Origin of the sequence: Rhizobium sp. BK060 (assembly GCF_014193145.1) — a bacterium.
Lineage (GTDB): Bacteria > Pseudomonadota > Alphaproteobacteria > Rhizobiales > Rhizobiaceae > Rhizobium.
This window is the reverse complement of the sequence record NZ_JACHYW010000008.1, coordinates 54,364-112,034: the sequence shown is the minus strand read 5'-3', so window position 1 is coordinate 112,034 and position 57,671 is coordinate 54,364. Positions and strand designations below refer to the sequence as shown.

51 protein-coding genes (2 of these 51 only partly in view) are annotated in these 57,671 nt (G+C 61.1%); 41 read left to right on the top strand and 10 right to left on the bottom strand.

What is annotated here, in order from left to right; genetic code table 11:
* The 17 genes from sdhC to FHT71_RS11030 form a co-directional block, all read left to right on the top strand.
* Window positions 1-261, top strand: the 3' portion of a protein-coding gene (gene sdhC / locus FHT71_RS11110; RefSeq protein WP_007794183.1) for a succinate dehydrogenase, cytochrome b556 subunit. It extends 135 nt beyond the left edge of the window; 261 of the gene's 396 nt are visible here — the last part of the coding sequence; its start codon lies beyond the left edge, outside the window; it ends in the stop codon at window positions 259-261.
* 11 nt (window positions 262-272) lie between these two features.
* The gene (gene sdhD / locus FHT71_RS11105) at window positions 273-653 is read left to right on the top strand and encodes a succinate dehydrogenase, hydrophobic membrane anchor protein (RefSeq protein WP_132588575.1); all 381 of its coding nucleotides are present in this window, start codon (window positions 273-275) and stop codon (window positions 651-653) included.
* A 7-nt stretch (window positions 654-660) separates the two neighbouring features.
* Window positions 661-2,502, top strand: coding sequence for a succinate dehydrogenase flavoprotein subunit (gene sdhA, locus FHT71_RS11100; RefSeq protein ID WP_132588574.1), 1,842 nt, complete (start codon window positions 661-663; stop codon window positions 2,500-2,502).
* A 12-nt stretch (window positions 2,503-2,514) separates the two neighbouring features.
* A complete protein-coding gene (locus FHT71_RS11095; protein ID WP_132588573.1) occupies window positions 2,515-3,294 on the top strand; it encodes a succinate dehydrogenase iron-sulfur subunit in 780 nt (259 codons plus the stop codon).
* 223 nt (window positions 3,295-3,517) lie between these two features.
* A complete protein-coding gene (locus tag FHT71_RS11090) occupies window positions 3,518-4,027 on the top strand; it encodes a protease inhibitor Inh/omp19 family protein (protein WP_007796999.1) in 510 nt (169 codons plus the stop codon).
* Between the two features lie 48 nt (window positions 4,028-4,075).
* On the top strand, window positions 4,076-5,239 hold the full coding sequence (gene zapE, locus FHT71_RS11085; protein ID WP_132588572.1) for a cell division protein ZapE: 1,164 nt from the start codon (window positions 4,076-4,078) through the stop codon (window positions 5,237-5,239).
* A gap of 181 nt (window positions 5,240-5,420) precedes the next feature.
* Entirely contained in the window at window positions 5,421-6,383 is a 963-nt protein-coding gene (gene mdh, locus FHT71_RS11080; protein WP_007796993.1) for a malate dehydrogenase, read from the top strand.
* A 40-nt stretch (window positions 6,384-6,423) separates the two neighbouring features.
* Window positions 6,424-7,617: an ADP-forming succinate--CoA ligase subunit beta gene (sucC, locus tag FHT71_RS11075; protein WP_007796991.1), complete on the top strand. Its 1,194-nt coding sequence runs from the start codon at window positions 6,424-6,426 to the stop codon at window positions 7,615-7,617.
* A 19-nt stretch (window positions 7,618-7,636) separates the two neighbouring features.
* Window positions 7,637-8,542 (top strand): succinate--CoA ligase subunit alpha, encoded by a 906-nt coding sequence (sucD, locus tag FHT71_RS11070; protein WP_007796987.1) that lies wholly within the window; start codon window positions 7,637-7,639, stop codon window positions 8,540-8,542.
* 161 nt (window positions 8,543-8,703) lie between these two features.
* Window positions 8,704-11,688, top strand: coding sequence for a 2-oxoglutarate dehydrogenase E1 component (locus FHT71_RS11065; protein WP_132588571.1), 2,985 nt, complete (start codon window positions 8,704-8,706; stop codon window positions 11,686-11,688).
* An 11-nt stretch (window positions 11,689-11,699) separates the two neighbouring features.
* Window positions 11,700-12,017, top strand: a complete 318-nt coding sequence (locus FHT71_RS11060) for a YciI family protein (RefSeq protein WP_007796982.1) — start codon at window positions 11,700-11,702, stop codon at window positions 12,015-12,017.
* Between the two features lie 29 nt (window positions 12,018-12,046).
* Entirely contained in the window at window positions 12,047-13,300 is a 1,254-nt protein-coding gene (gene odhB / locus FHT71_RS11055) for a 2-oxoglutarate dehydrogenase complex dihydrolipoyllysine-residue succinyltransferase (protein WP_132588570.1), read from the top strand.
* Window positions 13,301-13,378: 78 nt separating this feature from the next.
* Window positions 13,379-13,903: a hypothetical protein gene (locus tag FHT71_RS11050; protein ID WP_245505415.1), complete on the top strand. Its 525-nt coding sequence runs from the start codon at window positions 13,379-13,381 to the stop codon at window positions 13,901-13,903.
* A complete protein-coding gene (locus FHT71_RS11045) occupies window positions 13,900-14,652 on the top strand; it encodes an SDR family oxidoreductase (protein WP_132588568.1) in 753 nt (250 codons plus the stop codon). Before FHT71_RS11050 ends, FHT71_RS11045 begins: the two co-directional genes overlap by 4 nt.
* Before the next feature lie 20 nt (window positions 14,653-14,672).
* Window positions 14,673-15,311: a LysE family transporter gene (locus tag FHT71_RS11040; RefSeq protein WP_007796971.1), complete on the top strand. Its 639-nt coding sequence runs from the start codon at window positions 14,673-14,675 to the stop codon at window positions 15,309-15,311.
* A gap of 26 nt (window positions 15,312-15,337) precedes the next feature.
* A complete protein-coding gene (gene lpdA / locus FHT71_RS11035; protein ID WP_183719673.1) occupies window positions 15,338-16,744 on the top strand; it encodes a dihydrolipoyl dehydrogenase in 1,407 nt (468 codons plus the stop codon).
* A gap of 96 nt (window positions 16,745-16,840) precedes the next feature.
* Window positions 16,841-17,344: a cytochrome b/b6 domain-containing protein gene (locus FHT71_RS11030; RefSeq protein WP_007796967.1), complete on the top strand. Its 504-nt coding sequence runs from the start codon at window positions 16,841-16,843 to the stop codon at window positions 17,342-17,344.
* Here FHT71_RS11030 and FHT71_RS11025 read toward each other — a convergent pair.
* Together FHT71_RS11025 and FHT71_RS11020 are read right to left on the bottom strand one after the other, a co-directional pair.
* Complete coding sequence (locus tag FHT71_RS11025; protein WP_132588566.1) at window positions 17,341-18,420, bottom strand: TraB/GumN family protein; 1,080 nt, start codon at window positions 18,418-18,420, stop codon at window positions 17,341-17,343. The two genes, FHT71_RS11030 and FHT71_RS11025, sit on opposite strands and share 4 nt — an antisense overlap.
* Before the next feature lie 81 nt (window positions 18,421-18,501).
* Window positions 18,502-19,437 (bottom strand): tyrosine recombinase XerC, encoded by a 936-nt coding sequence (locus FHT71_RS11020; RefSeq protein ID WP_007796962.1) that lies wholly within the window; start codon window positions 19,435-19,437, stop codon window positions 18,502-18,504.
* A 142-nt stretch (window positions 19,438-19,579) separates the two neighbouring features.
* Between FHT71_RS11020 and FHT71_RS11015 the strand changes: the two genes are divergently transcribed.
* The 19 genes from FHT71_RS11015 (at window position 19,580) to FHT71_RS10925 (ending at window position 38,807) form a co-directional block, all read left to right on the top strand.
* A complete protein-coding gene (locus FHT71_RS11015; protein ID WP_132588565.1) occupies window positions 19,580-20,527 on the top strand; it encodes a 1-acyl-sn-glycerol-3-phosphate acyltransferase in 948 nt (315 codons plus the stop codon).
* 21 nt (window positions 20,528-20,548) lie between these two features.
* Window positions 20,549-21,685 (top strand): AAA family ATPase, encoded by a 1,137-nt coding sequence (locus FHT71_RS11010; protein ID WP_132588564.1) that lies wholly within the window; start codon window positions 20,549-20,551, stop codon window positions 21,683-21,685.
* Between the two features lie 60 nt (window positions 21,686-21,745).
* Complete coding sequence (locus FHT71_RS11005) at window positions 21,746-23,962, top strand: primosomal protein N' (RefSeq protein ID WP_132588563.1); 2,217 nt, start codon at window positions 21,746-21,748, stop codon at window positions 23,960-23,962.
* 79 nt (window positions 23,963-24,041) lie between these two features.
* Entirely contained in the window at window positions 24,042-24,431 is a 390-nt protein-coding gene (locus FHT71_RS11000; protein ID WP_007796951.1) for a hypothetical protein, read from the top strand.
* A 260-nt stretch (window positions 24,432-24,691) separates the two neighbouring features.
* Window positions 24,692-25,252: a F0F1 ATP synthase subunit delta gene (locus tag FHT71_RS10995; RefSeq protein ID WP_132588562.1), complete on the top strand. Its 561-nt coding sequence runs from the start codon at window positions 24,692-24,694 to the stop codon at window positions 25,250-25,252.
* Entirely contained in the window at window positions 25,252-26,781 is a 1,530-nt protein-coding gene (gene atpA, locus FHT71_RS10990; protein WP_007796947.1) for a F0F1 ATP synthase subunit alpha, read from the top strand. The genes FHT71_RS10995 and atpA overlap by 1 nt, the downstream gene beginning before the upstream one ends.
* A 24-nt stretch (window positions 26,782-26,805) precedes the next feature.
* Entirely contained in the window at window positions 26,806-27,690 is an 885-nt protein-coding gene (locus tag FHT71_RS10985) for a F0F1 ATP synthase subunit gamma (RefSeq protein WP_132588561.1), read from the top strand.
* Between the two features lie 23 nt (window positions 27,691-27,713).
* Window positions 27,714-29,162, top strand: a complete 1,449-nt coding sequence (atpD, locus tag FHT71_RS10980) for a F0F1 ATP synthase subunit beta (protein ID WP_132588560.1) — start codon at window positions 27,714-27,716, stop codon at window positions 29,160-29,162.
* Window positions 29,162-29,398, top strand: a complete 237-nt coding sequence (locus FHT71_RS10975; RefSeq protein WP_007796940.1) for a hypothetical protein — start codon at window positions 29,162-29,164, stop codon at window positions 29,396-29,398. Before atpD ends, FHT71_RS10975 begins: the two co-directional genes overlap by 1 nt.
* Entirely contained in the window at window positions 29,398-29,805 is a 408-nt protein-coding gene (locus FHT71_RS10970; RefSeq protein ID WP_007796938.1) for a F0F1 ATP synthase subunit epsilon, read from the top strand. The genes FHT71_RS10975 and FHT71_RS10970 overlap by 1 nt, the downstream gene beginning before the upstream one ends.
* A gap of 138 nt (window positions 29,806-29,943) precedes the next feature.
* Window positions 29,944-30,408 (top strand): redox-sensitive transcriptional activator SoxR, encoded by a 465-nt coding sequence (gene soxR / locus FHT71_RS10965; protein WP_183719671.1) that lies wholly within the window; start codon window positions 29,944-29,946, stop codon window positions 30,406-30,408.
* Between the two features lie 69 nt (window positions 30,409-30,477).
* Window positions 30,478-31,248, top strand: coding sequence for an SDR family oxidoreductase (locus FHT71_RS10960; protein ID WP_132588558.1), 771 nt, complete (start codon window positions 30,478-30,480; stop codon window positions 31,246-31,248).
* A 106-nt stretch (window positions 31,249-31,354) separates the two neighbouring features.
* Window positions 31,355-31,696 (top strand): metalloregulator ArsR/SmtB family transcription factor, encoded by a 342-nt coding sequence (locus tag FHT71_RS10955; RefSeq protein ID WP_132588557.1) that lies wholly within the window; start codon window positions 31,355-31,357, stop codon window positions 31,694-31,696.
* A gap of 70 nt (window positions 31,697-31,766) precedes the next feature.
* Window positions 31,767-32,660 carry a LysR family transcriptional regulator gene (locus tag FHT71_RS10950; RefSeq protein WP_007796929.1) on the top strand — a complete coding sequence of 298 codons (894 nt, stop codon included), beginning with the start codon at window positions 31,767-31,769 and terminating at the stop codon, window positions 32,658-32,660.
* A gap of 168 nt (window positions 32,661-32,828) precedes the next feature.
* A complete protein-coding gene (locus FHT71_RS10945; RefSeq protein WP_007796927.1) occupies window positions 32,829-33,308 on the top strand; it encodes a formate dehydrogenase subunit gamma in 480 nt (159 codons plus the stop codon).
* The gene (locus FHT71_RS10940) at window positions 33,305-34,861 is read left to right on the top strand and encodes an NADH-quinone oxidoreductase subunit NuoF (RefSeq protein WP_132588555.1); all 1,557 of its coding nucleotides are present in this window, start codon (window positions 33,305-33,307) and stop codon (window positions 34,859-34,861) included. Before FHT71_RS10945 ends, FHT71_RS10940 begins: the two co-directional genes overlap by 4 nt.
* 4 nt (window positions 34,862-34,865) lie before the next feature.
* Window positions 34,866-37,745, top strand: coding sequence for a formate dehydrogenase subunit alpha (gene fdhF / locus FHT71_RS10935; RefSeq protein ID WP_132588554.1), 2,880 nt, complete (start codon window positions 34,866-34,868; stop codon window positions 37,743-37,745).
* Window positions 37,745-38,572: a formate dehydrogenase accessory sulfurtransferase FdhD gene (gene fdhD / locus FHT71_RS10930; protein WP_007796919.1), complete on the top strand. Its 828-nt coding sequence runs from the start codon at window positions 37,745-37,747 to the stop codon at window positions 38,570-38,572. Before fdhF ends, fdhD begins: the two co-directional genes overlap by 1 nt.
* Window positions 38,562-38,807 carry a formate dehydrogenase subunit delta gene (locus FHT71_RS10925; RefSeq protein WP_007796916.1) on the top strand — a complete coding sequence of 82 codons (246 nt, stop codon included), beginning with the start codon at window positions 38,562-38,564 and terminating at the stop codon, window positions 38,805-38,807. The genes fdhD and FHT71_RS10925 overlap by 11 nt, the downstream gene beginning before the upstream one ends.
* Window positions 38,808-38,960: 153 nt before the next feature.
* Here FHT71_RS10925 and FHT71_RS10920 read toward each other — a convergent pair whose 3' ends face one another.
* From FHT71_RS10920 to rocF, 4 genes are all read right to left on the bottom strand, one after another.
* Window positions 38,961-39,437, bottom strand: coding sequence for a chemotaxis protein CheW (locus tag FHT71_RS10920; RefSeq protein WP_007796914.1), 477 nt, complete (start codon window positions 39,435-39,437; stop codon window positions 38,961-38,963).
* Between the two features lie 175 nt (window positions 39,438-39,612).
* Complete coding sequence (locus FHT71_RS10915) at window positions 39,613-40,371, bottom strand: glycerophosphodiester phosphodiesterase family protein (RefSeq protein ID WP_183719669.1); 759 nt, start codon at window positions 40,369-40,371, stop codon at window positions 39,613-39,615.
* Window positions 40,372-40,465: 94 nt separating this feature from the next.
* A complete protein-coding gene (rocD, locus tag FHT71_RS10910; protein WP_183719667.1) occupies window positions 40,466-41,665 on the bottom strand; it encodes an ornithine--oxo-acid transaminase in 1,200 nt (399 codons plus the stop codon).
* A gap of 11 nt (window positions 41,666-41,676) precedes the next feature.
* Window positions 41,677-42,612: an arginase gene (gene rocF / locus FHT71_RS10905; RefSeq protein WP_183719665.1), complete on the bottom strand. Its 936-nt coding sequence runs from the start codon at window positions 42,610-42,612 to the stop codon at window positions 41,677-41,679.
* A gap of 128 nt (window positions 42,613-42,740) precedes the next feature.
* Here rocF and FHT71_RS10900 point away from each other — a divergent pair, with 128 nt between their 5' ends.
* Window positions 42,741-43,169, top strand: coding sequence for an Lrp/AsnC family transcriptional regulator (locus FHT71_RS10900; protein ID WP_007796901.1), 429 nt, complete (start codon window positions 42,741-42,743; stop codon window positions 43,167-43,169).
* On the opposite strand, the gene FHT71_RS10895 is transcribed toward FHT71_RS10900, so the two are convergent.
* The 3 genes from FHT71_RS10895 to FHT71_RS10885 form a co-directional block, all read right to left on the bottom strand.
* Complete coding sequence (locus tag FHT71_RS10895; RefSeq protein ID WP_246717982.1) at window positions 43,166-49,288, bottom strand: translocation/assembly module TamB domain-containing protein; 6,123 nt, start codon at window positions 49,286-49,288, stop codon at window positions 43,166-43,168. The two genes, FHT71_RS10900 and FHT71_RS10895, sit on opposite strands and share 4 nt — an antisense overlap.
* A 54-nt stretch (window positions 49,289-49,342) precedes the next feature.
* On the bottom strand, window positions 49,343-51,274 hold the full coding sequence (locus FHT71_RS10890) for an autotransporter assembly complex family protein (protein ID WP_183719663.1): 1,932 nt from the start codon (window positions 51,272-51,274) through the stop codon (window positions 49,343-49,345).
* 172 nt (window positions 51,275-51,446) lie between these two features.
* Window positions 51,447-51,710, bottom strand: coding sequence for a YMGG-like glycine zipper-containing protein (locus tag FHT71_RS10885; protein WP_037083409.1), 264 nt, complete (start codon window positions 51,708-51,710; stop codon window positions 51,447-51,449).
* A gap of 267 nt (window positions 51,711-51,977) precedes the next feature.
* Here FHT71_RS10885 and FHT71_RS10880 point away from each other — a divergent pair, with 267 nt between their 5' ends.
* The 4 genes from FHT71_RS10880 to hemA all read left to right on the top strand — a co-directional run bounded on the left by FHT71_RS10880 (window position 51,978) and on the right by hemA (window position 57,115).
* Window positions 51,978-52,469, top strand: coding sequence for a (2Fe-2S)-binding protein (locus FHT71_RS10880; protein WP_132588549.1), 492 nt, complete (start codon window positions 51,978-51,980; stop codon window positions 52,467-52,469).
* A gap of 82 nt (window positions 52,470-52,551) precedes the next feature.
* Window positions 52,552-54,897, top strand: coding sequence for a xanthine dehydrogenase family protein molybdopterin-binding subunit (locus FHT71_RS10875; protein ID WP_132588548.1), 2,346 nt, complete (start codon window positions 52,552-52,554; stop codon window positions 54,895-54,897).
* A gap of 12 nt (window positions 54,898-54,909) precedes the next feature.
* Complete coding sequence (locus FHT71_RS10870; protein WP_183719661.1) at window positions 54,910-55,707, top strand: xanthine dehydrogenase family protein subunit M; 798 nt, start codon at window positions 54,910-54,912, stop codon at window positions 55,705-55,707.
* Window positions 55,708-55,900: 193 nt separating this feature from the next.
* Window positions 55,901-57,115 (top strand): 5-aminolevulinate synthase, encoded by a 1,215-nt coding sequence (gene hemA / locus FHT71_RS10865; RefSeq protein ID WP_132588703.1) that lies wholly within the window; start codon window positions 55,901-55,903, stop codon window positions 57,113-57,115.
* Window positions 57,116-57,143: 28 nt separating this feature from the next.
* Here hemA and dxr read toward each other — a convergent pair whose 3' ends face one another.
* Window positions 57,144-57,671, bottom strand: partial view of a 1-deoxy-D-xylulose-5-phosphate reductoisomerase gene (dxr, locus tag FHT71_RS10860; protein WP_132588547.1) — the 3' end only. The gene runs 666 nt beyond the window's last position; the window shows 528 of its 1,194 coding nt (coding positions 667-1,194); its start codon lies beyond the right edge, outside the window — the gene reads right to left on this strand; the stop codon is at window positions 57,144-57,146.

Below are 57,671 nucleotides of genomic sequence, written 5' to 3'. Positions count from 1 at the left end.
TGGCTGATCGGAGCTGCAACCGGCCAGGCCTATTATGATTGGGTCAACTGGATACTCGGCAGCATCGTCGGCAAGCTCGTGTTGCTCGGCTATACCTGGGCACTGCTGCACCACATGGTCGGCGGCTTGCGTCACTTCGTCTGGGATCTCGGCTACGGCTTCGATAAGGAAGTCTCGACCAAGATGGCTCAGGCTTCGATCGTCATATCGCTCTGTCTGACCGTGCTGGTCTGGGTGATCGGCTTCCTCATTCGCTTCTGAAGGTTGTTCTCATGGATATGCGCACCCCCCTCGGCAAGGTTCGCGGCCTTGGCTCGGCCAAGGAAGGAACCGATCATTTCTGGCGCCAGCGCGTCACGGCGGTTGCCAATGTGCCGCTCTTCCTCTTCTTCATCATTTTCATGATCGTTCACGCAGGCGCGCCTTACGCAGACGTGGTTCGCGCCTTGTCGAACCCGCTTGTTGCAGTCGTCATGGGTCTGATGGTCGTCTCGGGCACCATTCATATGCGGCTCGGTATGCAGGTGATCATCGAGGATTACGTACATGGCGAATTCGCCAAGATCGGCCTGCTGATGCTGAACACCTTCTTTTCGATCCTGATGGCGGGGCTCTGTCTCTTCGCCATTTTGAAAATTGCATTCGTAGGATAACCGTATCATGGCACCGACTTCACCCGTTCAGAATGGGAAGGCCTACAAGTACGTCGATCACTCATACGATGTGATCGTCGTCGGCGCCGGTGGCGCCGGGCTTCGCGCCACGCTCGGCATGGCCGAACAGGGTTTCCGCACGGCCTGCATCACCAAGGTTTTCCCGACCCGCTCGCACACGGTCGCGGCCCAGGGCGGCATCGCCGCCTCGCTGCAGAACATGACGCCGGACAGCTGGCAGTGGCACCTCTACGACACCGTCAAGGGCTCCGACTGGCTCGGCGACGTCGACGCCATGCAGTATCTCACCATGGAAGCGCCGAAGGCGGTCTATGAACTCGAACATTACGGCGTGCCCTTCTCGCGCAACGAGGAAGGCAAGATTTACCAGCGCCCGTTCGGTGGCCACATGCAGAACTTCGGCGAAGGCCCGCCGGTACAGCGCACCTGTGCCGTTGCCGACCGTACCGGCCATGCCATCCTGCACACGCTATACGGCCAGTCGCTGCGCAACAATGCCGAGTTCTTCATCGAGTATTTCGCGCTCGACTTGATCATGTCGGAAGACGGCAGCCGGTGCACCGGCGTCGTTGCCTGGTGTCTTGACGATGGCACGATCCATCGTTTCGCTGCCAAGATGGTGGTGCTGGCGACCGGCGGCTACGGCCGCGCCTATTTCTCGGCAACGTCTGCCCACACCTGCACCGGTGACGGCGGCGGCATGGTGGCACGCGCCGGCCTGCCCTTGCAGGACATGGAATTCGTGCAGTTCCACCCGACCGGCATCTATGGTTCGGGCTGTCTCATCACCGAAGGCGCGCGCGGCGAAGGCGGTTACCTCGTCAATTCCGAGGGCGAACGCTTCATGGAGCGCTATGCGCCTTCGGCCAAGGACCTTGCCTCGCGCGACGTTGTTTCGCGTTGCATGACGCTGGAAATCCGCGAAGGCCGCGGCGTCGGCAAGGCCAAGGACCACATCTTCCTGCATCTCGACCATCTCGATCCGGCCGTTCTGCATGAACGCCTGCCGGGAATTTCCGAGAGCGCCAAGATATTTGCCGGCGTCGACGTGACGCGCGAGCCGATCCCGGTCCTGCCGACGGTCCACTACAACATGGGCGGCATTCCGACCAATTATTGGGGCGAAGTGCTGAATGCCGACAGCTCAAATCCGGAACGCATCATCCCCGGCCTGATGGCCGTCGGTGAAGCCGGCTGTGCCTCCGTGCATGGGGCCAACCGCCTCGGCTCCAATTCGCTGATCGACCTCGTGGTCTTCGGCCGCGCTGCCGCGATCCGCGCCGGCGAGGTGATCGACCGTGCGGCCCCAATCCCGCACCTCAACGTCGCTGCCTGCGACAAGATCATGGATCGCTTCGACGGCCTGCGTCACGCCAGCGGCAGCACGCCGACGGCTGTGCTGCGCGAGAAGATGCAGCGCGGCATGCAGGAAGACGCTGCCGTGTTCCGCACGCAGGAATCGCTGGAATCGGGCTGCAAGCGCATCTCGGCCATCTGGCAGGAAATGCGAGACATCAAGGTCACTGACCGTTCGATGATCTGGAACTCAGACCTCGTGGAAACGCTCGAGCTACAGAACCTGATGGCCAATGCCATCACCACCATCTACGGCGCCGAGGCGCGCAAGGAAAGCCGCGGCTCGCATGCGCGAGAGGACTACACCGAAGGCGCATTTGCCGGCCGCGACGACGTCAACTGGCGCAAGCATACGCTCGCCTGGGTCAACGACGCCGGCGACGTCAAGCTCGACTACCGCCCGGTTCACACCGAGCTCATCGCAGAGGGCATCGATCCCAAGAAGATCGCGCCCAAGGCTCGCGTGTACTAAGAGGAACTGGACATGGTTGAACTCGCTCTTCCCAAGAACTCCCAGATGCGCGAAGGCAAGGTGTGGCCGAAGCCGGCGGGTGCGAAGAACACCCGCGAATTCCGCGTCTACCGCTGGAGCCCGGATGACGGTCAGAACCCGTCGATCGACACTTTCTACATCGATGTCGACGATTGCGGCCCGATGGTGCTCGACGGTCTGCTCTATATCAAGAACAAGATCGACCCGACGCTGACGCTGCGCCGTTCCTGTCGTGAGGGCATTTGCGGTTCCTGCGCGATGAACATCGATGGCACCAATACGCTGGCCTGCACCAAGGGCCTCGACGACATCAAGGGCACGGTGAAGATCTATCCGCTGCCGCATTTGCCTGTCGTCAAGGACCTGGTTCCCGACTTGAGCAACTTCTATGCCCAGCATCGCTCGATCGAGCCGTGGCTGAAGACGGTTTCACCGACGCCGGCCAAGGAGTGGAAGCAGAGCCACGAGGATCGCCAGAAGCTCGACGGTCTCTACGAGTGCATCCTGTGTGCCTGCTGCTCGACCTCCTGTCCGAGCTACTGGTGGAACGGCGACCGTTACCTCGGCCCGGCTGTTCTCTTGCAGGCCTACCGTTGGCTGATCGACTCGCGAGACGAGGCGACCGGCGAGCGCCTCGACAATCTCGAGGATCCGTTCCGCCTCTATCGCTGCCATACCATCATGAACTGCGCGCAGACCTGCCCGAAGGGTCTGAACCCGGCAAAGGCGATCGCCGAAATCAAGAAGATGATGGTCGAGCGCCGCGTCTGATCGATCCAGCAAGAGGGCCGCAGATGCGGCCCTTTTCTTTATCCGATCACGCAGCCTTGATTTGCCCGGGATTGCGCCAAATTTGTCTCGGGTTTACGGCGTTGCTCCCACATCGACACAATTTCTCCTCGCGCTGGCTTGATTCAATACAGCCTTTCAAGATAATTCCGCCGTGATTGCGCGGCAACTTCAGGACAATACTGGAAAAATCAGGAGTATCATGATGCAGTTCAGACATATGGCGACAGGTCTCGTGGTTATTCTGTCGTTAGCTGGCTGCCAGCGCACCGCTTACAATGATGCAAGCTATTCTGCCCCGGCGCCGCTCACGGCGCAGCCGGTTCCTTCGGTTCAGGGCGGGCAACTTCCGCCGCCTTCCGGCTCTTCCCAGTTCCCTGCCGCTCCCACGACCACGGCGCCTGTCGCCGGCGGCCAGCCCGGTGCGATGGCCGCGAATGCGATGGATGTCACCAAGGAATCGATGGTCGGCAGCTGGCGCGTCAACGGGTCCTGCGACATGTTCCTGACGCTGACCAATCTTGGCAGCGGCTCGCGCGGCGGTACGCGCGGCTGCGTCGGCGAACTGACGGCGATGGGCTCCTGGGAAGTCACGGGCAAGCAGGTCATCCTGAAGGACCGCAGCGGCAATCAGATAGGCAGCGTCTACAAGACTGCCGACAACGCCTTTAGCGGCCAGACCAATACCGGCCAGCCGATCAGCCTCAGCCGTTAAAAGATCAGGCGGCGAAGGCCGCCGATCCTGCATAGGCGGACCTCCTTTATGCAACCCATGCCAGACTATTCCCTGAGCGTCAGCGAACAGTTGAAGTCGCTGACGGCTTCGGGCGCGCTTCAAATCGATTCAGCCCAGATGCATGTGGCGAAATGTCTGGACCGGGTTCTGTCGGCGCTGAAGCAGAGGCGGCCGGCGGCAAAGGCAAGCGCTCTCGGCTGGTTGTTCGCCAACAAGAAGAAGCCGTCGGAATCGGTCAAGGGGCTCTACATTCACGGCAGCGTCGGCCGCGGCAAGACGATGCTGATGGATATGTTTTTCGGGATGGCGCCCTGCGCGAAGAAGCGGCGCGCGCATTTCCATGAATTCATGACCGACGTGCACCACCGCATTGCGGTACACCGGCTGAAGCTGAAGCAGGGCGAAACGAAGCAGGCCGATCCCATTCCGGTCGTCGCTGCTGCTCTCTATGACGAAGCCGAACTGCTTTGCTTTGATGAGTTTACCGTGACGGACATTGCCGATGCGATGATTCTGTCGCGGCTTTTCTCCGAACTTTTCCGGCGCGGATGCCTGCTGGTCGCGACCTCGAATGTCGAGCCCGACAATCTTTACAAGGACGGCCTCAATCGAAGCCTGTTCCTGCCCTTCGTCGACCTTCTGAAACAGAATGTCGAGATCGTGACCCTCGACTCGCCGACCGATTACCGGATGGAGAAGCTCGACAGTCAGCCGGTCTACCTGACGCCCATCGACGAGCGCACGGACATGGCGATGGAAGCGTCTTGGACTCAGGCACTGCATGGGCGAAAGGCGCAACCGCTCGAAATTCCGATGAAAGGGCGCTCAATCCACGTTCCCCTTGCAGTCGATCGCATCGCGCGCTTCTCCTTTGCCGACCTTTGCGAAAAACCGCTCGGTCCGGCTGACTTTCTCGCGATTACAGAGCGTTTCGATGCGATCTTCCTCGAACACGTGCCATTGCTGGGGCCTGACAAACGGAATCAGATCAAGCGCTTCATCATCTTGGTCGATACGCTTTACGATCATGCGGTGCGGCTCTATGTCTCCGCAGCAGCGATGCCTGAAAATTTGTTGACACAAGCGCGTGGTACCGAGGGCTTCGAGTTCGACCGCACTGTCTCGCGTCTTTTCGAAATGCGCAGCGCCGAGTATCTCGCATTGCACCATGAGCGACGGGCTGCCGAGTAAACGCTTTGGTGACAATTTATATTACGTTTACGTAAGAATTTTATGATCTAAACGATTGAAATTCCTCGCTCAAAAATAATCGTTTGCCAATTTTTGGCTTTGGGGCTATGCGATGGCGGCATTGGGCGATGCCCCCTCCGCGCGTCGCCTGACGAATTTTGATCGCAAAGGAAACAGCGAAATGGCGCGTAACAAGATCGCACTCATTGGTTCTGGCATGATTGGTGGCACGCTGGCGCATCTCGCCGGCCTGAAGGAGCTGGGCGACATCGTTCTCTTCGATATCGCCGACGGTATTCCTCAGGGTAAGGGCCTCGACATTGCTCAGTCCTCTCCGGTCGAGGGTTTCGACGCCAACCTGACGGGCGCCAGCGACTACTCCGCGATCGAAGGCGCGGACGTCTGCATCGTCACCGCCGGCGTCGCCCGCAAGCCGGGCATGAGCCGCGACGATCTTCTCGGCATCAACCTCAAGGTCATGGAGCAGGTCGGCGCCGGCATCAAGAAGTACGCCCCGAACGCTTTCGTTATCTGCATCACCAACCCGCTCGACGCGATGGTCTGGGCGCTGCAGAAGTTCTCCGGCCTCCCTGCCAACAAGGTCGTCGGCATGGCCGGCGTGCTCGACAGCTCGCGCTTCCGCCTGTTCCTCTCCCAAGAATTCAACGTTTCCGTCCAGGATGTCACGGCATTCGTTCTCGGCGGCCACGGCGACACCATGGTGCCGCTCGCTCGTTACTCCACGGTCGCAGGTATCCCGCTGACCGACCTTATCACCATGGGTTGGGTCACCAAGGAGCGTCTGGAAGAAATCATCCAGCGCACCCGCGATGGCGGAGCCGAAATCGTCGGCCTGCTGAAGACTGGCTCGGCCTACTACGCGCCGGCTGCTTCCGCGATCGAAATGGCTGAATCCTACCTCAAGGACAAGAAGCGCGTCCTGCCTTGCGCGGCTCAGCTGACCGGCCAGTACGGCGTCAAGGACATGTATGTCGGCGTTCCCACGGTCATTGGTGCCGGCGGCGTCGAGCGCATCATCGAGATCGACCTGAACAAGGCCGAGAAGGAAGCCTTCGACAAGTCTGTCGGCGCTGTCGCCGGCCTATGCGAAGCCTGCATCAACATCGCGCCTGCGCTCAAGTAATCAGACCACGCGCTGACGTCATCCAAACAGGAATAGACCCATGAATATTCATGAATATCAGGCCAAGGCCCTGCTGAAGGGCTATGGCGCGCCGGTCGCGCAAGGTGTGGCGATCCTCAAGGTCGAGGAGGCCGAAGCTGCCGCCAAGTCGCTCCCCGGCCCGCTTTACGTGGTCAAGAGCCAGATTCACGCCGGCGGCCGCGGTAAGGGCAAGTTCAAGGAACTCGGCCCAGACGCGAAGGGCGGCGTTCGCCTCGCCAAGTCGATCGACGAAGTCGTTGCCCACGCCAAGGAAATGCTCGGCAATACGCTGGTGACGGCGCAGACAGGTGAAGCTGGCAAGCAGGTCAACCGCCTCTACATCGAAGACGGCGCCGACATCGCTCGCGAGCTCTATTGCTCGCTGCTCGTCGATCGCTCCGTCGGCCGCGTTGCCTTCGTCGTCTCGACGGAAGGCGGCATGGACATCGAGGCCGTCGCTCACGACACGCCTGAAAAGATCCACACGATTGCGATCGATCCGGAAGCCGGTGTCACGGCTGCCGATGTTGCTGCGATCTCCAAGGCGCTGCAGCTCGACGGCGCTGCCGCCGAAGACGCAAAGGCGCTGTTCCCGGCGCTCTACAAGGCTTTCGGCGAAAAGGACATGGCTCTGCTTGAAGTCAACCCGCTGATCGTCATGAAGGACGGCCACCTGCGCGTTCTCGACGCTAAGATGTCGTTCGACGGCAATGCGCTGTTCCGCCATGACGACGTCAAGGCGCTGCGCGACGAGACCGAAGAAGACGCCAAGGAAATCGAGGCCTCGAAGTGGGACCTCGCCTATGTCGCCCTCGATGGCAATATCGGCTGCATGGTCAACGGCGCCGGTCTTGCGATGGCGACGATGGACATCATCAAGCTCTATGGCAAGGAGCCGGCGAACTTCTGCGACGTCGGCGGTGGCGCCGGCAAGGAGAAGGTCGCTGCGGCCTTCAAGATCATTACCGCCGACCCGAAGGTCGAGGGCATCCTCGTTAACATCTTCGGCGGCATCATGCGCTGTGACGTCATCGCCGAAGGCGTTGTCGCGGCTGTTCAGGAAGTCGGTCTTAAGGTTCCGCTCGTCGTGCGCCTCGAAGGCACCAATGTCGAGCTTGGCAAGAAGATCCTCAACGAGTCGGGCCTGGCGATCACCGCAGCCGACGACCTTGACGATGCGGCGAAGAAGATCGTCGCGGCGATCAAAGCCTAATCTGGAAGGACCGGAAAGAATGTCTATTCTCGTCAACAAAGACACGAAGGTTCTCGTTCAGGGCCTGACCGGCAAGACCGGCACCTTCCATACCGAACAGGCGCTCGCCTATTACGGCACCAAGATGGTCGGCGGTATTCATCCGAAAAAGGGCGGCGAATCGTGGTCGTCGGGCGTCGATGGCACCTCGCTGCCGATCTTCGCGACCGTTGCCGAAGCCAAGGAAAAGACCGGCGCCGACGCGACCGTGATCTACGTTCCGCCGGCAGGCGCCGCCGACGCGATCATCGAGGCGATCGAAGCCGAGATCCCGTTCATCACCTGCATCACCGAAGGCATCCCTGTTATGGACATGGTCCGCGTCAAGGCTCGCCTCGACCGCTCCAAGTCGCGACTGCTTGGGCCCAACTGCCCGGGCATCCTGACGCCGGAAGAATGCAAAATCGGCATCATGCCGGGCTCGATCTTCCGCAAGGGTTCGGTCGGTATCGTTTCCCGCTCGGGCACGCTGACCTACGAAGCGGTGTTCCAGACCTCGAACGAAGGCCTCGGCCAGACGACGGCCGTCGGCATCGGCGGTGATCCGGTCAAGGGCACCGAGTTCATCGACGTCCTGGAAATGTTCCTCGCAGACGAAGCCACCCAGTCGATCATCATGATCGGCGAAATCGGCGGCTCGGCTGAAGAAGACGCGGCACAGTTCCTGATCGACGAAGCCAAGAAGGGCCGCAAAAAGCCGATGGCGGGTTTCATCGCTGGCCGTACGGCTCCCAAGGGCCGTACGATGGGCCACGCCGGTGCTGTCGTGTCCGGTGGCAAGGGCGATGCGGAATCGAAGATCGCGGCCATGGAATCGGCCGGGATCAAGGTATCGCCGTCCCCCGCTCGCCTCGGTAAGACGCTGGTTGAAGTCCTCAAGGGCTAATCCAATCTATAACCCGGGCAGCGGTTCTTACTGTCTGCCCGGATCTCGACTTCGAAATGAAATGAGCCGCGGACAGGCGGCTAACGACAGATGCGGCAAGCCGGTCGAGTATCCGGCGGATTCACAAGTCAGGAGGCGGACGAAAGCGTCCGCATGTAACCATGGCACGGCAAGAAGCCAACGAGCAGTTTCAGATTACCTCGTTCCTGGATGGCGCCAATGCTTCGTATATCGAGCAGCTTTATGCGCGCTATGAGGAAGACCCGAACTCGGTCGGCGAGGAGTGGCGGTCTTTCTTCAAGGCGCTGGAAGACAATCCGGAAGATGTGAAGAAGGCGGCCAAGGGTGCATCCTGGCGCAAGAAGGATTGGCCTCTGCAGCCCAAGAGCGACCTCGTTTCGGCGCTCGACGGTGATTGGGGCACTGTTGAAAAGATCATCGAGACCAAGGTCAAGGGCAAGGCGGAAGCCGCCGGCAAGCCGACCGATGGCGCCGATATCCTGCAGGCAACGCGCGATTCCGTCCGTGCCATCATGATGATCCGCGCCTACCGCATGCGCGGTCACTTGCATGCCAAGCTCGATCCGCTCGGGATCGCCGCGCCTGTTGAAGACTACAAGGAACTGTCGCCCGTAGCTTACGGCTTCACCGAGGCCGACTATTCCCGCAAGATCTTCATCGACAACGTTCTCGGCCTCGAATACGCCACCCTGCCCGAGATGATCGAGATTCTCGAGCGCACCTACTGCTCGACCCTCGGCGTCGAATTCATGCACATCTCCAATCCGGAAGAGAAGGCCTGGATTCAGGAGCGCATCGAAGGCCCGGACAAGGGCGTTGCCTTCACACCGGAAGGCAAGAAGGCAATCCTCGCCAAGCTGGTCGAAGCCGAAGGCTACGAGCAGTTCCTCGACGTGAAGTTCAAGGGCACCAAGCGCTTCGGTCTCGATGGCGGTGAATCGCTCGTCCCGGCGCTCGAGCAGATCTTGAAGCGCGGCGGCCATCTCGGCCTTCGCGAAGCCGTGTTCGGCATGGCTCACCGCGGCCGCTTGAATGTGCTCTCACAGGTCATGGGCAAGCCGCACCGCGCCATCTTCCACGAGTTCAAGGGCGGTTCCTACGCACCTGATGAAGTCGAAGGTTCGGGCGACGTGAAATATCACCTCGGGGCGTCCTCAGACCGTGAGTTCGACGGCAACAAGGTTCACGTGTCACTGACGGCCAACCCGTCGCACCTCGAAATCGTCGACCCTGTCGTCATGGGCAAGGCCCGCGCCAAGCAGGATATGGGCGCTACCGTCTGGGAAGGCGACACCATTCCGCTTTCCGAGCGCGCAAAGGTTTTGCCGCTGCTGATCCATGGCGACGCGGCTTTTGCCGGCCAGGGCGTGATTGCAGAAATCCTCGGCCTGTCCGGCCTGCGCGGTCACCGCGTTGCCGGCACGATGCACGTCATCATCAACAACCAGATCGGCTTCACCACCAATCCGGCCTTCTCGCGTTCGTCGCCCTATCCGTCCGATGTCGCCAAGATGATCGAGGCGCCGATCTTCCACGTCAACGGCGACGATCCGGAAGCGGTTGTCTACGCTGCCAAGATTGCCATGGAATTTCGCATGAAGTTCCACAAGCCTGTCGTCGTCGACATGTTCTGCTACCGTCGCTACGGCCACAACGAAGGCGACGAACCGTCCTTCACGCAGCCGAAGATGTACAAGGTCATCCGCGCTCACAAGACCGTGCTGCAGATCTATGCGGACCGCCTTGTTGCCGAGGGTCTCGTCAGCGACGGCGAAGTCGAGAGGATGAAGGCCGATTGGCGCGCGCATCTCGAGCAGGAATTCGACGCCGGCCAAAGCTACAAGCCGAACAAGGCCGATTGGCTGGACGGCGAGTGGTCGGGCCTGCGCACGGCTGACAATGCCGACGAGCAACGCCGCGGCAAGACCGCCGTTCCGATGAAGACGCTCAAGGATATCGGCCGCAAGCTGTCGGAAATTCCGGAAGGCTTCCGTGCGCACCGCACGATCCAGCGTTTCATGGAAAACCGCGCCAACATGATCCAGACGGGTGAGAACCTCGACTGGGCGATGGCTGAGGCGCTTGCCTTCGGATCGCTGGTGGTCGAAGGCCACAAGATCCGTCTCTCCGGTCAGGATTGCGAACGCGGCACGTTCTCGCAACGTCATTCGGTTCTCTACGATCAGGAGAGCGAAGAGCGCTTTATTCCGCTTGCGAACCTGTCGCCCAACCAGGCCCGTTATGAAGTCATCAACTCGATGCTCTCGGAAGAAGCAGTGCTCGGCTTCGAATACGGCTATTCGCTGGCTCGTCCGAACGCGCTGACCCTTTGGGAAGCCCAGTTCGGGGACTTCGCCAACGGCGCGCAGGTCGTCTTCGACCAGTTCATCTCGTCGGGCGAACGCAAGTGGCTGCGCATGTCCGGTCTCGTCTGCCTGTTGCCGCATGGCTACGAAGGTCAGGGCCCCGAGCACTCTTCGGCCCGCCTCGAACGCTTCCTGCAGCTCTGCGCTGAAGACAACATGCAGGTCGCCAACGTCACGACGCCGGCGAACTACTTCCACATCCTGCGCCGGCAGCTGAAGCGTGACTTCCGCAAGCCGCTCGTTCTGATGACGCCGAAGTCGCTGCTGCGCCACAAGCGGGCTGTTTCCAGCCTTGCGGAACTCGCCGGCGAGTCCTCCTTCCATCGCCTGCTCTGGGACGATGCGGAGGTCATCAAGGACGGCCCGATCAAGCTGCAGAAGGACAACAAGATCCGCCGCGTCGTCATGTGCACCGGCAAGGTCTATTACGACCTTCTGGAAGAGCGTGAAAAGCGTGGCATCGACGACATCTACCTGCTGCGCGTCGAACAGCTCTATCCGTTCCCGGCAAAGGCGCTCATCAACGAGCTCAGCCGCTTCCGGAACGCAGAGATGGTCTGGTGCCAGGAAGAGCCGAAGAACATGGGCGCATGGTCGTTCATCGACCCGTATCTGGAATGGGTGCTCGCCCATATCGATGCGAAGTACCAGCGCGTCCGCTACACCGGTCGTCCGGCCGCCGCTTCGCCGGCGACGGGTCTGATGTCCAAGCATCTGTCGCAGCTCGCCGCATTCCTCGAGGATGCGCTGGGCGGCTAAGGGATCGGGCGATGGCATATTTCTTCCTCAGACTTGTGCCGCCTCGTCCCCGTTTTCCGCATGATGCGACCGGGGAGGAAACGGCCGCGATGAAGCGCCATGTGACCTATTGGCACCAAAACGCAGAAGAGGGATCGGCGATTGCCGTCGGTCCCGTCTTCGAAGGTGAGGGAGCCTGGGGCATGGCAGTCGTTTCGGCAGTGGATCAAAAGGCGGCGCAAGCGCTTGCCGATGCCGATCCGATCATCCAGTCCGGTTACGGCTTTCGCTTTGACATATTGCCAATGCCCTCGATCATTCTCCGGCCATCTGTTGCCGGAAACGAATAAACGAACACAAGCAAATCAGGATTTGAACAATGGCCACAGAAATCCGCGTTCCAACTCTCGGTGAATCCGTCAGCGAGGCAACCGTCGGTACCTGGTTCAAGAAGGTCGGCGACGCCATCAGGGCCGACGAGCCGATTCTCGAGCTTGAAACCGACAAGGTGACCATCGAAGTGCCGGCTCCCGCTTCGGGGACGCTGTCTGAAATCGTTGCCCAGGCTGGCGAAACCGTCGGTCTTGGCGCACTGCTCGGCCAGATCGCCGCAGGCGCCGGTGCTGCAGCTGCTCCGGCTCCTGCTGCCGCTCCTGCCAAGGCCGCCGAACCTGCTGCCGCGGCACCTGCACTGGTCGCCGCTGCTGCTGCGCCGGCTGCTTCCGCATCCGCCATGCCGCCGGCACCGGCTGCTGCGAAGATGCTTGCCGAGAACAGCCTGTCGGCCGATCAGGTCGACGGCAGCGGCAAACGCGGCCAGGTTCTGAAGGGCGACGTGATCGCCGCTGTTGCCAAGGGCATCTCCGCCCCGGCGGCCGCTGCGGCCCCTGCCGTTCCGGCTGCTGCCCGCGGCCCGTCGACGCTCGAGGACGCCGCTCGCGAAGAGCGCGTGAAGATGACGCGCCTGCGCCAGACGATCGCCAAGCGCCTGAAGGACGCACAGAACACCGCCGCCATGCTGACCACCTACAACGAGGTGGACATGAAGGCCGTCATGGATCTGCGCGCCAAGTACAAGGACGTCTTCGAAAAGAAGCATGGCGTGAAGCTCGGCTTCATGGGCTTCTTCACCAAGGCGATCACGCATGCGCTGAAGGAGCTCCCGGCCGTCAACGCCGAGATCGACGGCACCGACATCATCTACAAGAACTTCTGCCACATCGGCATGGCCGTCGGCACGGACAAGGGTCTCGTCGTGCCTGTTATTCGTGACGCCGACCAGATGTCGATTGCCGAAGTCGAGAAGGAACTGGCGCGTCTGGCAAAGGCTGCTCGCGACGGCTCGCTTTCGATGGCCGATATGCAGGGCGGCACGTTTACGATCACCAACGGCGGTGTCTACGGTTCGCTGATGTCCTCGCCGATCCTGAATGCTCCGCAGTCCGGTATCCTCGGTATGCATAAGATCCAGGACCGTCCGGTTGTCGTCGGCGGCCAGATCGTCATCCGTCCGATGATGTATCTCGCGCTCTCCTACGATCACCGCATCGTCGACGGTAAGGAAGCCGTGACCTTCCTCGTTCGGGTCAAGGAAAGCCTGGAAGACCCGGAACGTCTGGTTCTCGATCTCTAAGCAATCGACTGGGCCGCATGAGCGGCCCTTTTCACCTCGGCGGGGCGCGCGATGTCGCTGGCAATTTCCACAGGGCGTATGACGATCATGCCTCCCCTTGCCAAAGGCAGGGTCGGGGTTTCGTTCGCGTTTCTGTTGGCGCTGCCTGCGGCCGCTGTCGGCGCTTCCGATTGCCGGCAGGCGAGCGCTGTCTATGCCGACAGGGATGGCGCCTACGAGCTGCGCTTCACGCCGATCGATTCGGAAGCGGCGGCTGCCAGCAACCGGTTCACGCTGAAAGTGCTGAAAACCTCGATCGAACTCGACGGCTACGTCATGCCCTCGGACGATCCCGAGCGCGCCGTCGGTATCCTGATGTTTAAATGCCCAGGCGGCGACGTGACGGGCACCGATCTTGACGCCTGCACAATTTGGCAGGGCACAGTCTACGGCGCAAACGCCAAGGGCGAGATCGACAACCTTCAGCCTGAAGCTGCGGCTGCCGCTGACAGCGTCTTTCTGCCAGGCCTCGGTCCGTCGATCCGCCGATCGCAGATCTGGGGTAACGACAAGGCGAGTGTTGCGCCGTGGGACGTCCTGGCATTCAAGGAGTGCGCGAAATGACAAAACGACCGGTCCTTCTCGTCACCGGCGGCAGCCGGGGCATCGGTGCTGCGGTCTGCCGGCTTGCTGCCCGCCAGGGCTGGAACGTCGCGGTGAACTACGCCGCGAACCGCGCTGCTGCCGACACTGTTGTCTCCGATGTCAAGGCTGAGGGTGGCGACGCTATCGCGATCAAGGGCGATGTCGGAAGCGCGCAGGATATCACTTTGATGTTCCAGGCCGTCGACAGACATTTCGGACGGCTGGATGGACTGGTCAACAATGCCGGCATCGTCGATACGCAGCAGCGCGTCGACGAGATGAGCGTCGAACGCCTTGAGCGGATGATGCGGATCAATGTGACCGGCTCGATTCTCTGCGCGGCCGAGGCCGTCCGCCGAATGTCGTCGAAGCATGGCGGTAAAGGCGGCGTAATCGTCAACATCTCGTCGATGGCAGCGGTTCTGGGTTCGGCCTCGCAGTATGTCGATTACGCCGCGTCGAAGGCCGCGATCGATACCTTCACCATCGGTCTCTCACGAGAAGTGGCGAACGAGGGCGTGCGTGTGAACGCCATCCGTCCCGGCGTCATCGATACCGACATTCATGCGTCCGGCGGCCTGCCGAACCGCGCGCGCGACCTGGCGCCGAGCATCCCCATGCAAAGGCCCGGTACGGCGGAGGAAATCGCCGATGCGGTCCTCTACCTTCTTTCGCCGACGGCTTCCTATATAACGGGCGCCATACTCAATGTAAGCGGCGGCCGTTAGGACGCGGAGACCATTTTCTCATGCAATATCCTCTCGAATTTCTCGGCCTGATGGCCGTCTTTTCAATCTTCATCGTTGTGCCAGGCGCTGACTTCGCCGTCATCCTGCGTCAGAGCATCGTGCATGGCCGTCGTGCCGCTATCATGACCGGCCTTGGCATGGGTTTCTCTTTGCTGTTTCACATCAGCTACACGATCCTCGGCCTCGGCCTGATCGTTTCCAAATCGCTGATGCTGTTTGCCATGATCAAATGGGCAGGCGTCGCCTATCTGGTGTACCTCGGCATCAGATCGTTCCGCGAGCCGGGTTTCAACGTGAATGAAATCGAGGTGACGGAGGAAGACCGCAAGCCGATCTCGGCGCTGGAATGCCTAGGCATGGGCTTCATCACCAACGCGCTCAATCCGAAGCCGGTGCTCTTCTTCCTGTCGCTGTTCTCGACGCTGGTGCATCACGATACCCCGGCGCTGATCCAGTTCAGCTACGGCATCGGCATGGCCACAGCGCTCGTCGCCTGGTTCGCCGGCGTGTCGACCTTCTTCACCGTCAAGCCCATTCGCGACCGCTTCATCGCAAGCGGCAAATGGTTCAACCGCATCACCGGCGCCGCATTGGTCGGCTTCGGATTCCGCCTCGCGCTCGCCCGCGCGGCTGACTAAGCAAATAACGAAAAGGGAAAGAAACAATGTCCTACGATGTGATCGTTATCGGAACCGGACCCGGCGGCTACGTCGCCGCCATCAAGGCGGCGCAGCTTGGCCTCAAGGTCGCTGTCGTTGAAAAGCGCGCGACTTTCGGCGGCACCTGCCTGAACGTCGGCTGCATCCCGTCCAAGGCGCTGCTGCATGCCTCCGAAATGTTCCATCAGGCCGGCCACGGCATGGATGCGCTTGGCATCGAGGTAGCCGCTCCGAAGCTGAATCTCGAAAAGATGCTGGCGCACAAGGATGCGACGGTGAAGTCGAACGTCGACGGCGTTGCCTTCCTCTTCAAGAAGAACAAGATCGATGCCTTCCGGGGCACCGGCAAGATCGTATCGGCTGGCAAGGTTTCCGTGACTGGCGAAGACGGCAAGGTGCAAGAAATCGTAGGCAGGAACATTGTCATCGCCACCGGCTCCGACGTGGCCGGCATTCCGGGTGTGAAGGTTGACATCGACGAGAAGGTGATCATTTCCTCGACGGGCGCGATCGTGCTCGAGAAAGTGCCGGAAACGATGATCGTTGTCGGCGGCGGCGTCATCGGCCTCGAGCTCGGTTCGGTCTGGTCGCGCCTCGGCGCCAAGGTCACCGTTGTCGAATATCTCGATACAATTCTCGGCGGCATGGATGGCGAAGTCTCCAAGCAATTCCAGCGGATGCTCGTCAAGCAGGGCGTGGCCATCAACCTGAGTTCCAAGGTGACGGGCGTCGAAAAGGGCGGCAAGGGTGCCAAGGTAACGTTCGAGCCGGTCAAGGGTGGCGATGCGCAGACGCTGGAAGCCGAGGTCGTTCTGATCGCGACCGGCCGCATTCCTTACACGGCCGGCCTCGGTCTTGAAGAAGCAGGCGTCAAGCTCGACAACCGTGGCCGCGTCGAGATCGACGGTCATTTCCGTACGAACGTTCCCGGCATCTACGCAATCGGCGACGTGGTGAAGGGGCCGATGCTGGCCCACAAGGCTGAAGACGAAGGCGTGGCACTCGCCGAAATCCTCGCCGGCGAGCATGGCCATGTGAACTACGACGTCATCCCGAGCGTCGTCTACACGCAGCCGGAGGTCGCTTCCGTCGGAAAGACCGAGGAAGAGCTGAAGGCCGCAGGCGTCGCCTACAAGGTCGGCAAGTTCCCGTTCACGGCCAACGGTCGTGCCCGCGCCATGCTGGCGACCGATGGCTTCGTGAAGATCCTTTCCGACAAGGAAACTGATCGTGTCCTCGGCGGCCACATTGTCGGCTTTGGTGCGGGCGAGATGATCCACGAGATCTCCGTGCTGATGGAGTTCGGTGGTTCCGCGGAAGATCTCGGCCGCACGTGCCACGCGCACCCGACCATGTCGGAAGCGGTCAAGGAAGCGGCTCTCGCCGCCTTCTTCAAGCCGATCCATATGTAATATTAAATTTTGGCAATACGGGACGGGCCGCTTGCTTCACAGCAGGCGGCCCATTTACCTTAGAACAGTTCTAATTGCTGTTTTGAGGATAGAGACATGCCTACCGATTCTCGTGATGCATATAGCCTGCCGCAGAGGTTGCTGCATTGGGTGATGGCGCTCATGATCTTTTTCAACCTGCTCTTTCCAGATGGTATGAACGCTTGGAACCGGACGGTCCGTCGGGGTGGCATCCCATCGGTTGATCAGGTTGCATCTGCCAATGTGCATGCCTATGTCGGCATCGGTATTCTCATTCTGGCAATCCTTCGTGTTTGCTTGCGCCTTTTTCAGGGTGCGCCCGCTGAGCCGGCGGCGGAACCGAAGATATTCCGGATTGGCGCCAAGGTCGCACATGCCGCGCTCTACCTGCTGATCTTCCTCCTGCCGCTGACCGGCATGGCGGCGTACTATCTAGGGGTCAATATTTCCGGCGAGCTTCATGGTGGTATCTTCAAGGCGGTCCTGTGGGCCGTGATCACCGCGCATGTCGCTGGCGCGCTCGCCCATCAGTTCTACTGGAAGACCAATGTTCTCAGGCGAATGACCGTCGGGAGCTAGTTGACGGCCGTCACCGTGAAGCCCTGCTTGCGCAACAGTTCAATCACGCCGCCTTCGCCCGGCAGATGCAGGGCGCCGACGGCCATGAAGACGTTGCCATTGGCAAGGATCGGGGCTGCACGCTCGGCCATCACCTTGTTGCGGTCGAGAATGATGCGTTGCTCGAAGGCGGCGTAGTCGCCGTCCTCGTCCTTACCGTCAGGCGAGACGGTCTTCAGCATCGGAATGGTCATGCCGATATCGCCGGAGAGGTAGAGATCGGTCATGGTCTCCACCACGTCGTTCATCCTGGAGCCCAAGGCCAGCGTCTCGATCAGCGACTTCATGTGGAATTCGGTCGGCAGCTCGGCCATTGCCTGCAGCTGCTCGGCAAGAGTTTCCAGACCCTTGACCTGCTTGCCCTCGGCAACGGCGTCCGCGGCGATCTTCTGGTCAAGGAACTTTACGCCCTTCGCCTTGCGGGCCATTTCGCAGCTGGGCAGGGCAACGACGCTCGATATCATCCAGGGGCGCATGCGCGAGACCGCGGCAAGCGGGATGCCGCGCTGCTTCAGACCTTCCTCCAGACGAACATAGTCGTCGTGGGACAGGAGCTTTTCGATCGTCGTCCCATCGGTGAACATCATCAGCTCCGGCTTCATCAGCAGAGCGGCGGAAGCCTTTTTCTCGTCGAGGATCTCGTCGGATTCGATCACGATGGTGTCGGCACCATCGTGGGCCGCCTGCGTGCGCGGCGGGAGCGTCAGCACGCGTGGATCGGTGACATGCATGCTGCCGAGCAGCCAAGACGGATTCACGCCCGGCTTTTCGATCTTCCAGAAAATGCCCTTGCCGTTCGGCACGGCGTCCGCTTCCTTGACCGCTTCGGCGTAGCGGGCTGGGTCGCGCTGCTTGAGATCGGTGAGGATGTTGCGGCCAGTGCAGCTGGCGTCTTCTGCGGCAGCTGCCGGTGAGACCGAGAACAGCACGGCGATCAGCGTTGCAGCGAGCAGCATGTGAAATGCAGCGATCAGCCAAAGCAGGAGATTGCCCGGCGATGCGATGTGCAGGCTGCGGTGGCCGATGGAAATCGTCATGATGGTGTTCCGGTCACTGTGATCGCCAAACTTTACGCTTCGCGTGCGGATATTCCTTTAAGAGAAGCCGTTAACAAAAGATTACGCCCGAGGATGGGCGCGGTCGTAAACTTCCAGCAGACGGGATGAATCCACACCGGTGTAGACCTGGGTGGTGGAAAGGCTGGCGTGGCCGAGCAATTCCTGAATGGTTCGTAGGTCGCCGCCGCCCGCCAGAAGATGGGTCGCGAAGGAGTGCCGCAGCGCGTGCGGTGTCGCTGTCTCGGGCAGGCCGAAGGCACTTCGCATCTTCTGCATCGTGCGCTGGATGATCGCCGCCTGCAGCTTGCCGCCGCGCGCGCCGCGGAAGAGAGGCTCGTTGCCTTCAAGATGATAGGGACATAACGACCGGTATTTCTCGACTGCCTCGAAGACGATGGTAAGCAGCGGCACGAGGCGGGTCTTGTTGCCCTTGCCGGTAATGCGCAGCGTCGCCGCTCCCCGGTTGAAGTCGTCAGGCGTCAGATCGAGCGCTTCGGAGATGCGCAAGCCGCAGCCATAGAGCAGGGTGAAAACGGCGGCGTCGCGTGCCGCGATCCAGGGCTCTTCGTGTAGCTGCGCTTCGTCGCTGACGACGGTGATGGCCTGCCTGTCGGAAAGTGGCTTCGGCAGCGACTTCGGCTGCTTCGGCGAGCGGATCGCACCGGCGCCGGCTGCATTCACCAGCCCCTTTTTTTCGAGGTAACGCAGCAGTGAGCGTAAACCGGCGAGATTGCGGCCGAGCGAGCGGGGTCCGGATCCCTCTTTGCGACGTGCGGCGAGGAATGCGCGGAAGTCGGCGGGCCGCAGCGCATGGATATCCTTCAGCGTTGCGGGTCCCGCGAGATGACCGGTCAGGAAGGTAAGGAACTGGCGCGTGTCGCGCTCGTAGGCATCGAGCGTATGCTCGGAAAGGCGGCGCTCGCTGGCCAGGCTGTCGAGCCAGGCGGTGCGTTCCGCCATCAGGCGCGGGTCGGCGATGATCAGGAGTTCGTTCACGTGTCTGGCCCTTGAATTTGCCAATCCGGCTGCCAATTCTGAAGGACCGACAGTTATGGAATTGCTAATACCGCCCAAGTGGTTGTCATGGTTCCATCATATTAATCGACGTAACTGGTTTCCCAACGACGCAGGATCTTGCATGCCACGGCGCCACCCCACGACCGCTTTCGGACAATTCGCGGAAGCGATTGCCCTCGTTTCCCATGGCAAGCCGGGACATATCGTTGACACGTTGATCGCCGAGCGCGGACAGAGAATCGTCAAGCACCCGTTCTGGCCGATCATGCGGCCCTTTCTCCATACGCTCCTGCGCTACAACAGGGCCATCAGCTTCGCCAACGACGTCGCGAACATGCCAGGCTTCCAGTGCTTCGAGTACATGAGCAACCTGTTGAAGCTCGAGATCAATGTCAGGCATGGTGAACGCATTCCTGATACCGGCGGCTTCATCCTCGTCAGCAACCATCCGACCGGCATTGCCGATGGGGTGGCCGTCTTCGATCTCTTGAAGAACAAGCGGCCCGACATGATGGTGTTCGCCAACCGCGATGCCATACGTGTCAATCCGCGTTTTGCCGAGGTCATTATTCCGGTCGAATGGCGGGAAGAGTATAAGAGCAAGCTCAAGACCCGTGAGACGCTGCTGATCACCAACCGTGCGGTCAGGGAAGGCAAGGCAACGGTTCTCTTTCCGTCCGGGCGGATTGCCTATTGGGCGAACGGACGGCTGAACGAGCGTCCGTGGAAAACCTCGGCTGTCGGGCTTGCCCGCAAGTACAACCTGCCGATCCTGCCGGTGCATATGACGGCACGGAATTCGGGCCTCTTCTACTGGCTCGCAAAGTGGTCAACGGAGCTCAGGGATATGACCGTCTTTCACGAGCTTCTGAACAAGCGCGGCGACCGGTTCGACTTCGTGGTCGGCAACCTGATCCCGGTGGAGCATCTCGACGGCGACATCAACGAGGTGACCAAGGCATTGGAAGACCATACGGCGCGCGCCCTCGATATGGATGACGACGCGCAGTTCGTGCCTCTGGTCCGACCGGCCGAGCCGGTGCTGGCCGGCGCCCATTCAATTCCCTGACCGGATAGGTTAAAGCGAGGCATGCTGCTCCGCTCGATGTTTGCCCAGAACTACCGGTCCTTGCGATCGATCCGCATGGATCTTTCGGGCATCAATCTATTCATCGGTGAGAATGGGGTCGGGAAGTCCAACCTCTACCGCGCGCTGCAGCTTATCCAGGCGGCAACGCGCGGGCGCCTGGCGCATGAGATCGCTGCAGAAGGTGGCATGTTCTCGGCGCTCTGGTCCGGGCCGCGACGGGACGCCGACGGGCCGTTCCGTATCCGTCTGGAAACCGAACTTCTCGACGAGGAAAGGGCGATCACCTTCCGCTATCGTGTCGAAGCCGGCTTGCGGCCGCCGAGCGCTGCGGCAGGGTTTCCCTTCGAGCCGCAGATCAAGGCCGAAGAGCTTTCGATCGAGACGGGGACGCGACCGGTCACGATAATGAAGCGCGCTGGCCCCGCCATCTCGGTTCGCGACCAGAATGGGCGGATGCAGGACTATCCTGAGCAGGCGCTGACCTCGGAAACGGCAATCGCGCTGCTCGGCGATGCCGGCCACTATCCCGAGATCGGAACATTTCGGCGTGCGATCGACGGCTGGCGCTTCTTTCACGGCTTCCGCACGGACCGCTCTTCGCCGCTGCGCGCCCCCTGTCTTGCCGTCACAGCGCCGCTTTTGGACGAGGATGGCGCCAACATTGCCGCAGTCTTCGCGACGCTTGTACATACGCGTGAAGATACCGTCGATCTCGATCGGGCCGTCGTCGCCGCCCTCGGCGGTGCGCGGCTTGTCGTGCCGCTGCCCGAGGAGACGGCGGAGTTCGGCCTTTCCTTCCCGGAATTTGCGAACCGTGTGTTTCAGCCGCGCGAGCTGTCGGACGGGCAGATCCGCTTTCTGGGGCTTGCGGCCGCGCTGATGTCATATCGTCTGCCGCCGCTGATTGCACTGAACGAACCGGAGGCAAGCCTGCATCCGGACATGCTGCTGCCGCTGGCCGACATGATCGCGGACGCGGCGCGAAGCAGCCAGATCTGGATCGTCACCCACTCCGAGCCGCTGGCGGCTGCCGTGTGCGAGCGATGCGGTGCACGCGCCCGCCATGTCGTGCGGCAGGACGGTGCCACCTGGATTGAAGGAATGCGGCTCACCGGCGTCATCGACGAGAACGAGTGAGACAGCGCGGATCATGTTCCAGGTTTTCTTTTTAAGCCGATCCGGGCATGGTCTCGCCCGATGAGCACAGATTCGTCCGATCTCTTTGGAGCGCTGTTTGAGACGCCGCCGGCCAACCGCACGGTTCCGGTGCTCGTTCCCATGCCTGCGCCGAAGCCCTATTCCTATGCCGTGCCGGAGGGCATGGCGGTCGAACCGGGCTCGGTCGTACAGGTGCCGCTCGGTCCGAGGCAGGTGATCGGCGTCGTCTGGGATGGCGGCCAAGACGGTGTCGATCCGAAGAAGCTCAGGCCGATCAGCCATGTCTTCGATTGCCCGCCGCTGACCAAGGAGATGCGCGATTTCATCGACTGGGTGGCGAGTTACACACTTTCGCCCCCTGGTCTCGTGGCGCGTATGGCGCTGCGCGCACCCAACGCCTTCGAGCCGGAGCCGATGGTGGAAGGACTGCGCTTCGTCGGCGGCGAGCCGGAGCGGATGACGTCGGCACGCGCCCGTGTGCTTGATATCGCCGGTGATGGTCTGTCATGGACGCGAAGCGGGCTTGCGCATGCCGCCGGCGTCTCGACAAGCGTGGTCGACGGCCTAGTCAGCCAGGGTGTTTTCGAGACGGTGTTCCTGCCGCCGCCGCCGGTGGTCGCCAAACCGGATCCAGATTTCGTGTCAGCACGGCTTGAAGGCCCGCAGAAGGACGCCGCAGACGAGATTCTCGCCGAAGTTCGAAAGGGTGAGTTCGCGGTCTCGCTGATCGACGGCGTCACCGGTTCGGGAAAAACGGAAGTCTATTTCGAGGCGATCGCGGAAACACTGAAGCGCGGCAAGCAGGTGCTGATCCTCTTGCCGGAGATCGCGCTGACGGCGAGCTTTTTGGAGCGATTTCAGGATCGCTTCGGCGCAAAGCCCGCCGAATGGCATTCCGACCTGGCACCACGCACCCGCGAAAAGGTCTGGCGTCAGGCAGTCACGGGCGAGGTTCGCGTCGTTGCCGGCGCGCGTTCGGCGCTGTTTCTGCCGTTCGAGGATCTTGGCCTCATCATCGTCGATGAAGAGCACGACCCGGCGTACAAGCAGGAGGACCGTGTCTATTACAATGCGCGCGACATGGCGGTCGTACGCGCTCGCATTGGCGATTTCCCCGTGGTTCTCGTGTCCGCCACGCCCTCGGTCGAGAGCCAGGTCAATGGGCAGAGCGGGCGTTACAGCACCATTCACATGCCCACCCGTTTCGGCGATGCAGCGTTGCCGGATCTGCACCTTATCGACATGCGTCGCCATGCGCCCGAGCGCGGCGGCTTCCTGTCGCCTGTCCTGATCCGGGCGATCGGCAAGACGATCGAAAAGCAGCAGCAGGCGCTTCTCTTTCTCAACCGGCGGGGCTATGCCCCACTAACGCTCTGCCGCGTCTGCGGCCACCGCTTCCAGTGCCCGCAGTGTTCCAGTTGGCTCGTCGAGCACCGGTTTAAGAGACAATTGCAATGCCATCAGTGCGGTCATGCCGAGCGGACGCCCGAAGCCTGCCCGGAATGCGGCACGTTCGATCACCTCGTTGCATGCGGGCCGGGTGTCGAGCGCATCGCCGAAGAGGTGGAGCGCCATTTTCCTGAAGCGCGAACGATCGTGCTCTCGTCCGACATGATGGGCGGCGTCAAGCGGCTGCGGCTCGAGCTCGAGGCCATCGCGAAGGGAGAAGCTGATATCGTCATCGGCACGCAGCTTGTCGCCAAGGGTCATAACTTCCCGCTGATGACGCTAGTCGGCATCGTCGATGCCGATCTCGGGCTTGCCAATGGCGATCCGCGCGCTGCCGAGCGCACCTTTCAGCTCTTGTCGCAGGTCACGGGCCGCGCCGGCCGTACCGGCCTGAAGAGCCACGGCCTGTTACAAACCTACCAGCCGCAACATCCCGTCATGCAGGCGATCGTGTCGGGCGACGCCAGCGCCTTTTACGAGCGCGAGATAGCCGAGCGCGAGCGTGCCATCCTGCCGCCGTTCGGGCGGCTGGCGTCGATCATCGTCTCGGCGGAAACCCGCCACGATGCGGAAAACCACGCCCGCGGCATTCGAAACGCCGCCCCCAATGTTTCCGGCATTTCCGTGCTCGGGCCTGCGGAAGCGCCGCTTGCGCTGGTTCGAGGCCGCTATCGTTTCCGGCTTCTCGTGCATGGGCGGCGGAATTCAGACATGCAAGCGTTTCTCAGGGCCATGCTTGCGCAAGCGCCGAAGGAGCGCGGGTCGGTGCATGTGCAGCTCGATGTGGACCCGCAAAGCTTCCTGTAGATGGTGTTCCGACGGGCTTTTGCCGGGTACGGCAATCATGCCATAAGGACGGCGAAGCAGGGGATTCGGGGTCGGTCGAATGGATTTTTATTTTCCAACGGAGTTGGGCGAACAGCTCGCTTTCGCAGCAGCCACATTCACGGCGCTGGCGGGCTTTGTCATCATGTTTGCACCAGGCTATGCGATGCGGCTGTTCGGCCTCATGCCGCGCGAGGGCCGGCGTGACGGATATGCCGAACAACGATCCGTCGGCGGCTTCTATCTCGGCTTCGGTCTTTCGGCCATTATGCTGGCGCAGAACTGGATCTACATGGCGCTTGGCGCGTCCTTCGCCATGGCGGCGTTTGCGCGGATCATCTCGCTCCTTTCAGATAAGGGGAGCGCAATTCTCAACTATTTACTTCTGGTTGTGCAAATCGTTTTGGCAGCACTGCCACTCGCCTATGTTTTCGGTTTCTTTTCCGCTTGAGTTGAGCGGATATCTCTCGTGCCGAGCTCTTTGTTGCTGGGCTTTGAGCATTTTTGCGTTAGAAATCGATGGGAAAGCCGTATTCGGGCGTTACGCGTGTTGCGAGTCCGAACATCCTATGTTAGACGGACCCCGAATTTCGGAAGAAGCAAGAGGCTTCTCTTGCGATTTCTGGGGGAAATCATAACGAATTCAAGATCCTAGGTCAGGCGCCCGCCGGCGACCGGATTCTTGAGTTGAAATCAGGGAAATTTGGGCCAGTGGCAGACACATCCCAGCTTACTTCTGGTGTTGCAGAGCGCTATGCCTCGTCGCTGTTCGATCTGGCGCTCGAGCAGGGCGCCGTCGAAAGCGTCACCAAGGATCTCGACCGGTTCCAGGCGATGCTCGACGAGAGCGACGACCTGAAGCGTTTCGTTTCGAGCCCTGTTTTCTCGGCCGACGACCAGCTCAAGGCGATCGTTACCATCAGTGAGAAGGCTGGAATTAGCGGCTTCTTCGCAAATTTCCTGAAGGTCGTGGCGCGTAACCGCCGCCTCTTTGCCCTCCCGGGCATGATCAAGGCCTTTCGCATCATCGCCGCAAGCCAGCGTGGCGAAATCACTGCCGAGGTAACCTCGGCCCATGCGCTTGATGCAGCGCAGGAAACCGAATTGAAGGCGGCGCTCAAGGGCGTCACCGGCAAGGACGTGGCGATTGCCGTCACGGTTGATCCGTCAATTCTTGGTGGTCTGATCGTGAAGGTCGGGTCCCGTCAGATTGATACGTCTCTTCGTACGAAACTCTCTACCCTTAAGCTTGCATTGAAAGAGGTCGGCTGATGGATATCCGCGCTGCGGAAATTTCCGCAATTCTCAAGGACCAGATCAAAAACTTCGGCAAAGAGGCAGAAGTCTCGGAAGTCGGTCAGGTTCTCTCCGTCGGTGACGGTATCGCTCGCGTTTACGGTCTGGACAATGTTCAGGCAGGCGAAATGGTCGAGTTCCCCGGTGGCATCCGTGGCATGGCGCTGAACCTGGAATCGGACAACGTTGGTGTTGTTATTTTCGGTTCGGACCGCGACATCAAGGAAGGCGACACCGTCAAGCGGACCGGCGCCATCGTTGACGTTCCGGTTGGTCCGGAGCTGCTCGGCCGCGTTGTCGATGCTCTCGGCAACCCGATCGACGGCAAGGGCCCGATCAATTCGACGCGCCGCGCGCGCGTTGACGTCAAGGCTCCGGGCATCATTCCGCGCAAGTCGGTTCATGAGCCGATGTCGACTGGCCTCAAGGCTATCGACGCGCTCATCCCGGTCGGCCGTGGCCAGCGCGAGCTCGTCATTGGTGACCGCCAGACCGGCAAGACCGCGATCATTCTCGACACGATCCTGAACCAGAAGGCTATCCACGACAACGGCCCGGACAGCGAGAAGCTGTTCTGCGTCTACGTCGCTATCGGCCAGAAGCGTTCGACTGTTGCCCAGTTCGTCAAGGTTCTCGAAGAACGCGGCGCAATGAAGTACTCGATCGTCGTTGCCGCAACGGCTTCCGATCCTGCTCCGATGCAGTACCTGGCACCGTTCGCCGGCTGCACGATGGGCGAATACTTCCGTGACAACGGTCAGCACGCGCTGATCGGTTATGACGACCTGTCCAAGCAGGCTGTTGCTTACCGCCAGATGTCGCTGCTGCTGCGCCGTCCGCCGGGTCGCGAAGCTTATCCGGGCGACGTTTTCTACCTGCACTCGCGTCTCCTCGAGCGCGCTGCAAAGCTCTCCGACGAAAAGGGCGCTGGCTCTCTGACGGCTCTGCCCGTCATCGAAACCCAGGGCAACGACGTTTCGGCCTTCATTCCGACCAACGTGATCTCGATCACCGACGGCCAGATCTTCCTCGAAACCGACCTGTTCTATCAGGGTATCCGTCCGGCCGTTAACGTCGGTCTGTCGGTTTCCCGCGTCGGCTCCGCCGCTCAGGTCAAGGCGATGAAGCAGGTCGCCGGCTCGATCAAGGGCGAACTCGCCCAGTATCGCGAAATGGCCGCCTTCGCTCAGTTCGGCTCCGACCTCGATGCCTCGACGCAGCGCCTGCTGAACCGCGGTGCACGCCTCACCGAACTCCTGAAGCAGCCGCAGTTCTCGCCGCTGAAGACGGAAGAGCAGGTTGCGGTGATCTTCGCCGGCGTTAACGGCTACCTCGACAAGATCCCAGTCGCACAGGTCGGCAAGTTCGAGCAGGGCCTGCTGTCGTACCTTCGCTCGGAAGGCTCGGCTATCCTCGACACGATCCGCACGGACAAGGCAATCAGCGACGATACGAAGGGCAAGCTCACGGCTGCCATCGATAGCTTCGCGAAGTCCTTCGCCTAATCGGACCCAAAGGACGGATAACGGATGCCTTCACTTAAGGATCTGAAAAACCGGATCGCCTCCGTCAAGGCGACGCAGAAGATCACCAAGGCGATGAAAATGGTCGCCGCGGCGAAGCTTCGGCGTGCCCAGGAGGCGGCCGAGGCCGCCCGCCCGTACTCGCAGCGCATGGGTGCCGTTCTGGCAAACATCGCTGGTGCGATGACGGAGGCCGACGGTGCGCCGGCTCTGATGACGGGCAACGGCAAGGACCAGGTTCACCTGCTGGTCGTCTGCACCGCCGAACGTGGCCTGTGCGGCGGCTTCAACTCGCAGATCTCGCGTTTTGCGCGCGATCACGCTCGCAAGCTTCTCGCCGAAGGCAAGACCGTCAAGATCTTTACCGTCGGCAAGAAGGGTTACGACGTTCTGCGCCGTGAATTCGCTTCGCTCATCGTCGAGCGAAAGGAATTGCGTGAGGTGAAGAAGGTCGGTTTCGAGAATGCCGATCAGATCGGCAAGCGCATCATCGAGATGTTCGAAGCCGACGAGTTCGACGTCTGCACGTTGTTCTACTCCGAATTCAAGTCGGTGATTTCGCAGGTTCCGACGGCACAGCAGCTCATCCCGGCATCGGCTCCTACGGCCGTTGTCGAAGATGCGGCGCACGCTGGCGCGGTCTACGAATACGAGCCGGATCCGGCATCGATCCTCGAGGATCTGATCCCGCGCAACATCTCCGTCCAGATCTTCCGCGCGCTCCTTGAGAACGTCGCCGGCGAAATGGGCGCCAAGATGAGCGCGATGGACAATGCGACGCGCAACGCTGGTGAAATGATCAATAAGCTGACGCTCAACTACAACCGTCAGCGTCAGGCTCAGATCACCAAGGAACTCATTGAAATCATTTCGGGCGCGGAAGCGCTCTGAGGTTAGGGAAAGAGGGTAAGAAGATGGCTAAGGCAGCTACCCCCAAGAAGACTGCGGCAGGCTCTGCCGGCAAGGTCACGCAGGTTATCGGCGCAGTCGTGGACGTTGCTTTCGAAGGCGAACTGCCGGCGATTTTGAACGCGCTTGAAACGAGCAACGGCGGCAACCGCCTGGTTCTCGAAGTTGCGCAGCACCTCGGCGAGAACGTAGTTCGCACCATCGCCATGGACTCGACCGAAGGTCTGGTTCGCGGTCAGTCCGTTTCGGACACCGGTGCACCGATCGCCGTTCCGGTTGGCCCGGAAACGCTTGGCCGTATCATGAACGTCATCGGTGAGCCGGTTGACGAAGCTGGTCCGCTGGTCACCGCCTCCAAGCGCGCCATCCACCAGGACGCTCCGGCTTACGTCGATCAGTCGACGGAAGCGCAGATCCTCGTCACCGGCATCAAGGTCGTCGACCTTCTCGCCCCTTACGCAAAGGGCGGCAAGATCGGCCTCTTCGGCGGCGCCGGCGTCGGCAAGACCGTTCTCATTATGGAACTGATCAACAACGTCGCTAAGGCGCACGGTGGTTACTCGGTCTTTGCTGGCGTGGGTGAGCGCACCCGCGAAGGCAACGATCTTTACCACGAAATGATCGAATCCGGCGTCAACAAGCATGGCGGCGGCGAAGGCTCCAAGGCTGCCCTCGTTTACGGCCAGATGAACGAACCGCCTGGCGCCCGCGCTCGTGTGGCTCTGACCGGTCTGACGGTTGCTGAAAACTTCCGCGACCAGGGCCAGGACGTTCTTTTCTTCGTCGACAACATCTTCCGCTTCACGCAGGCAGGTTCCGAAGTGTCGGCTCTACTTGGCCGTATTCCGTCGGCCGTGGGCTATCAGCCGACGCTCGCCACGGATATGGGCCAGATGCAGGAGCGCATCACGACCACGACGACCGGCTCGATCACCTCGGTTCAGGCCATTTACGTTCCTGCCGACGACTTGACCGACCCGGCTCCGGCAACCTCGTTCGCCCACCTGGACGCAACGACCGTTCTGTCGCGCTCGATCGCTGAAAAGGGTATCTACCCGGCCGTCGATCCGCTCGACTCCACCTCGCGTATGCTCGACCCGATCGTTGTCGGCGAAGAGCACTACGAAGTGGCTCGTAAGGTTCAGTCGACGCTGCAGCGGTACAAGGCTCTGCAGGACATCATCGCCATCCTTGGCATGGACGAACTGTCCGAAGAGGACAAGCTGGCCGTTGCCCGTGCCCGTAAGATCGAGCGCTTCCTGTCGCAGCCGTTCTTCGTTGCTGAAGTCTTCACCGGTTCGCCAGGCAAGCTCGTCGCGCTCGAAGACACGATCAAGGGCTTCAAGGGCCTGGTCAACGGCGAATACGACCACCTGCCGGAAGCTGCCTTCTACATGGTCGGCTCGATCGACGAAGCCATCGAGAAGGCCAAGAAGCTGTCCGCAGCTGCCTGATGAGCGAGGCTCACAACGAGATCTTCTGCTGCGACGCCCTTCGGGAAGTCGCAGCAGAGCTTCCCGCTCCGGCAGCGCCGACGATCTATAGATCGGACGATGGCAAGCTGATGATGGTGGTGGGATTGATCCAGACCGAGGAAGGTCTTGGATATCTTGATCAGGCGATAGTGCACTGCCCGTTCTGCGGGACCAATTTGCAAGATACAGAAGCCGCCGAGAAGGTAAGTCACTGATGGCTGACAATTTCAATTTTGAACTCGTGTCTCCCGAGCGCCTGCTCCTTTCGGAGATGGTGACCGAAGTTGTCATTCCGGCAACCGACGGCGAGATGACCGTTATGGCCAACCACGCCCCGGCGATGACGACCATCAAGCCGGGTATCGTCAGCGTTCGTTCGGCCAATGGCTCGAAGCAGGACTACGTGGTTTTTGGCGGCTTCGCCGACATTCTGCCGACCGGCTGCACGCTGTTGGCGGAGTCCGCCGTCATCGTTCAGGATCTCTCGAAGGACGAACTGACGCTTCGCATCGAAGCGGCACAGAGAGAGATCGCAGACGCCGTGCATCACGAGCACAAATCGCGTCTGGAACACTACATCATGGAACTGACGCACCTGCGGGGTGTGATCACCCAGGATTGATCGGCTCCACATTCCGCTAATTGGAAGCGGCCTTTCGGGCCGCTTTTTTGTTTGTTCCCGTGGTTGCGAAAAGAATGGCAAGTGGACGCCTGTAAAGTGCGTGACTAGACTACCTCAAGAAAACTTGAGGTCCGCGCCATGGAAGAAGGCTTCACCAATCCCTTCAGGAAATTACTGACAGTCGGTGAAGTCGCCGACCGCAGTGGGCTTGCCGTTTCTGCGCTGCATTTCTACGAAGCGAAAGGCCTCATTTCCAGCATCCGTTCACGCGGCAATCAACGCCGCTTCGGCCGCGATGTGCTCCGCCGTCTTGGCATCATCAAGGTCGCGCAGCGCGTCGGCATTCCCTTGGCCGAGATCCAGGCTGCTTTCGATACGCTGCCGCAGGGCCGCACGCCGACCGCTACGGACTGGCAGCGCCTGTCGGCCGTCTGGAAGGAGGATCTTGATACGCGCATCAGTCGCCTCATTGCCCTGCGCGACCGGTTGACGGATTGCATTGGCTGTGGTTGCCTCTCGGTTGAAAGCTGCCCGCTGCGCAATCCTGATGATCGGCTGGCAAAAGATGGGCCGGGTCCGCGTCTGCTGGAAACCTGCGACTAGGCAACGTTTCCCGCTGCATCAGAACAATGCGAGAGCCGCATACGGCTCGGTCACGCCGTGGAGGACTGGATGTTTCACCCCAAGCTGTTCGAAAACCGCAACGTGGTTGTCACCGGTGGGGGGAGGGGTATCGGTCTGGAAGTGGCGCGGCAGTTTCTCGACTGCGGGGCGAGGGTATTGGTGCACCTCGGTCGCAGCACCGAGCGCGATTTGCCTGATTTCCTGCTGACGGCGGAAGAAGACCGCCGGGCCTTTCTCGTGACCGCCGATTTTTCAACGCCGGGCGGCACCAGCGGATTTGCCGAGAAGGTCCTTGCAACCTTTGACCGTGTCCATGTGCTTATCAACAATGCCGGAACCATGGTCGGCCGCTTTCCGGCAGGCGATCTGACCGACGAGCAGTACCAGACGATTGTGCGGCTGAATCAGACATCTGTCGTCGAGGTAACGCGCGCCCTCATTCCGGCACTGAGAGCATCGCAGGATGCGGCAATCGTCAACACGGTCTCCATTTCCGCGTCGACGGGCGGCAGCCCCGGCTCGGCTATCTATTCGGCGTCAAAGGCATTTGTCGCAACCTACTCCAAAGCGCTCGCAAGAGAGCTCGCGCCGGACGGCATTCGCGTGAACTGCGTGTCGCCTGGAACGATCGAAACCGACTTCCACCAGCGGTACTCGTCGCCAGATAAGCTAGAGCAGACCCGCAGGACCATTCCCCTGCAGCGACTGGGCACCTCCGAGGATTGTGCGCCCGCATACCTCTTCCTTTCGGCGCCTTTGCTTTCCGGTTACATCACGGGCCAAGTGCTTGAGATCAATGGTGGCCAACTCATCTGCTGAGTTGCCGGGACTTTTTTTGGCATTTTGACAGATCCAAACCGCTGGCTGCTGCGAATATGTTATGATTCCGTTTCATACATATTGTTTGTGCAACCAGAGATAAAGAATGCGCTTGCATACATCGAAAGCAGGCATGGCCGATCGGGATCTGCAGAAGCTTTCTGCGAAGGCGCGGGAAGCGAGCGACTTCCTCAAGGCGCTCTCCCATCACACGCGACTGATTATTCTCTGCCTCCTGACGGAGGGAGAAAAGACGGTGGGCCAGCTCGAGGAAAGCCTCGGCATTCAACAGGCGATGGTTTCGCAGCAGTTGGCGCGCCTCAGACTGGACGGGCTCGTTTTCAGCCGTCGTGACGGTCGTATGATCTATTACAGCGTTGCTCATCCGGACACGACCACGCTGCTGCATTTTCTGTTCGCGATGTTTCCAGGAACACAGGACAATTGACAATCGGCCTTGCCGACTGCTCTCTCTGATTTGAAGGTGGCGGCGTGCCGCAGCTCGGCAGAGAGACCGAATGATCGATAAGCTGGAATTCTTTATTGCGCTCGCCAATGAGAAGCACTTCGGCCGTGCCGCGGAGGAATGCGGTATCTCGCAGCCAACGCTGTCGGCTGCCATCCGCCAGCTCGAAGACCAGCTTGGCGTCATGCTCGTGCAGCGCGGCTCGCGTTTCCAGGGGCTGACGCCGGAGGGTCAGCGCGTGCTCGAATGGGCGCGCCGCATTGTCGGCGACGCCCGCACGATGCGCGAAGAGATGCGGGCGGCCCGCAAGGGCCTGTCGGGGCATATCAGGATCGCTGTGATCCCGACAGCGCTCGCCATGCTGCCGCGCATCACGACGCCATTTCAGGAGCGGCATCCTGATGTGACCTTTTCCATCGTCTCGCGCAACTCGCTGCAGGTGCTCAGCATGCTGGAGAATCTCGAGATCGACGCCGGCATCACCTACCTGGAAAACGAGCCGCTTGGACGCGTGACCAGCGTGCCGCTCTATGCCGAGCACTACAATTTGATTACGGCCGCTGGCAGTCCTCTGTCCGATCGTGATAGCGTCACCTGGAAGGAAGTGGGTAACCTTCGGCTTTGTCTATTGACGGCGGACATGCAGAACCGCCGTATCATCAATCATCACCTGGCCGAGGCCGGCATGACGGCGCATCCGACGCTCGAATCCAATTCGATGATCGTGTTGTTCTCGCATGTCCGAACCGGACGCTGGGCCAGCATCATGCCCCGCAATGTCGCGAAATCCTTTGGCTTTCCTGCCGAAATACGCATGATTCCGATTGTCGAGCCGCTTGCGCACCATCTTGTTGGTCTGGTTGCGACGCATCGCGAGCCGTTCACGCCCTTGGTGTCCGCCTTGTTGCACGAGGCTCGGATTCTCGCTGAAGAGCCGGAATCTTGATAGAAATTTTCTATCGTTTGACGGAACAGCGTTATTGATCGCTTCGTCCATCCCTGAGAAAGTTCTATAATGAACGAACGCGAGCGGTTCTGTCGGCCACAGGGTTCTGAAGAAAATCCGCCTGCCTAGGCCGCGACGTGTAACTTGCAGGCCGTGGGAGAGCTGCTGATGAATATTCATGTCGCCAAGGGCGATATCGCAACACGTGCCACCGCGATCATCGATCAGCTTAAGCATCTCGAAGGCCCACTGCTGCCGATCCTCCATGAGATCCAGGATGAATTCGGCTATGTGCCGCAAGAGGCGCTGCCTGTCATTGCGAAGGAGCTCAATCTTTCGCGCGCGGAGGTGCACGGCGTCGTCACCTTCTATCACGACTATCGCGATCATCCCGCTGGCCGGCATGTGCTGAAACTCTGTCGCGCCGAGGCCTGCCAATCGATGGGCGGCGATGCACTGGCCGACCGCGTCAAGGCGCTGCTTGGCATCGACTGGCACGCCACGACGCCGGACGGAGCGATCACCCTCGAACCTGTCTTCTGTCTCGGGCTCTGTTCGTGCTCGCCGTCCGCCATGATGGACGGTGAAGTACATGGTCGGGTGGATGTCGCCGATCTCGAGGCGCTGATTTCGGAGGCGCGTCGATGACCGTCCGAATCTATGTTCCCCGTGATGCTGCCGCGCTGGCACTGGGTGCCGAGCGCGTTGCCAGGGCAATCTCCGAGGAGATTGCCGCTCGCGGTCTCGACGCGAAGATCGTCCGCAACGGCTCACGCGGCATGCACTGGCTGGAGCCGCTGATTGAAGTCGAAGTCGCCGGCAAACGGATTGGCTACGGGCCGATCAAGGCGAAGGACGTCGCTTCGCTCTTCGATGCCGGATTGATCGCCGGCGGCGACCACCCCCTCTGTCTTGGCGAGGTGGAGGAGTTGCCGTTCCTCAAGCGTCAGACGCGCCTTACCTTCGCACGCTGCGGCATCACCGACCCCCTTTCTCTGGATGACTATGAAGCCCATGGCGGCCTTGCCGGCCTGCGCCGGGCGATTTCGATGTTGCCCGCCGACATCGTCAAGCAGGTCACCGATTCCGGCTTGCGCGGGCGCGGCGGTGCGGGTTTCCCGACAGGCATCAAGTGGAGGACGGTTCTCGATGCTCCGGGCGAGCGAAAATATATCGTCTGCAACGCCGACGAAGGCGACAGCGGCACTTTCGCCGACCGGATGATCATGGAAGGCGACCCCTTCGTGCTGATCGAAGGCATGGCAATCGCAGGCCTTGCGACCGGCGCGACCAAGGGCTTCGTCTACACCCGCTCGGAATATCCGCATGCGATTGCGGCGATGAGCCGGGCAATCGACATTGCCCGCAGCGCCGGAATTCTCGGCACCTCCGTGCTCGGCTCCGGCAAGGCCTTCGATATGGAAGTCCGCACCGGCGCCGGCGCCTATGTCTGCGGCGAGGAAACAGCGCTTCTGAACAGCCTCGAAGGCAAGCGCGGCATCGTGCGGGCCAAGCCTCCGCTGCCGGCCCACAAGGGTCTTTTCGACTGCCCGACCGTCATCAACAACGTCATTTCGCTCGCATCCGTGCCCGTGATCATGGACAAGGGATCGGCCTATTATCGCGATTTCGGCATGGGGCGGTCGCGCGGGACCATCCCAATCCAGATCGCCGGCAATGTGAAGCATGGCGGTCTCTTCGAGACGGCCTTCGGCATCTCGCTTGGCGAGTTGGTCGATGCCATCGCAGGCGGAACCGCATCCGGACGGCCGGTGAAGGCGGTCCAGGTCGGCGGTCCGCTCGGCGCATATTTCCCACGCTCGTTGTTCGACACGCCATTCGACTATGAAGCTTTCGCGGCCAAGGATGGATTGATCGGCCATGCCGGTATCGTCGTCTTCGACGATACGGCCGACATGCTGAAACAGGCGCGGTTCGCGATGGAGTTCTGCGCCGTCGAAAGCTGCGGCAAGTGCACGCCCTGCCGGATCGGCTCGACGCGTGGCGTCGAGACGGCGGACAAGATCGCGCGTGGCATCGAGCCGGAAAAGAACCGGGAACTGCTCGCCGATCTCTGTAACACCATGAAGTTCGGGTCGCTCTGCGCGCTCGGGGGCTTTACGCCCTATCCCGTCATGAGCGCCATGACACATTTCCCGGAAGACTTCGTTCCCACACCTCTCATCGAAGCGGCGGAGTAAGACTATGCCTCTCGTCCACGAAACCGACTACGGCACGCCGGCCTCGACCTCCGAAACCATGGTGACGCTCACCATCGACGGCAACCAAGTGACGGTGCCCGAGGGGACGTCCATCATGCGCGCCTCGATGGATGCCGGCATCGAGATTCCGAAGCTCTGTGCCACCGATATGATGGAAGCCTTCGGCTCCTGCCGGCTTTGTCTGGTGGAAGTGCAGGGGCGCGCCGGCATGCCGGCCTCCTGCACGACGCCGGTTGCGCCTGATATGGTGGTCTCGACGCAAACCAGCCGACTGAAGGATGTCCGCCGCGGGGTGATGGAGCTTTACATCTCCGATCATCCGCTCGACTGTCTGACCTGTGCGGCCAATGGCGATTGCGAGTTGCAGGACATGGCGGGTGCGGTCGGTCTGCGGGACGTGCGCTATGGCTATGATGGCGACAATCACGTCAAGGTGCGCAACAATGGCGATCTCAACCTCAAATGGGCACCGAAGGACGAGTCCAACCCCTATTTCACTTTCGATCCGGCAAAGTGCATCGTCTGCTCGCGCTGCGTTCGCGCCTGCGAGGAAGTGCAGGGCACCTTTGCGCTGACCATCGAAGGCCGCGGCTTCGATTCGCGTGTTTCGGCCGGCATGCACGAGGACTTTGTATCCTCCGAGTGTGTTTCGTGCGGCGCCTGCGTCCAGGCCTGCCCGACGGCGACGCTGATCGAGAAGTCGGTGATCGAGATCGGCCAGCCGGAACACTCCGTCGTCACGACCTGCGCCTATTGCGGCGTCGGCTGTTCCTTCAAGGCGGAGATGCGCGGCGAAGAGCTGGTGCGGATGGTGCCCTGGAAGGATGGGCAGGCCAACCGCGGCCATTCCTGCGTCAAGGGCCGCTTCGCCTACGGCTATTCCAGCCACAAGGACCGCATTCTCAATCCGATGATCCGCGAGAAGATTACCGATCCCTGGCGCGAAGTGACTTGGGACGAGGCCTTCGCGCATGTCGCGTCGGAGTTCCGCCGCATCCAGTATCAGTATGGCCGCGACTCTGTCGGAGGCATCACATCGTCTCGCTGCACGAACGAAGAAACCTATTTGGTGCAGAAGCTGGTGCGCGCCGGTTTCCGCAACAACAATGTCGATACCTGCGCCCGTGTCTGCCATTCGCCGACCGGCTATGGCCTCGGCCAGGCGTTCGGCACGTCGGCGGGCACGCAGAATTTTGACAGCGTCGACAAGAGCGATGTCGTCGTCATTATCGGCGCCAATCCGACCGACGGGCATCCGGTATTCGCCTCGCGCTTGAAGAAGCGGTTGCGGCAAGGCGCCAAGCTCATCGTCATCGATCCGCGCCGCACCGATATCGTGCGCTCGCCGCATGTCGAGGCATCCTATCACCTGCCGCTGAAGCCCGGCACGAACGTCGCGATCCTGACGTCGCTTGCGCATGTGATCGTGACCGAGGGGCTGTTCAACGAAGCCTTTATCCGCGAGCGTTGTGACTGGTCCGAATTCGAGGACTGGGCAAGCTTCGTCGCCGAGCCGCATCATAGCCCGGAAGCATCGCAGAAGTTCACCGGCGTTCCAGCCGATCTGGTGCGCGGTGCGGCGCGTCTCTATGCCACCGGCGGCAATGGCGCGATCTATTACGGTCTCGGCGTCACCGAACATAGCCAAGGCTCGACGACGGTCATGGCGATCGCCAACCTCGCCATGGTCACCGGCAATATCGGCCGTCCCGGTGTCGGCGTGAACCCGCTGCGCGGCCAGAACAATGTGCAGGGTTCGTGCGACATGGGCTCGTTCCCGCATGAACTGCCTGGCTATCGCCACATCTCCGACGACGCGACACGCGATATCTTTGAGAAGCTCTGGGGTGTCAAGATCAGCAATGAGCCGGGTCTGCGCATCCCGAACATGCTTGATGCTGCGGTCGATGGCACCTTCAAGGGGCTCTACGTGCAGGGTGAGGATATCCTGCAGTCCGACCCCGACACAAAGCACGTCGCCGCGGGCCTCGCTGCCATGGAATGCGTCGTCGTTCATGACCTCTTCCTGAACGAGACGGCGAACTACGCGCATGTCTTCCTGCCCGGTTCCAGCTTCCTCGAGAAGGACGGCACCTTCACCAATGCCGAGCGCCGCATCAATCGCGTTCGCAAGGTCATGAGCCCCCGCAACGGCTATGCCGATTGGGAGGTGACGCAGAAGATGGCGCAGGCCATGGGCCTTGCCTGGAACTACGCGCATCCCTCCGAGATCATGGACGAGATTGCCGCGACGACGCCGAGCTTCGCGCTTGTCTCCTATGACTATCTCGACAAGATGGGCTCCGTGCAGTGGCCCTGCAATGAGGCGCATCCAGAAGGCTCGCCGATCATGCATGTCGACGGGTTTGTCCGCGGCAAGGGCAAGTTCATCCGCACCGAATATGTTGCGACCGACGAGAGGACCGGGCCGCGCTTCCCGCTGCTGCTGACCACCGGGCGCATCCTTAGCCAGTACAATGTCGGCGCACAGACGCGCCGCACGGATAACGTCGTCTGGCATCCCGAGGACCGCCTGGAGATCCATGCGCACGACGCCGAACAGCGCGGTATTCGCGATGGCGATTGGGTGAAGCTGACGAGCCGCTCGGGCGACACGACGCTGCGTGCCCTGATCACCGACCGCGTCGCGCCCGGCGTCGTCTACACGACCTTCCACCATCCGGATACGCAGGCGAACGTCATCACCACAGACTTCTCCGACTGGGCGACGAACTGCCCGGAATACAAGGTGACGGCGGTCCAGGTCTCGCCCTCCAACGGCCCGACCGACTGGCAGCGCGACTACGACGAGCAGGCACGCCAGAGCCGCCGGATTGTGAGCAAGCTGGAGCCCGCGCAGTGATGATTGACCGCCCGACCCGCGTCGCCGTCAAGCGCACCGCCCGCAGCGGCGGTGTCGTCATGCCGGGCGAGCGGATCGTTCCCGAGGAGGTGCCGATCGCGTTCTCCTACGGCGGCAGCACGCATGCCGTGATGATGGGAACGCCCGGCGATCTCGAGGATTTCGCCATCGGCTTCAGCCTCACGGAAGGGATCATTTCCGATAGCGGGCAGATCGCGGGGATCGAGATCGTCGAGAGTGAGAAGGGCATCGACGTCCAGATCGCTCTGGTCGACGAGATTGCTGCGGCGCTGACAGTTCGCCGCCGCAGCATGGCCGGGCCAGTCGGCTGCGGGCTCTGCGGCATCGAGTCGATCGAACAAGCCGTCCGCAAGGTTCCGGATGTGGCCGCGGTGGCACTCAAAGTGACCTATCGAGACATCGTCGAAGCGGTTTCGTTGCTGAATGGCGCACAGCCGCTGCATCGCGAGACTCGGGCGGTGCATGGCGCGGGCTTCTACCTGCCGGGCAAGGGGCTGCTTGCGGTGCGCGAGGATGTCGGCCGTCACAATGCACTCGACAAGCTTTGCGGCGCGGTGATCGCTCGACAGCAATCCGGAGCCGACGGCATCGTTGCCGTGACCAGTCGCCTTTCCGTCGAGATGGTGCAGAAGGCGGCCATCCTCGGCAGTTCCGTTCTTGTCGCCATCTCGGCGCCGACGGCCCTTGCCATTCGCACGGCCGATGAAGCCGGCATGACCCTCGTCGCCTTGGTGCGTGGCGAGGACTTCGAGATTTTCACGCATCCGCACCGCATCCAGCCAGGAAGCATTTCCGATGTCGCATGATACCCAGTCCAAACTTGTCTATATGGCCAATCAGATCGCGATCTTCTTCAAGAGCCAGCCGCAGAGTGAAGCTGCGCAGGGCGTGGCAACGCATATCAACAAATTCTGGGAGCCGCGCATGCGGCGTCAACTCTTCGAAATCCTGGAGGGTGACACCCATGGCCTCAGCCCACTCGTTATCCAGGCCGCACCGTTGATCAAACGGCCAGAACCGGTAGCGGGCGCACCCAACTAGGACCTCGGTGGCGAAGGCGGGCGCTGGAAGCCGACAGCGACGCGTTGCCGCCTGCATCGGTCGGGCCAGTCTGCGCTACGGCCCTCCTGCGATTGTATCCGTCAACAAAAAGCCGCCTTGAGGGCGGCTTTTTATATCGGCAAGGGGCTGATATCAGGCGGCGAGATCGTCTGTCTCGCTTTCCTTAAACATCTTGGCGAGGTTTAGGAAGCAGATCATGCCGTTCTCCGAGGCGATGATGCCCTCGCAGAAAGCCCGATCGAAGGAGGCCGTGACTTCAGGGACCGGCTGAACCTGGCTGGAGGAGATCGTCAGGATGTCCGAGACGCGATCGACCAGCATGCCGATGACCATATTGTGGACTTCGGCCACGACAATGGCGCTGCGCTCGTTGGCGACCGTGCTCTTCATGCCGAGCTTGAAGGCGAGATCAATGATCGGGATTACCGAGCCGCGGAGGTTCATGACGCCGATGACGTCGGCCGGCGCGTGCGGGATCGGCGTCGATGGTGCCCAGCCGCGGATTTCGCGGATCGTCGTCGTCTTAACGCAGAATTCCTGATCGTGCAGTCTGAAGGCAATGATCTCCAGCGTATCGCCGCTGAAGTTCGTGGAATTGATCGTAGCCATAAGTATTGTCCCAACCGTCAAAAGCCAGGGCAGAAGCAACCGCACCACCATTGGCGCAGATGGACTTTGCCTTCAAACCGCGCGTGCTCTTCCTGAGGAGGAGTATCGATACGGTTACTCCGGACCTTAATGGAAGAGTGTTGCCTAAATCTAAACTGAGGCAGCTGATTTTTGGCTAGTCGGAAGTGGTGCGTCGCGTCATCATTCGTGGATCGTCAAGGAGAATTGCGTCCGGTGCGATGGCGAGGATGCGCTCGAGGCCGTGCTGATCGACGTGGCCCACCGGAAAGGGCGGATATTCCGGGAGTGCGACCGAACGAGGTTGCCCAACCATGACAGCAACACGCATTCCCGCCTCACGAACGGCGTCAGACAATGCTGCTGTCGCCGACCCCTGCCACAATCTGAACCAGTCCGCTCCGGCTGCGTGTGCCGCACCAGCGCAGACGGGATCCTCGAGAAAGGCGAGGATCGCGATGTCGTTCGACAAACGACGGGCGGCGCCGATCAGCGCAATACTACGCAGTCCAATGAGCGCGCGTCGCATGGCACCGAGCTGCGCAACCTCGGCGATGATTTGCGCAATCGGTTCCTCGTGGCTCAGTTTGATGTCCAACAGGATGCCCAAAGGGTCAGAGGCTGCCAGGGCTTCCCCAAGGGTCATTACGCTTGGCAGCAGGCTGCGCAGTGTCGCAAGGTCCAGATCTGACACGGCCCGTGGGTCATTGCAAAGTCGATAGAGATCCGAATCGTGAACGCAAACGGGGACGCTATCCCACGTCAACCGGACATCGGTCTCTATAGCGTCGGCGCCGGCAGCCGCAGCAGCCTTGAAGGCAGAGATGCTGTTTTCTGCAGCCAGCGCTGCGCCCCCGCGATGCGCTACCGCAAGCGGGCAACGGTCCGGCGCGCGTTTCCATAGGTCGATGGCCATATGTTCCCTTACAAGCGAGCTCGACTCATTCGATCGGGCTCACCCTAGGTTTCAAATAGCCGGCGCACCAGTTGTCTCTTGCGGCAATCTAGCGCTAGGCAAGGGTCTTTTCGATCTGCTCCACGGCCCAGTCGACCTGGCTCTTGGTGATTACGAGCGGCGGGGCGAGGCGGATCGTGTTCTCGTGCGTGTCTTTGGCAAGCAGGCCGCGATCCTTGAGCGTGTAGCAATATTGGCGAGCGCCGCCCGCCTCCGGCACGAGCTCGACCGCCATCATCAGCCCGCGGCCGCGCACGTCCCTGACGATGTTGGAGCGGATGGAGCGCAGTCCTTCCAGGAAATAGTCGCCCATCTTTTCGGCGTTCTCGATCATGCCTTCTTCCGTCAGCACCCTCAATGCCGCGCGCGCGACGGCGCAGGCAAGCGGATTGCCGCCGAAGGTCGAGCCGTGCTGCCCTGGCTTCAAGACGCCGAGCACCTCGGAATTGGAGAGCACTGCCGAGACCGGATAAAAACCACCGGAGAGTGCCTTGCCGATCAGCGTCACGTCGGCTTCGATCCCCTCGTGCTCTTCGGCCAGCAGTTTGCCGGTGCGTCCAAGACCTGTCTGGATCTCGTCGAGGATAAGCGTCACTTTGTTTTCGGTGCAGAGTTCGCGCACGCGCTTGAAGTAGCCGCTCGGCGGGATGATGACGCCCGCCTCGCCCTGGATCGGCTCGATCAGCGCTGCGACCGTGTTCTCGTTGATCGCGGCGGCGAACGCGTCGGCATCGCCGAAGGGAATCGTCCGGAAGCCGGGCGTGTAGGGGCCAAAGCCGGTGCGCGCGTCGGGGTCCGTCGAGAAGCTGATGATGCTGAGCGTGCGGCCGTGAAAATTGTCGGCGCAGACGATGATTTCGGCTTTGCCCTCAGGCACGCCCTTCACCTCGTAGCCCCACTTGCGCACGGCCTTGATGGCGGTTTCGACCGCTTCGGCGCCCGAGTTCATCGGCAGGATCTTGTGCGAGCCGGTCAGCGCCGCGAGTTCTTCATAAAGATGTGCGAGCTGGTCGTTGCGGAAGGCGCGGGAGGTCAGCGTCAGCTTGCCGGCCTGCTCGACCATCGCTGCCAGGATCTTCGGATGGCAGTGTCCTTGGTTCACCGCCGAATAGGCCGACAGGCAGTCGAGATACCGTTTGCCATCCGTATCCCAGACGTAGACGCCTTCACCGCGGGTGAGGATGACATCGAGCGGTTTGTAATTGTGGGCGCCGAGGCGCTGTTCGGTGTCGATCAGGTTCTTGGAATTGCTCATGTCGGTTCTCCTCAGGCGGCCCGGGTCGGACGGTCGAAGATGCGGCGGCCAAAGAGGCTTGCCGTCAGCTCCACCAGGATCCGGGCGCTCTTGCCGCGGTCGTCGAGGAAGGGGTTCAGCTCCACGAGGTCGAGCGAGGAGACGAGGCCGCTGTCGCAGAGCATCTCCATGATGAGATGCGCCTCACGGAAGGTCGCGCCGCCGGGCACCGTCGTGCCGACGCCAGGCGCGATCTCCGGATCGAGGAAATCGACATCAAGGCTTACGTGCAGCAGGCCGTTTGCATTGGAGACCATACCAAGGATCTGACGCATCGTCGCCGCCACACCCTGTTCATCGAGCCAGCGCATGTCGAAGACATTGACGCCATGCTCCTTGATGAGCTCCCGCTCCGGCGCGTCGACCGACCGGATCCCGACCTGGAAGACGTTGCGCGGATCAACGAACGAACGTTCCTTCGGCAGAATCTCGGCAAGTTCGGCTTTGCCGCAGAAATAGGCGACCGGCATGCCATGGATGTTGCCGGAGGGCGAAGTGGCGGGCGTGTTGAAATCGGAATGAGCGTCGAGCCAGAGGACGAAGAGTGGCCGACCGTGTTGGGCCGCGTAGCGCGCCATTCCGGATACGGTGCCCATCGACAGGCTATGATCGCCGCCAAGGATCAGCGGAAATCGACCGGCGGCCGCGGCCTCATAGACACCGGCTTCGAGCGCGCGGGTAAATGCGCCGACGACGCGCAGATTGTGTGCCTTCGGATGGTTCGGGAGATCGCGCGCCGGAACGACATGCACGTCGCCGGCATCGACCACATCATAGCCAAGATCGACCAGCGTCTGATCGACGCCTGCAATGCGAAGCGCGGCCGGACCCATGGCGGCACCTCTGCGTCCCGAACCCTCTTCCAGCGGTGCTCCGATGAGCGTGACCGATCTTGCCTGTGGCTGCATGCTTTTTCTCCAGCTCGCGTTTTCGGAAGCATATTGAAATATCGGCACGGCGACAAATAGATGAAAAAGTGCCAATTATGCGCTATCATTGATCAGTTTGATAAGTGCATTTCGACAAAGTGAAAGCCATGGACGATCTTGATCAGGAACTTCTCAGCGCTTTGCGACACAATGCGCGCGCTTCGGTTTCTTCGCTAGCAGCAATGACCGGTGCATCCCGTGCGACGGTCGCCGCGCGCATCGACCGGCTGGTTGCCAACGGCACCATTGCTGCATTCACCGTCCGCACCGGCCATGAAACCCGCGCGGCCGGCGTGCGCGCGATCGTCATGATCGAGGTGCTGGGCAAGCTTGCGGACAAGGTCGCCGATCAGCTTCGCGGTCTGCCGCAGGTGCGTGCGTTGCACAGCACCAACGGGAAATGGGATTTCATTGCCGAACTTGAGGACCGCGATCTCGTCTCCTTCGACGAAACGCTGCGCCGCATCCGGCTGATCAATGGCATCAATACGACAGAAACCAACATCCTGCTGAAGACCAGGAAGGCCAGCTTCTAGTATTCGTGCTCGTAGACGATACCGGCTTCACCGGCACCGTCGCCACCCGCGCCGGCGCGCAGCTTCACACCGCGGCCGACATCGAGATTGATAATCGCCTTCGCGCCGCCCTTGCCGGTGGTCTGCTGCAGTTCGAAATAGGTCCGGTCGTTGAGATAGCGGCCGACGCTGACGTTGGTGCGGCCCTTGGCATCGGTACTGATGTCGAAATCGTCGACGCCAAGCTGGTTGCGGAGGCCCTGGAACAGCGATCCGGAACGACCGCCGGCCAACTGGGCCACGGCATCGGCGAGCTGGGCGATCTGAACCGGCGACAGTCGCGACATCGATTGCCCGAAGATCAGCTGCGCCAGAACCTCGTCCTGCGGCAGGGCTGGAGACGAAGAGAAGGTGATCGAGGGGTCGGTTGCCAGCCCGGTTACATCGACTGTCAGCGTCGTGGAGCCGGAGGTCGAACTGGCTTCCATCTCAAGCGCAGGCGTCAGATCGCCGGCAAATGTTATACGGCTTTTGTTGGTGAAATCGAGCCGTCGGTTCAAAATTGTCAGGCGGCCGCGCCGCATGGTGAAGCCGCCCGAAACGATCGGTTCTGCCGCCGTTCCCCTGATCGTGACGCTGCCGCCGAGTTCGGCGTCGATGCCGCGGCCACGCACGAAGATCTGTGAGGGAGCGTCCAGCTGAAGATCGAGATTGATGGTGTTGGATTTTGCACGAGCGCCCTGTTGTGTCTCGTCGCGCAACTGCGCCAGAACCGCCTTGGGGGCGTTTACGTGTCTGATGTCGATCTCGCGCAGCGAGGTCGGAAGCCTCTCGGGGACGGTGATCGAAGCTCTCTCCAGCCGCAGCCTGCCGTTCAAAGTGGGGTTGGCAAGCAGCGGACCGCGCAAACCGAGCGTGCCGTCAACAGTCGCCACCACCAGCGTTCCATCGACATAGACCGCCCTGTCGAGTTTAACGTCGATGCTGGCGGGGAAGTTGGAGGCCGGCTGTATCCCAATGCTGCCGGACACCGAGACGCTGCCGCCGCTGGCGAGTTGACCGGTGAGCCGCGAAATCACCGCCTCGTTGCCGTTAAAGCGGATATCCGCGGTCAGACTGTTGATCGCCAAGTTGCGGCGGACATCGACGATCCTTGCGCCACTGGTCGTTACCGTGCCGTTGATGGACGGCGCGGTGGCGGTTCCACTGATCTGCAGATTGAGACTGGCGGTGCCCTCGGCAACGAAGCCCCGGGCGGCAAGCTGCGTACCGAGCACGGCGAATGGCAGATTACCGGAAAAGCGCATATCGAGCGCGCGATTGCCCGTAATCGTAACGCTGCCGCCGCCCCGCAGGGAGAGTCCGCTGTCGCCGGCCAGATTGGTATCGATCGTCAGCCGGTCGTCTTTCAGCCTTCCGTTTGCAGTGATGCTCAACGGCGAAAGTCCGGCGCTTCTGGTTTGGCTGGTGGCAGCACCCCTCCAGTCGAGGTTGAAGTCTACAGCCGGCAAAGGCAGCTTGCCCGATACCTTGACCGAGCCCGAAATGTTGCCCTCGGCGGCCAGCCCGGGCACGAATGCGTTAGCAAGGCCAGCAGGCAGGTTGGAGATATCGGCATCTGCGGCCAGCGATTGGGCATTCTGCCCAGCGATGACGAAGTTGCCTCCGGCCTTCATCGACACGCCGTTGCCGCTCAAATTCGTCGTGAAATCGAGCCTGCCATCCACTAGCTTTCCGTTCGCGTTCGCCGAAAGCGGCCGGATACCGGATGCCCTCGTCTGCGTCGTTGCGGCGTCTTTCCAGTCCAGCTTGAAATCGATGATCGGGCTGTTCGGCGTCCCTGAGGTCTTCGCGGTGCCTGATATCGTTCCTTGCGCGCCGAGGTTCGGGACGAAGCCATTGGCGAGGCTTGCAGGTAGATCCACGATGTCGGCGTCGACCGAGAGGCCCTGGACGCTGGCGCCTTGCAGGTTCGCCGTACCTTTCGCTTTCAGCAAGGTACTGCGACTGCTGTTCAGCGTCGCGTCAAAGGAAATCTTGTTGTCGGCAAGGTTGCCGGCAGCGTTCAACCGAAGACCGGAAAGGCCGGCAGCCTTCGTCTGACGGGTTCCAGCATTGTTCCAGTCGAGCTTGAAATCGACGGCAGGAATCGGGAGCGAGCCAGAGGCTGTCGCCGTGCCCGAGATCGTCCCTTCGGCACCGAGATCAGGCATGAAATTGTTGACCAGCGCGGCGGGAAGGTTGCTGAGCGTCGCATCTGCCTGCAGACCCTTCACGACCGTTCCCTCAACCGTAAGCTTGCCCTTCACCTTCAGGGCAGAGCCGCCATCGCCGTCGAGATTCGTCTCGAAATCGAGTGTGTTTTTCGCGAATGTGCCCTTGGCGCCGAGTGCGAGGGCAGAGAGGCGTGCCGCCTTCGTCTGGGTGGTTGCGAGGTCCTTCCAGGTGAGGTCGAAGCTTGCCGTCGGCTGCTGAAGCGTTCCGGAAGCGGATGCCATGCCGGAGATCGTGCCACTGGCGCCAAGGTTGGGAACGAAGGCGTTTGCCAGGCTCGCGGGAACGTTCAGTATCGTCGCATCGGCAGTGAGGTTCAAGATTTTCGTTCCTGCCAGCGAGACGTTGCCGGACGCCTTCAACGCCACACCGCCGTTCGCGCTAAGGTCGCTCTGGACGGTCAACTTTTCATCTGCGAAGTTTCCCTTTGCCGTCAACCTGATGCCGGCTAGGCGGGCTGCCTTGGTATGGCTGGTTGCTGCATCCTTCCAAGCCAGATCGAAGGTTGCTGTCGGCGTCGGCAACTTGCCCGAGGCCGATACGGTTCCCGATATCATGCCTTCCGCAGCAAGATTCGGGACAAAGCTGTTGGCGAGTGCCGCCGGAATATTGGCAAGCTGGCCGTCGAGTTTCAGCGTCTGAGCGTCGGCGCCAGCAACGACGAAATTGCCCGTCGCCTCTAGCGACATACCGCCGCTACCGCGTGCGTCAGCGTCGAAGTTGAGAATATTGTCCTTGAGGTTGCCGCTCGCCGTCAGCCCAAGCGACGAGAGCTTGGCACTTCTGGTCTGGCTCGTTGCGGCGTTCTTCCAATTCAGTTTGAAGTCGAACGCAGGGGCAGGCAGCTTTCCGGCTGCCGTTACGTTGCCGGAGATCGAGCCTTCGGCGGCAAGATCAGGAACAAATGCATTCGCCAATCCGGCCGGGATGTTGACGATATCGGCATCGACTTTCAGCGACTGCGCATTCGGGCCGCCGGTCACGACACTACCGCCGGCCTTCAGCGATACGCCGCCCTTGCCACTGAGGCGCGTTTGAAAATCGAGCGTGCTGTTGGCAAAGGTCCCGTTTGCACCGATCGCCAGCGGCGACAGGCCGGCGCCCTTTGTCTGGCTGGTGGCGGCATCTTTCCAATCCAGGTCAAAGTTGGCTATCGGCGCTGCCGGCGTGCCAGTCACGGCAACCTTGCCCGAGATCGTGCCTGCGGCATCGAGCTTCGGGACAAAACTATTGGCAAGGCTTGCGGGCAGATCCCGTATGTCAGCCTTGATATCGAGAGTTTCGCCGACTGTGCCGGTCACGTGAACCGAGCCGTCGCCGGTCGTCAACTCCATCGCGCTCAGCGTTACGGTACCGCCACTGATTGACACCGCCGACGGTGATGCGAGCTCCACTGGAATGTTGCGCGGCTTCGCAGAGAAACGGTCGAGGCGAAGCAGCGTTGTGCCGGCGTTCAGCTCGACATTGCCAGATGCGACCAAGGGACTGGCATCATAGGTGGCGCCGAGATCGAAGTTTGTCCGGTTCTGTTGCTGGGCGAAATTCAGCGCCAGTCCTTCGGCTTTGTTAGCACCGGAGGCAAGCTCTTCTGCCTTGATCGTGCCGTTCGCGGCAAAGGCCTTCAGGTCACTGACAGAAACGTTGATGTCGGGTTTGACGACGGCAAATGTGTCGCGCTTCAAGCCGTTGCCGGAAGCGACAATCTTGAGTGCAATCTTGCCGTTGTCGTTGGCAATATCGATGGAGCCCTTCAGGTCACCTTCCGCTTTCTGACCGGCAAGCGCAGCGAGAAGGCCGAGGTCCGGAAAGTCGAACGTCGCCTGTCCGGTCGGCTGGAAAGCAGAAGATAGTTCGACGTGGCCTGTCAGGCGGTTATTGCCGACGTCGGCGACGATCGAAGGAAGCTGCACTTTCCCGTCCACCACTTGAACGGCGGTGCCGGCATTGATTAGCTGCTCGTCGATCGTGCCCTTGGCGGTAATCTCCGCCTGTGGCGCCTTCGGGTCCGCCGTTCCCGAAACGTTAATGTCGAGCTGTTTGACCTGCCGGCCCGCCATCACGAGTGACGGGCCCTTGATATCAGCTGCCACGGCGAGAGCGGAGACATTGCCTTTTGCGCTCAGCTGGTAGGTCAGCTCGCCTGTCGCGCTTTCAAGTAGCGCCTGAACATTTGGAACGCGACCGGAGAGATTGGCATCGAGCGTGTCCTCGTCGAGCACCACGCCGCCTGTAGCCTCGAGAGCGCTCGACTTGATGGAGAGGTTCGAGATGTTGAACTTCGAGGGAACCGTTCCTGCAACCTGGCCCTCGATCACAATCGGTGAACTGAAACGCGTTGCGACCGCAGGCGGCAGCGCCGCAGGTTGGACAGTCAGCTTGACGTTGCCGGTCAGCGAGCTGGCGCTCAGTTTGTAGGAACCGTTGAGGCTTGCGTTCGTAGCTGCGCTTTCGATCGTCGCGCCGTTGAAGCCAAGCGCATCGGCCGAGATTTGCAGCGGTAGCGTTACCGTGACGGGGCCTTGAATTGCCCGGTTGATGTCGGGATTGACGAACGACGTGTCACCTGCAGCGAGTGTAATCTGAACGCTTCCCGAGCGGCCGGCGAGATTGAAGTTGTCGCTCTTTGCCGTCAGCTTCACGTTGCCCATCGTCCCCTGTGGCAGCACGGCGGAATCGAGCGAAGCGCTCGCGTTGAGGCGGGAGGCCTTGGCATCGCCCGTCAACGAAAGATTGACGCCGGAGATCAGGAAGCGGGCTTCGCCTTCGGCTAACGGCCAGCGGAAATCGACCGGGCCTGACGTTCCCAACAGATTGGCGTTCAGGCTGTTCTTGCCCTTCGGATCCAGAGTGCCCGATGCAGCGATCACTACGGCGCCGGTTGCCAAATTGCCGGTCTGGATATCGATCTTGCCTCTGTTATCGAAGTTCGCGGCGAGGTCGATGTTCGTCTGGCCCGCAAAGAGGGGGCGGAAGGCAGCCGGCAGCAGGGAGCTGAGGTCGCCGCCGCCCTTGAGGTCAAGGTGATGGAGGCTCTCCGGCGTCAGCGTGTGGCGTGCTTCGATCGAGGCGCGTTGCTGTCCGTCGAGAGCGGCCTGGAGTTGGCCGCGCCAATCCGAAATCGGTCCGTCTCCCGTCAGGTCGATTTCGACGGCCGGGTTGCCGGGCAGTGCCAGCAGTCCCGCGAGCAGCCCACCCTTCGGTTCCGTCAGCTTCGCCTTCAGCCGCAACTGATTGCGATCCGGCATGAAAGCAACATCGGCGATCAGCTTTGCATCCGGAGCATCGTGACGGTGGACGTTGATCGACGCACTCCCGCCTTCGTTGTCGGCGCGCACGCTGCCGTCCCCTGCAAGCGAGAAGGCCCGCCCGATCAGCGGCTGGGCGAGGTTGATCTCCGGCAAGGCGATCTTGTCGATGTCGATCTTGATCGGCAGCGAAAAGCCACTGTCGGCTTCGCCTGCCGCAGCCGGACGTGAGGGGAGCGTGCGGACGGGCTGTCGCAGCACGTGGATTGCCGCGGCTTCGACGCTTCTGGCGTGGAACCTGCCGGTGAGGAGAGTCAGGGGATTCCAGTTTATGGCAAGGCCGTCGATCTGAGCGAAGACGCCCTTTGTGTCGGAAAGTACGATCTGGCTGGCACGCAGCCCGCCGGTCAGCAGCCCCTCTGGGTCCTGAACCTTGATGGTCATGTCCCGGTTGGAGAGGCTCGAGGCGACCCTGTCGGCGACGATGCGTGCACCGAAGGATGTGAAGCCGAAGATACCGATGGCGATGGCAAGCAGGACCAGGGCGGCCCCAGCGGAATAGCCGAGCAGCCGCACGATCCAATTCAAGATTTTCGCCAGTGTCTGCATGGTCGCGGACATTACTCCGTTTCTATGGCGGCTCAAGGCGCACGAGCGCAGTGAGCCGCGAGTGTGTTAGAATGACTGACCGATGCCGGCATAGATGCCATAATCCGTGCCATCCTCGTACTTGTTGAGCGGTACCGCAAAATCAAGCCGCAGCGGACCAAACGGCGTTGCATAGCGGATGCCGATGCCCGCACCGGCCCGAATGTCGGAAAAATCGGGCGCTATGTCGGCTGAAACCGTCCCGACGTCGATGAATGGCACGATGCCGATCGTATCCGTGATCTTCACTCGGGTCTCGAACGAGGCAGTGACATAAGAGGCGCCACCAGTCTCCTCATTGTCGGCGTTACGCGGCGAGATTTCCTGGTAGCCATAGCCGCGAACCGAACCACCGCCGCCGGCAAAGAATCGACGTGTGGCAGGAATATTCTGGAGATCGTCTGCCCCCAGAAGAAAGCCCGCGGAAAGCTTTCCGGCGAGAACGATGCGGTCTTCCGCTCCCAGGCCCTGATATCCGGTAATCGAGCCCTCGAAACCGGAGAAGAAGGTTCCATTGTAGGCCTCGTAGCTCGGCGTCGCTTTCAGCATCGCCCGATAGCCTTCGGTCGGATCGAACTTGTTGTCTCGCGCATCGCGGTCATACTGAAACGGCAAAGAGAAGGTCAGGTAGCTGTTCTTGCCGAAGGCATCGTCATCGCGTTCCCAGCTTACCTCACCGGAGCCCGTGATCGTATCCAGATCGGATAGCTCGTAAGAGAGCCCGAGAGAGGCAGTGACGAGCTTTGCGGCGTAGGCGTCGGGGTTCTCAGTCTTGGCCAGGATGCTCGCCCGCAAGGTCGCGGCCGGAGAGAAAGCGCCAGGTTTGGTGAAGGCGACACCGGCGGAATAGTCGAGATCGCCGATATTGGTCGTTTCGCCCAATCGGCCCACTGACCCTTCGATGCGCAGCGCTTCGGCTTCTCCGAAGAGATTGCGATGACCCCAGTAACCGTTGACGCCGAAGCCGTCCGTTGTCGAATACTGGGCGCCGACGCCGAGGTAGCGCTGCTTGCCTTCCGACACTTCGATCGTCATCGGCAATGTTCCGTCCGGCGCCAGTGCGTCTGCCTCGTGGATGGTGACGCTGGAGAAGACGCCCAATGCGCGTAGCCGGTCTCCCGCCTTCTTCAAGGTCTCCGGCGAATACTGTTCACCCCTGTTCAGCCTTGAATAGCGCTGGATGAAGCCCGGTCGAACGGTTTTTTCGCCGCTGACGCCGACGTCGCCGATCGGCGCGACCGGACCGCCTTCGGCGGCGAGCACAATGTTGACTGTGTTCGTTCTGTGGTCGGCTATGACTTTGCGGGTCGTCAACTTGGCCAGCGGACGGCCTTCGCTTTTCAGCTGCTCGACGATCTTGTCGCCAGCCTTGATGATGGTCAGCGAACCGGCCGTTTCACCTGGAGCAAGATCGTAATCCGCCGGATCGCGGCGTGCGGCGTCCCCGCCGAATTGCACTTCATGGACCTTGAAGACAGGGCCTGCGGCGACATTGATCGTCACAGGGACGGGGCGTGAGCGATTGAAGGTCGGATTGGGCGGGAGGGCGTCGATCTCGCGGCCATCGACGCTGATCGTCACCACGCCGCCGTAGCGGGCCTTCTCGAAGAGAGCGGCGATCAGCCGTTCGCGGTCGTCCCTGGCCTTGACAACGACGCCCAGGTCGCCGGAGACAGGCCGGTCCTTGTCGCCGACGAGACGGGAACTGTTTTCCAGTGCCTCCTTGAGATCGGCATCGTTGCTGTCGGTCGTCAGCGTCACGTCGTAACGAACCGGATCCGGTATCTGGTCGCTGGCCGATTCGTCGTCCTTGCCCCACAAAGTGATGCCGAAAAGCTTGAAGGCGAAAGCCTCCGAGATGAGCGCCGGCGAAAACGTGAACGCAGCCGCGACGACCAACATGGTGCCTGCGCGCCGATACGCTATACCCGGTTTCGGTACCGTCCCTCTAGTTTGCATCCGCCGCTTTTGGTTACACTGGAATTAAGCTTCGCGCCCCCCGGCCGGCGGCAACCTTAGCGGCAAATTTCCTCGGCGTGTACCGTTTTAAATCGCTTAAGCGCTGAAATGGTGGAAAAAATCAGAAATCCCGGGCTGCGAACCCGGGATTTCGGGATGATTTTGCGTCGGCTCAATAACCGCCGCGGCAATCGTCGATATAGCGGCGACCATACTCGTCGCGATAGTAGCACTGTCCCGGCTGCTCAGCGACACGACCGATAAGGGCGCCCGAAACGCCGCCAATAGCCGCACCGACGGCGGCTCCGCGAACATTTCCCGTCACCGCACCCCCGATGATCGCGCCGGATGCTGCACCGATGCCGGCGCCCTGCTGTGTCGGCGTGCAGCTTGCGATCGAAAGTCCAATCAAAGCGAATACAGCAATCTTCTTAATCAAATTCTTCTCCTAGGTTGGTCGCCCTCAAAGAGCGGTGGCCGTCCCTGATTCTTGTTTTTGTCATGCTAATCGTCAAACTGTGGCGCAAAAAGAGCAACCCTTTCGGCGTTTGGTTTTTCGCACAATTGGCGTTGCAACTTTCGCCTAAATTCGGCGCAACCGAACGCGCCGAATTTAATTAGCCTCCCTAAAGTAGTGGTTGATCCCAAAGCGAAAAAGTCAAATGATACCGTCCGTGCCTGGAGGAGGCGCGAGGAGGAAATCATGGCGAAAGTGAAACTGACGGTGAACGGCCGGGCAGTGAGTGGCGACTGTGAAGAGCGCACGCTTCTTGTCCATTTTATTCGCGAAAAACTCGGTCTGACGGGAACGCACGTCGGCTGCGATACCAACCAATGCGGTGCTTGTGTCGTTCACATGGATGGCAAGTCGGTGAAGAGTTGCTCGATCCTTGCCGTCCAGGCGTCGGGGTCGACGATCACCACCATCGAGGGGCTTGCCAGCAACGGCGAATTGCATCCTGTCCAGGCCGCCTTCAAGGAGCATCACGGCCTGCAATGCGGCTTTTGCACGCCTGGTATGGTGATGACGGCCGTCGACATGATCTCGCGTCACGGCGGTCACCTGGACGAGGAGACGGTTCGCCACGAGCTCGACGGCAATATCTGTCGATGCACCGGTTACCACAACATCGTCAAAGCCGTCCTGTCTGCCAACGAGCAGATGCATGGCGTTGCCAAGCAGGCGGCCGAATAGCTCTCAGGAATTGTCTGGCTGACTGCCGAACACGATTCTCTTTGGCGGAATGCCAGGCCCGAAACCCCATTGGGAGGACATCATGGGTGTTGAAGGAATTGGTGCACGCGTCGCACGAAAGGAAGACAAGCGGTTCCTGACCGGCAAGGGCCGTTATACGGACGACATGGTCGTGCCGGGCATGAAATTCGCCTATTTCATCCGCAGTCCGCATGCACACGCCAAAATCAACGGGATCGATGCAGCCTCCGCCAAAGCCATGCCCGGTGTCATCGACGTGCTCGATGGCAAGCAGTTGCTCGCCGACGGGATTGGCAACCTCATTTGCGGCTGGATGATCCATTCGAAGGATGGTTCGCCGATGAAGATGGGGGCCTGGCGCCCGCTGGCAGTGGAGACCGTCCGCTATGTCGGCGATGCCGTCGCCGTGGTTGTCGCCGATTCCCTTGCGGAGGCACGGGATGCCGCAGAAGCCGTCGTCGTCGACTATGAGGAATTGCCCGTTGTCGTCGAGGCGGTCGAGGCGCTGAAATTGGGGGCGCCGCAGCTTCACCCGGAAGCTCAGAACAATCTGATCTTCGATTGGGAACTTGGCGATGGCACCGCAACCGACAAGGCTATATCCGAAGCGGCACACGTCACCGAGATCGAGATTCACAACAACCGCCTGTCGCCCAATGCGATGGAGCCCCGCGCTGCGCTCGGTATCTACGACGCCGCCGAAGATCACTATACCTGCTACACCACCAGCCAGAACCCGCATGTCGCGCGCCTCGTGATGAGCGCGTTCTACAATGTCGCGCCCGAGAACAAGCTGCGGGTGATCGCCCCCGATGTCGGCGGCGGATTTGGATCGAAGATCTACATCTATCCAGAAGAGATCGTCTGTCTGTGGGCTTCCAAGAAAACGGGCGTGCCGGTGAAGTGGAATTCCGATCGCACGGAGGCCTTCCTGACGGACGCACATGGCCGCGATCATGTGTCGAAGGTGAAAATGGCCTTTGACAGCGACAACCGCATCATCGGGCTGAAGGTCGACACCATCTGCAATCTCGGCGCCTATATGTCGCTCTTTTCGTCGGCGGTTCCGACCTATCTCTACGCGACCCTGCTGTCCGGCCAGTACGATATTCCGGCGATCCATGCCAATGTGCGTACGGTCTATACCAACACCGCACCGGTTGATGCCTATCGCGGTGCCGGCCGGCCGGAGGCGACCTTCCTGCTCGAGCGGACGATGGAAACGGCCGCACGCGAGCTCGGCATCTCACCGGCCGAGCTGCGGCGGAAGAACTTCATCCGTTCCTTCCCGCATCAGACGCCTGTCATCATGAATTATGACGCCGGTGATTACGAAGCATCCCTCAATGCTGCGATGCAGGCCGCCGACTGGAACGGCTTCCAGGCGCGCAAGACCGAAGCGGCGAGCCGTGGGATGAAACGCGGTCTCGGCATGAGCTGCTACATCGAGGCGTGCGGAATTGCCCCCTCGCAGGCGGTCGGCTCACTTGGTGCCGGTGTCGGCCTGTGGGAATCGGCCGAGGTGCGGGTCAATGCGGTCGGCACGATCGAAGTGCTCACCGGGTCCCACAGCCACGGCCAGGGGCATGAGACGACCTTCGCGCAGCTCGTGTCGGATCGTCTCGGCGTTCCGCTGGAGAGCGTGTCGATCGTGCATGGCGACACCGACAAGGTGCAGATGGGCATGGGCACCTACGGCTCACGTTCAGGCGCCGTCGGTATGTCTGCCGTGGTCAAGGCGCTCGACAAGGTCGAAGCCAAGGCCAAGAAGATTGCCGCCCATCTGATGGAGGCCGACGAGGGCGATATCGTCATCGAGAACGGCGAGGTCAAAGTTGCCGGTACCGACAAGAGCCTCCCGTGGTTCCAGGTGGCGCTTGCTGCCTATACCGCGCACAATCTGCCGGGCGGCATGGAGCCGGGGCTGAAGGAGACCGCCTTCTACGACCCGTCCAATTTCACCTTCCCGGCCGGCTGCTACATCTGTGAAGTCGAAGTCGATCCGGAAACGGGCAAGACGGAGATCATCCAGTTCGTCGCAGCGGACGATTTCGGCAACATCATCAACCCGATGATTGTCGAGGGGCAGGTTCATGGCGGTATCGCACAGGGTATCGGTCAGGCCCTGCTCGAGGCCGTGCATTATGACGAAAACGGCCAGCTGTTGACGGCAAGTTTCATGGATTACGCCATGCCGCGCGCTGACGACCTGCCGTCGTTCAAGGTCTCGCATCAGGTGACGCCGTCCCCGAGCAACCCGCTCGGCATCAAGGGGTGCGGCGAGGCCGGCGCGATCGGGTCCCCCCCAGCACTCATCAATGCCATCACCGATGCCATCGGCAACAACATGCTGACGATGCCGGCCACGCCGCAGAAGGTGTGGATGGCGGCACGCGCGGTTCATTGAGGAGGAACGACGATGTATCAGACCAACTATCAGCGCGCGTCCTCGGTCGATGAAGCCGTCAGGATGATTTCGGGAACGTCGGAAGGCAAATATGTTTCCGGCGGCATGACACTGATCCCGACGATGAAGCAACGCCTCGCCGCGCCTAGCGACCTCGTCGATCTCAGGCATATTCCGGCGATGCAGGGCATCAAAGTCGATGGTCGCAAGGTGACCATCGGGGCGGCGGCGACGCATGCCGAAGTCGCCGCGTCGGCGGCTCTGCGTGCGATCTGTCCCGCGATCTGCGACCTCGCCGGTACGATCGGCGATCCGCATGTCCGCCACATGGGTACGATCGGCGGTTCGATCGCCAACAACGACCCTGCGGCCGACTACCCCTCCGCCATGTTGGCGTTGAATGCCCACATCATCACCAACAAGCGTGAGATGCCCGCCGATGACTTCTTCACCGGTCTGTTCGAGACGGCATTGGAGGATGGCGAACTGGTGACGGCGATAAGCTTCGAGGCGCCTGACAAGGCCGGCTACGCGAAGTTTCCAAATCCGGCATCGCGCTATGCGATAACGGGGGTCTTCGTTGCCAAAGGGGCCGGCGGCGCGCGGGTTGCCGTCACGGGGGCCGGATCGAACGGCGTCTTTCGCGAGACGGCCATGGAAGCCGCACTCAACGCCAACTGGTCTCCGGGCTCTGTGGCAGGCGTCGATGTCAATCCTGCCGGGCTGATGTCGGACCTGCATGCCAGCGCGGAATACCGCGCCAACCTGATCAAAGTGATGGCCAAACGCGCTGTCGCCGAGGCAGGCTGACGAAACCAGTCTGATCGCGAGGTGGCATTGGTGCCTCGCGATCCTTCGCTGCGTCTGGCCAAAACCAGCTTTTTCGAATTAAGATAATTCAAGACTATGGGCCTTTTGCCGCAGTTGATGGTAAAGCGGAGGGGAAGGGGTTGACGTGCGCGCGTCCGTTGGCAAGAACGCTCGCACGATACTGGAGCAGATGATGGATTTCGAAGCGTTCTTTAAAAACGAGTTGGACGGGCTTCACAGCGAAGGCCGTTATCGCGTTTTTGCCGATCTCGAGCGTCACCGCGGCAGCTTTCCGCGCGCCACGCGGCACACGGCGGACGGCCCGAAAGAAGTCACGGTCTGGTGCTCCAACGACTATCTCGGCATGGGTCAGAACCCGAAGGTGATCGAGGCGATGAAGAACGCCATCGATCACTGTGGCGCGGGTGCGGGAGGCACCCGGAATATCTCTGGCACTACCCACTACCACGTTCTGCTCGAGCGCGAGCTGGCCGACCTGCACGGCAAGCAAGCGGCGCTGATCTTCACCTCGGGCTATGTGTCCAACTGGGCCGCGCTCGGCACCCTCGGCGCCAAGATCCCCGGCCTCATCATCTTTTCCGATGCGCTGAACCACGCCTCGATGATCGAAGGCATCCGCTATGCCAAGTGCGAGAAGGTGATCTGGAAGCACAACGACATCCACGATCTCGAAGCCAAGCTGGCGGCCGCCGATCCGAAGGCACCGAAGCTGATCGCGTTCGAATCCGTCTATTCGATGGACGGCGATATCGCGCCGATCAAGGAGATTTGCGATCTCGCCGACAAGTACGGCGCGATGACCTATCTCGACGAAGTGCATGCCGTGGGCATGTACGGACCGCGCGGCGGCGGCATTGCCGAGCGCGAAGGGCTGATGGATCGCCTGACGGTCATCGAAGGCACGCTCGGCAAGGCGTTCGGCGTCATGGGCGGCTACATCGCCGCATCGACCGCACTTTGCGACTTCATCCGCTCCTTCGCCTCCGGCTTCATCTTCACGACGGCGCTGCCGCCGGCGCTCGCCGCCGGTGCGGTGGCCTCGATCCAGCATCTGAAGGTCAGCCCTTTCGAGCGGGCGCGGCATCAGGATCGGGTCCGCAAGCTGAGGGCGCTGCTCGATCAGCGTGGCATCCCGCATATGCCCAATCCGAGCCATATCGTCCCGGTGATGGTCGGCGATGCCGCCAAGTGCAAGTGGATCTCCGACCTGCTGCTCGACAATTGCGGCGTCTATGTGCAGCCGATCAACTACCCGACGGTGCCGAAGAAGACCGAGCGCCTGCGCATCACCCCGACGCCGCTGCACAGCGACGCCGACATCGAGCATCTCGTCGATGCCCTGCATTCGCTCTGGTCGCGCTGCGCCCTGGCGCGGCACGTGGCCTAAAGGCATTATCCGAGAAAGTGAGGCCGCCTCAGGCGGCCTTTTCGTTGAGGGTTACCAGTTCCGCGGCAAGCCTGCGGGCCTCCGCATCGGCGACAAAGACGTCGTCCATCGTCTTCGCCTCGCCCGTTGCGATCATCTTATCCATGACCGCTTCGGCAATGTCGGCCATGGCCAGGAAGCCGATCCGCTCCTCGACGAAGGCGTGAAACGCAACTTCCTCGGCCGCATTCATGATGGCGCCCTGTAGGCCGCCACGTTCCAGCGCCGTACGCGCCAGCCTCAGCGCCGGGAAGCGCTCTTCATCCGGCGCCTCGAAGTCGAGGCGGGAGAGCTTGGCGAAATCCAGCCGCTCGACGTTCAATGTCGGTCGGCGCGGGTAGTCGAGGGCGTAGCCGATCGCCGTCCGCATGTCGGGGCTGCCGAGCTGGGCGATGATCGATCCATCCGTGTAGCCGACCATGGAGTGAATGATCGATTGCGGGTGTACGATCACTTCGATCTGGTGCGGATGAACGCCGAAGAGATGCTTTGCCTCGATCATCTCCAGCGCCTTGTT

What these genes read in the sequence shown, in the direction of transcription:
- sdhD (WP_132588575.1), top strand. Translation starts at nt 273, where the DNA reads ATGGATATGCGCACCCCCCTCGGCAAGGTTCGCGGCCTTGGCTCGGCC.
- sdhA (WP_132588574.1), top strand. Translation starts at nt 661, where the DNA reads ATGGCACCGACTTCACCCGTTCAGAATGGGAAGGCCTACAAGTACGTC.
- FHT71_RS11095 (WP_132588573.1), top strand. Translation starts at nt 2,515, where the DNA reads ATGGTTGAACTCGCTCTTCCCAAGAACTCCCAGATGCGCGAAGGCAAG.
- FHT71_RS11090 (WP_007796999.1), top strand. Translation starts at nt 3,518, where the DNA reads ATGCAGTTCAGACATATGGCGACAGGTCTCGTGGTTATTCTGTCGTTA.
- zapE (WP_132588572.1), top strand. Translation starts at nt 4,076, where the DNA reads ATGCAACCCATGCCAGACTATTCCCTGAGCGTCAGCGAACAGTTGAAG.
- mdh (WP_007796993.1), top strand. Translation starts at nt 5,421, where the DNA reads ATGGCGCGTAACAAGATCGCACTCATTGGTTCTGGCATGATTGGTGGC.
- sucC (WP_007796991.1), top strand. Translation starts at nt 6,424, where the DNA reads ATGAATATTCATGAATATCAGGCCAAGGCCCTGCTGAAGGGCTATGGC.
- sucD (WP_007796987.1), top strand. Translation starts at nt 7,637, where the DNA reads ATGTCTATTCTCGTCAACAAAGACACGAAGGTTCTCGTTCAGGGCCTG.
- FHT71_RS11065 (WP_132588571.1), top strand. Translation starts at nt 8,704, where the DNA reads ATGGCACGGCAAGAAGCCAACGAGCAGTTTCAGATTACCTCGTTCCTG.
- FHT71_RS11060 (WP_007796982.1), top strand. Translation starts at nt 11,700, where the DNA reads ATGGCATATTTCTTCCTCAGACTTGTGCCGCCTCGTCCCCGTTTTCCG.
- odhB (WP_132588570.1), top strand. Translation starts at nt 12,047, where the DNA reads ATGGCCACAGAAATCCGCGTTCCAACTCTCGGTGAATCCGTCAGCGAG.
- FHT71_RS11050 (WP_245505415.1), top strand. Translation starts at nt 13,379, where the DNA reads ATGACGATCATGCCTCCCCTTGCCAAAGGCAGGGTCGGGGTTTCGTTC.
- FHT71_RS11045 (WP_132588568.1), top strand. Translation starts at nt 13,900, where the DNA reads ATGACAAAACGACCGGTCCTTCTCGTCACCGGCGGCAGCCGGGGCATC.
- FHT71_RS11040 (WP_007796971.1), top strand. Translation starts at nt 14,673, where the DNA reads ATGCAATATCCTCTCGAATTTCTCGGCCTGATGGCCGTCTTTTCAATC.
- lpdA (WP_183719673.1), top strand. Translation starts at nt 15,338, where the DNA reads ATGTCCTACGATGTGATCGTTATCGGAACCGGACCCGGCGGCTACGTC.
- FHT71_RS11030 (WP_007796967.1), top strand. Translation starts at nt 16,841, where the DNA reads ATGCCTACCGATTCTCGTGATGCATATAGCCTGCCGCAGAGGTTGCTG.
- FHT71_RS11025 (WP_132588566.1), bottom strand. Translation starts at nt 18,420, where the DNA reads ATGACGATTTCCATCGGCCACCGCAGCCTGCACATCGCATCGCCGGGC.
- FHT71_RS11015 (WP_132588565.1), top strand. Translation starts at nt 19,580, where the DNA reads ATGCCACGGCGCCACCCCACGACCGCTTTCGGACAATTCGCGGAAGCG.
- FHT71_RS11010 (WP_132588564.1), top strand. Translation starts at nt 20,549, where the DNA reads ATGCTGCTCCGCTCGATGTTTGCCCAGAACTACCGGTCCTTGCGATCG.
- FHT71_RS11005 (WP_132588563.1), top strand. Translation starts at nt 21,746, where the DNA reads ATGAGCACAGATTCGTCCGATCTCTTTGGAGCGCTGTTTGAGACGCCG.
- FHT71_RS11000 (WP_007796951.1), top strand. Translation starts at nt 24,042, where the DNA reads ATGGATTTTTATTTTCCAACGGAGTTGGGCGAACAGCTCGCTTTCGCA.
- atpA (WP_007796947.1), top strand. Translation starts at nt 25,252, where the DNA reads ATGGATATCCGCGCTGCGGAAATTTCCGCAATTCTCAAGGACCAGATC.
- FHT71_RS10985 (WP_132588561.1), top strand. Translation starts at nt 26,806, where the DNA reads ATGCCTTCACTTAAGGATCTGAAAAACCGGATCGCCTCCGTCAAGGCG.
- atpD (WP_132588560.1), top strand. Translation starts at nt 27,714, where the DNA reads ATGGCTAAGGCAGCTACCCCCAAGAAGACTGCGGCAGGCTCTGCCGGC.
- FHT71_RS10975 (WP_007796940.1), top strand. Translation starts at nt 29,162, where the DNA reads ATGAGCGAGGCTCACAACGAGATCTTCTGCTGCGACGCCCTTCGGGAA.
- FHT71_RS10970 (WP_007796938.1), top strand. Translation starts at nt 29,398, where the DNA reads ATGGCTGACAATTTCAATTTTGAACTCGTGTCTCCCGAGCGCCTGCTC.
- soxR (WP_183719671.1), top strand. Translation starts at nt 29,944, where the DNA reads ATGGAAGAAGGCTTCACCAATCCCTTCAGGAAATTACTGACAGTCGGT.
- FHT71_RS10960 (WP_132588558.1), top strand. Translation starts at nt 30,478, where the DNA reads ATGTTTCACCCCAAGCTGTTCGAAAACCGCAACGTGGTTGTCACCGGT.
- FHT71_RS10955 (WP_132588557.1), top strand. Translation starts at nt 31,355, where the DNA reads ATGCGCTTGCATACATCGAAAGCAGGCATGGCCGATCGGGATCTGCAG.
- FHT71_RS10950 (WP_007796929.1), top strand. Translation starts at nt 31,767, where the DNA reads ATGATCGATAAGCTGGAATTCTTTATTGCGCTCGCCAATGAGAAGCAC.
- FHT71_RS10945 (WP_007796927.1), top strand. Translation starts at nt 32,829, where the DNA reads ATGAATATTCATGTCGCCAAGGGCGATATCGCAACACGTGCCACCGCG.
- FHT71_RS10940 (WP_132588555.1), top strand. Translation starts at nt 33,305, where the DNA reads ATGACCGTCCGAATCTATGTTCCCCGTGATGCTGCCGCGCTGGCACTG.
- fdhF (WP_132588554.1), top strand. Translation starts at nt 34,866, where the DNA reads ATGCCTCTCGTCCACGAAACCGACTACGGCACGCCGGCCTCGACCTCC.
- fdhD (WP_007796919.1), top strand. Translation starts at nt 37,745, where the DNA reads ATGATTGACCGCCCGACCCGCGTCGCCGTCAAGCGCACCGCCCGCAGC.
- FHT71_RS10925 (WP_007796916.1), top strand. Translation starts at nt 38,562, where the DNA reads ATGTCGCATGATACCCAGTCCAAACTTGTCTATATGGCCAATCAGATC.
- FHT71_RS10920 (WP_007796914.1), bottom strand. Translation starts at nt 39,437, where the DNA reads ATGGCTACGATCAATTCCACGAACTTCAGCGGCGATACGCTGGAGATC.
- FHT71_RS10915 (WP_183719669.1), bottom strand. Translation starts at nt 40,371, where the DNA reads ATGGCCATCGACCTATGGAAACGCGCGCCGGACCGTTGCCCGCTTGCG.
- rocD (WP_183719667.1), bottom strand. Translation starts at nt 41,665, where the DNA reads ATGAGCAATTCCAAGAACCTGATCGACACCGAACAGCGCCTCGGCGCC.
- rocF (WP_183719665.1), bottom strand. Translation starts at nt 42,612, where the DNA reads ATGCAGCCACAGGCAAGATCGGTCACGCTCATCGGAGCACCGCTGGAA.
- FHT71_RS10900 (WP_007796901.1), top strand. Translation starts at nt 42,741, where the DNA reads ATGGACGATCTTGATCAGGAACTTCTCAGCGCTTTGCGACACAATGCG.
- FHT71_RS10895 (WP_246717982.1), bottom strand. Translation starts at nt 49,288, where the DNA reads ATGTCCGCGACCATGCAGACACTGGCGAAAATCTTGAATTGGATCGTG.
- FHT71_RS10890 (WP_183719663.1), bottom strand. Translation starts at nt 51,274, where the DNA reads ATGCAAACTAGAGGGACGGTACCGAAACCGGGTATAGCGTATCGGCGC.
- FHT71_RS10880 (WP_132588549.1), top strand. Translation starts at nt 51,978, where the DNA reads ATGGCGAAAGTGAAACTGACGGTGAACGGCCGGGCAGTGAGTGGCGAC.
- FHT71_RS10875 (WP_132588548.1), top strand. Translation starts at nt 52,552, where the DNA reads ATGGGTGTTGAAGGAATTGGTGCACGCGTCGCACGAAAGGAAGACAAG.
- FHT71_RS10870 (WP_183719661.1), top strand. Translation starts at nt 54,910, where the DNA reads ATGTATCAGACCAACTATCAGCGCGCGTCCTCGGTCGATGAAGCCGTC.
- hemA (WP_132588703.1), top strand. Translation starts at nt 55,901, where the DNA reads ATGGATTTCGAAGCGTTCTTTAAAAACGAGTTGGACGGGCTTCACAGC.